The 47,784-nt window shown below is 43.5% G+C and carries 34 protein-coding genes, 11 pseudogenes and 1 riboswitch; of the genes and pseudogenes, 28 read left to right on the top strand and 17 right to left on the bottom strand.

All coding sequences use genetic code 11. From position 1 onward, the window contains the following. Nucleotides 1-168: 168 nt before the first annotated feature. Nucleotides 169-1,074, bottom strand: coding sequence for a nuclease-related domain-containing protein (locus JCM21738_RS08310; RefSeq protein ID WP_023625911.1), 906 nt, complete (start codon nt 1,072-1,074; stop codon nt 169-171). Between the two features lie 116 nt (nt 1,075-1,190). After that, a riboswitch (Lysine riboswitch) is annotated at nt 1,191-1,368 on the top strand. Between the two features lie 160 nt (nt 1,369-1,528). Between JCM21738_RS08310 and JCM21738_RS08300 the strand changes: the two are divergent. Together JCM21738_RS08300 and JCM21738_RS08295 are read left to right on the top strand one after the other, a co-directional pair. Then, nucleotides 1,529-3,147, top strand: a pseudogene (locus JCM21738_RS08300) (amidohydrolase). Between the two features lie 125 nt (nt 3,148-3,272). Continuing rightward, a complete protein-coding gene (locus tag JCM21738_RS08295) occupies nt 3,273-5,039 on the top strand; it encodes a methyl-accepting chemotaxis protein (protein ID WP_243462947.1) in 1,767 nt (588 codons plus the stop codon). A 29-nt stretch (nt 5,040-5,068) separates the two neighbouring features. On the opposite strand, the gene JCM21738_RS24305 is transcribed toward JCM21738_RS08295, so the two are convergent. After that, complete coding sequence (locus JCM21738_RS24305) at nt 5,069-5,209, bottom strand: hypothetical protein (RefSeq protein ID WP_156315512.1); 141 nt, start codon at nt 5,207-5,209, stop codon at nt 5,069-5,071. A gap of 242 nt (nt 5,210-5,451) precedes the next feature. Between JCM21738_RS24305 and ymaG the strand changes: the two genes are divergently transcribed. Then, on the top strand, nt 5,452-5,640 hold the full coding sequence (gene ymaG, locus JCM21738_RS23200; protein ID WP_081742084.1) for an inner spore coat protein YmaG: 189 nt from the start codon (nt 5,452-5,454) through the stop codon (nt 5,638-5,640). Nucleotides 5,641-6,057: 417 nt separating this feature from the next. On the opposite strand, the pseudogene JCM21738_RS22370 reads toward ymaG, so the two are convergent. Beyond that, nucleotides 6,058-11,584 (bottom strand): annotated as a pseudogene (locus tag JCM21738_RS22370) (pullulanase). 483 nt (nt 11,585-12,067) lie between these two features. Between JCM21738_RS22370 and JCM21738_RS08280 the strand changes: the two are divergent. Then, nucleotides 12,068-12,853 carry an arylamine N-acetyltransferase family protein gene (locus tag JCM21738_RS08280; RefSeq protein ID WP_023625907.1) on the top strand — a complete coding sequence of 262 codons (786 nt, stop codon included), beginning with the start codon at nt 12,068-12,070 and terminating at the stop codon, nt 12,851-12,853. Nucleotides 12,854-12,912: 59 nt separating this feature from the next. Next, nucleotides 12,913-13,724 (top strand): annotated as a pseudogene (locus JCM21738_RS08275) (EcsC family protein). A gap of 91 nt (nt 13,725-13,815) precedes the next feature. Here the strand turns inward: JCM21738_RS08275 and JCM21738_RS27235 are convergent. Beyond that, nucleotides 13,816-13,944 (bottom strand): annotated as a pseudogene (locus JCM21738_RS27235) (acyltransferase); the annotation flags it as partial. 157 nt (nt 13,945-14,101) lie between these two features. On the opposite strand from JCM21738_RS27235, the gene JCM21738_RS26675 reads away from it, so the two are divergent. After that, entirely contained in the window at nt 14,102-14,233 is a 132-nt protein-coding gene (locus JCM21738_RS26675) for a hypothetical protein (RefSeq protein WP_023625905.1), read from the top strand. Between the two features lie 284 nt (nt 14,234-14,517). Then, nucleotides 14,518-15,159: a 2OG-Fe(II) oxygenase gene (locus tag JCM21738_RS08270; RefSeq protein WP_031308076.1), complete on the top strand. Its 642-nt coding sequence runs from the start codon at nt 14,518-14,520 to the stop codon at nt 15,157-15,159. A gap of 49 nt (nt 15,160-15,208) precedes the next feature. Here the strand turns inward: JCM21738_RS08270 and JCM21738_RS08265 are convergent, their stop codons facing one another. Then, a complete protein-coding gene (locus JCM21738_RS08265; protein ID WP_023625903.1) occupies nt 15,209-15,439 on the bottom strand; it encodes a hypothetical protein in 231 nt (76 codons plus the stop codon). Between the two features lie 49 nt (nt 15,440-15,488). Between JCM21738_RS08265 and JCM21738_RS24300 the strand changes: the two genes are divergently transcribed. Next, nucleotides 15,489-16,178 carry an NUDIX hydrolase gene (locus JCM21738_RS24300; protein ID WP_052019617.1) on the top strand — a complete coding sequence of 230 codons (690 nt, stop codon included), beginning with the start codon at nt 15,489-15,491 and terminating at the stop codon, nt 16,176-16,178. A gap of 143 nt (nt 16,179-16,321) precedes the next feature. Here JCM21738_RS24300 and JCM21738_RS08250 read toward each other — a convergent pair whose 3' ends face one another. Both JCM21738_RS08250 and JCM21738_RS08245 read right to left on the bottom strand, forming a co-directional pair. After that, entirely contained in the window at nt 16,322-17,278 is a 957-nt protein-coding gene (locus JCM21738_RS08250; RefSeq protein WP_023625901.1) for a calcium/sodium antiporter, read from the bottom strand. Nucleotides 17,279-17,431: 153 nt separating this feature from the next. After that, nucleotides 17,432-18,925: a peptide MFS transporter gene (locus tag JCM21738_RS08245; protein WP_023625900.1), complete on the bottom strand. Its 1,494-nt coding sequence runs from the start codon at nt 18,923-18,925 to the stop codon at nt 17,432-17,434. A gap of 538 nt (nt 18,926-19,463) precedes the next feature. Between JCM21738_RS08245 and JCM21738_RS08240 the strand changes: the two are divergent. Next, nucleotides 19,464-19,745: pseudogene (locus JCM21738_RS08240) on the top strand (DUF4385 family protein); the annotation flags it as partial. 64 nt (nt 19,746-19,809) lie between these two features. Here the strand turns inward: JCM21738_RS08240 and JCM21738_RS26670 are convergent. After that, nucleotides 19,810-21,464 (bottom strand): annotated as a pseudogene (locus JCM21738_RS26670) (glycerol-3-phosphate dehydrogenase/oxidase). A gap of 141 nt (nt 21,465-21,605) precedes the next feature. Further along, entirely contained in the window at nt 21,606-22,169 is a 564-nt protein-coding gene (locus JCM21738_RS08230) for a glycerol-3-phosphate responsive antiterminator (protein ID WP_023625897.1), read from the bottom strand. A 161-nt stretch (nt 22,170-22,330) separates the two neighbouring features. On the opposite strand from JCM21738_RS08230, the gene JCM21738_RS08225 reads away from it, so the two are divergent. Both JCM21738_RS08225 and rnjA read left to right on the top strand, forming a co-directional pair. Then, the gene (locus JCM21738_RS08225) at nt 22,331-23,251 is read left to right on the top strand and encodes a methyl-accepting chemotaxis protein (protein WP_023625896.1); all 921 of its coding nucleotides are present in this window, start codon (nt 22,331-22,333) and stop codon (nt 23,249-23,251) included. A 531-nt stretch (nt 23,252-23,782) separates the two neighbouring features. Further along, nucleotides 23,783-25,446 (top strand): annotated as a pseudogene (gene rnjA / locus JCM21738_RS08220) (ribonuclease J1). A 257-nt stretch (nt 25,447-25,703) separates the two neighbouring features. On the opposite strand, the gene JCM21738_RS08215 reads toward rnjA, so the two are convergent. Beyond that, nucleotides 25,704-27,566, bottom strand: coding sequence for an LTA synthase family protein (locus JCM21738_RS08215; protein WP_023625894.1), 1,863 nt, complete (start codon nt 27,564-27,566; stop codon nt 25,704-25,706). A 263-nt stretch (nt 27,567-27,829) separates the two neighbouring features. Here JCM21738_RS08215 and JCM21738_RS08210 point away from each other — a divergent pair. From JCM21738_RS08210 to JCM21738_RS08205, 3 genes and pseudogenes are all read left to right on the top strand, one after another. Then, nucleotides 27,830-28,698, top strand: a pseudogene (locus tag JCM21738_RS08210) (cation diffusion facilitator family transporter). Between the two features lie 87 nt (nt 28,699-28,785). Continuing rightward, nucleotides 28,786-28,976, top strand: a pseudogene (locus JCM21738_RS25585) (hypothetical protein). 299 nt (nt 28,977-29,275) lie between these two features. Then, nucleotides 29,276-30,142, top strand: coding sequence for a TRM11 family SAM-dependent methyltransferase (locus tag JCM21738_RS08205; RefSeq protein ID WP_081742086.1), 867 nt, complete (start codon nt 29,276-29,278; stop codon nt 30,140-30,142). 120 nt (nt 30,143-30,262) lie between these two features. On the opposite strand, the gene JCM21738_RS08200 is transcribed toward JCM21738_RS08205, so the two are convergent. Next, entirely contained in the window at nt 30,263-31,708 is a 1,446-nt protein-coding gene (locus tag JCM21738_RS08200) for a DEAD/DEAH box helicase (RefSeq protein ID WP_023625890.1), read from the bottom strand. Between the two features lie 275 nt (nt 31,709-31,983). Here JCM21738_RS08200 and JCM21738_RS08195 point away from each other — a divergent pair, with 275 nt between their 5' ends. Further along, on the top strand, nt 31,984-32,166 hold the full coding sequence (locus JCM21738_RS08195) for a DUF3896 family protein (protein WP_023625889.1): 183 nt from the start codon (nt 31,984-31,986) through the stop codon (nt 32,164-32,166). 212 nt (nt 32,167-32,378) lie between these two features. Here JCM21738_RS08195 and JCM21738_RS08190 read toward each other — a convergent pair whose 3' ends face one another. Further along, nucleotides 32,379-32,705 (bottom strand): hypothetical protein, encoded by a 327-nt coding sequence (locus JCM21738_RS08190; protein ID WP_243462946.1) that lies wholly within the window; start codon nt 32,703-32,705, stop codon nt 32,379-32,381. Nucleotides 32,706-32,801: 96 nt separating this feature from the next. Between JCM21738_RS08190 and JCM21738_RS08185 the strand changes: the two genes are divergently transcribed. From JCM21738_RS08185 to proC, 7 genes are all read left to right on the top strand, one after another. Beyond that, a complete protein-coding gene (locus tag JCM21738_RS08185; protein ID WP_035209205.1) occupies nt 32,802-33,380 on the top strand; it encodes a vWA domain-containing protein in 579 nt (192 codons plus the stop codon). An 80-nt stretch (nt 33,381-33,460) separates the two neighbouring features. Continuing rightward, nucleotides 33,461-33,625 (top strand): hypothetical protein, encoded by a 165-nt coding sequence (locus JCM21738_RS25580; RefSeq protein ID WP_243462945.1) that lies wholly within the window; start codon nt 33,461-33,463, stop codon nt 33,623-33,625. Further along, nucleotides 33,550-33,966 (top strand): DUF4352 domain-containing protein, encoded by a 417-nt coding sequence (locus JCM21738_RS25575; protein ID WP_081742082.1) that lies wholly within the window; start codon nt 33,550-33,552, stop codon nt 33,964-33,966. The genes JCM21738_RS25580 and JCM21738_RS25575 overlap by 76 nt, the downstream gene beginning before the upstream one ends. A 285-nt stretch (nt 33,967-34,251) precedes the next feature. Further along, the gene (locus JCM21738_RS08170) at nt 34,252-35,280 is read left to right on the top strand and encodes a hypothetical protein (RefSeq protein ID WP_148296079.1); all 1,029 of its coding nucleotides are present in this window, start codon (nt 34,252-34,254) and stop codon (nt 35,278-35,280) included. Nucleotides 35,281-35,407: 127 nt separating this feature from the next. Beyond that, complete coding sequence (locus JCM21738_RS08165) at nt 35,408-36,094, top strand: response regulator transcription factor (RefSeq protein ID WP_023625884.1); 687 nt, start codon at nt 35,408-35,410, stop codon at nt 36,092-36,094. Next, complete coding sequence (locus tag JCM21738_RS08160; RefSeq protein ID WP_023625883.1) at nt 36,078-37,475, top strand: HAMP domain-containing sensor histidine kinase; 1,398 nt, start codon at nt 36,078-36,080, stop codon at nt 37,473-37,475. Before JCM21738_RS08165 ends, JCM21738_RS08160 begins: the two co-directional genes overlap by 17 nt. A 363-nt stretch (nt 37,476-37,838) precedes the next feature. Continuing rightward, nucleotides 37,839-38,627 carry a pyrroline-5-carboxylate reductase gene (proC, locus tag JCM21738_RS08155; protein WP_081742081.1) on the top strand — a complete coding sequence of 263 codons (789 nt, stop codon included), beginning with the start codon at nt 37,839-37,841 and terminating at the stop codon, nt 38,625-38,627. Between the two features lie 72 nt (nt 38,628-38,699). On the opposite strand, the gene JCM21738_RS08150 is transcribed toward proC, so the two are convergent. Next, entirely contained in the window at nt 38,700-39,176 is a 477-nt protein-coding gene (locus JCM21738_RS08150) for a hypothetical protein (RefSeq protein WP_023625881.1), read from the bottom strand. 168 nt (nt 39,177-39,344) lie between these two features. Between JCM21738_RS08150 and JCM21738_RS08145 the strand changes: the two are divergent. The 6 genes and pseudogenes from JCM21738_RS08145 to JCM21738_RS08125 form a co-directional block, all read left to right on the top strand. Continuing rightward, nucleotides 39,345-40,475: pseudogene (locus JCM21738_RS08145) on the top strand (ABC transporter ATP-binding protein); the annotation flags it as partial. Nucleotides 40,476-41,154: 679 nt separating this feature from the next. Further along, nucleotides 41,155-41,643: an aspartate-alanine antiporter-like transporter gene (locus tag JCM21738_RS25570; RefSeq protein WP_052019612.1), complete on the top strand. Its 489-nt coding sequence runs from the start codon at nt 41,155-41,157 to the stop codon at nt 41,641-41,643. Continuing rightward, nucleotides 41,640-42,641, top strand: a complete 1,002-nt coding sequence (locus JCM21738_RS25565; RefSeq protein WP_052019610.1) for an aspartate-alanine antiporter-like transporter — start codon at nt 41,640-41,642, stop codon at nt 42,639-42,641. The genes JCM21738_RS25570 and JCM21738_RS25565 overlap by 4 nt, the downstream gene beginning before the upstream one ends. A 516-nt stretch (nt 42,642-43,157) precedes the next feature. Further along, nucleotides 43,158-43,616, top strand: coding sequence for a methylated-DNA--[protein]-cysteine S-methyltransferase (locus tag JCM21738_RS08135; RefSeq protein ID WP_148296078.1), 459 nt, complete (start codon nt 43,158-43,160; stop codon nt 43,614-43,616). Nucleotides 43,617-43,877: 261 nt separating this feature from the next. Next, the gene (locus JCM21738_RS08130) at nt 43,878-44,378 is read left to right on the top strand and encodes a flavodoxin domain-containing protein (protein ID WP_023625877.1); all 501 of its coding nucleotides are present in this window, start codon (nt 43,878-43,880) and stop codon (nt 44,376-44,378) included. 311 nt (nt 44,379-44,689) lie between these two features. Then, nucleotides 44,690-45,952, top strand: a complete 1,263-nt coding sequence (locus JCM21738_RS08125) for a hemolysin family protein (protein WP_023625876.1) — start codon at nt 44,690-44,692, stop codon at nt 45,950-45,952. 65 nt (nt 45,953-46,017) lie between these two features. Here the strand turns inward: JCM21738_RS08125 and JCM21738_RS24730 are convergent, their stop codons facing one another. The 4 genes and pseudogenes from JCM21738_RS24730 to JCM21738_RS08115 all read right to left on the bottom strand — a co-directional run bounded on the left by JCM21738_RS24730 (nt 46,018) and on the right by JCM21738_RS08115 (nt 47,664). Next, nucleotides 46,018-46,161 (bottom strand): hypothetical protein, encoded by a 144-nt coding sequence (locus tag JCM21738_RS24730; RefSeq protein ID WP_023625875.1) that lies wholly within the window; start codon nt 46,159-46,161, stop codon nt 46,018-46,020. 36 nt (nt 46,162-46,197) lie between these two features. Continuing rightward, a pseudogene (locus tag JCM21738_RS08120) lies at nt 46,198-47,060 on the bottom strand (permease). Nucleotides 47,061-47,086: 26 nt separating this feature from the next. Beyond that, a complete protein-coding gene (locus JCM21738_RS24295; protein ID WP_023625873.1) occupies nt 47,087-47,257 on the bottom strand; it encodes a hypothetical protein in 171 nt (56 codons plus the stop codon). 74 nt (nt 47,258-47,331) lie between these two features. After that, nucleotides 47,332-47,664, bottom strand: a complete 333-nt coding sequence (locus tag JCM21738_RS08115) for an ArsR/SmtB family transcription factor (RefSeq protein WP_051391362.1) — start codon at nt 47,662-47,664, stop codon at nt 47,332-47,334. Between the last annotated feature and the right edge of the window lie 120 nt (nt 47,665-47,784).

Raw genomic sequence — 47,784 nt, 5'->3', positions numbered from 1 at the left:
GAAGATTATCGTTACATTAAATGGGATAATGTGCGGATAAAATCGGAGACGCGAAGATTATCGTCACATTAAAGGGAATAAAGTGGGGATAAAACAGGAGTCATGAAGATTATCGTTACATTAAATAGAGCCCGAAAGAGGTTTGGCCTTCTTTCGGGCTTAAAATAATTATTCATAATGAGTGGAAATCCACTCTCCTTTCACTGTGAGGTATTTCTGTAAGACTCTTCTTATGGCTCTCTTAGGCAGGGTGCTATCCCCCCATTCGTAAATGGCTGTTGTGGTCACTCTTTGGTCGGGAAAGAGTATCACAAAGCTGTTAACAGTATGCAACACTAAAGAATCAACCTCTTCCCTGGAGTCACAATGCCTGCATATAATCCGCTTACGCTCGAAACTCTCCAAAAATTCCCCACATGACCCACAAATAACACCTTTTCTCAACATCTCAAAATTATATCCCGGTACTCTGGTATATGGTGATTTCTTAACATGCAATGCCAATAAAGCCTCGGCTAGTTTGGTATGTTTGCCTGTTAACTTTGAGGCAGTCCTATTCATGTTTTTCATAAAACGATTCATTTGACTTGGTAAGATAATTGGAGATTTAAGTGGTGCTTGCAAGAGGGTGAATTCCGGGTTAACGAACACGAGGTGAGGTTCAAGTGGTGTGTAAAAGCCCAGGCTCTTCAGCAATTGTTTCAGCAGAGTTTCTGCGCGATTTAATTGATGGAGGGGGTTTTTAGTTTCGTTGCCGGCGGCAGTCTTAAATTTGTCTCCATCCAGATAATAGTCACCTTCTAGATTTTTCACTTCAAAAAGGTGCAGCCGGTCCTGTGTGATTACTAAAGAATCAATTTGAAAAAGGGTGCCATTCACTTCAAGGAGCAGGTCGTTGATTATGAGGCATTCGGCTCTATAGTTCGTAAACCAATGGTCGAATTGCACTTCACCTTCATAGCCTTTTTCCAGCGTTCGCAGGTTTTGCGCATCTTTCTCTTCCAGTTCCATCCGGGGTTTCAACGCTTGCAACAATTGTAATTCTTCTGGTTTGGTTCTCTCTTTTAATATCATATTCAACTTCCTTTCTTCTTTCATTTTAAAAAAGTGTCATCAAAAAATCAGTGAACATTTTACGAATTTTGATAAATCTGATACTATTAAGCTAATTTCATATGATCTTATCAGATTGGTGAGGTAGAGGAGCGAATAACAAGAGTAGTCCATCGGAGATAGACAATCGTTGATGGTGGGGGAAAGGGTTGTTTGCCGAAGCGTAATCAGGGTCAGACTGATTACTGCTGGGATGCTTTCTGAACAAGGAGCAGACTGTCATGCTGGGTTTGTGCATGGAGAACTACTGATCGAAATGGGAGATAACGTATATTGTAAAAGCAATGATAGGTTATTTTCTGTCATTGCTTTTTGCATGCCAGAGCCTTTCCAATATCCCCTTCTATCAAACTCCAAACGCACTCCCCAGGCATCCCAAATTTATTCCTTACCTGCGACATAACCGATATCAATTTTGTCCAAGGGGGAGAATCTTCGTGAGAACATTTATAAAAATGGAACCATCTATACATTTAATTCACGCAATCCAATTGTACAGGCAGTGGTCATTGAAAATGGCCGTTTTATTGATATGGGAACTACCGAGGATATGGTGCTGCACTGGGGCGGCCAGGCACAAATCATTGATCTCGAAGGGAAGACGGTTACGCCAGGCTTGATTGACAGCCATCTTCACCTGTCCATCATGGCGGATAGCTTCATCAATCTCGATTTTGTCGGAATCATGACCAAACATGAGATGCTGGCAAAAATAAAGGAAAAAGCCAGTCAGCTTCAGCCTGGTGAATGGATTGCCGGCAGCAGCTGGGATGAGAATCTTTTTACCGACGGAAGAATTCCGACGATTGCCGAACTGGATTATGTGGCGCCAGCCAACCCGTTATTTTTAACAAGGACGTGCCTCCATGCGACTTTAGTCAACAGCAAGGCGCTGGAAGTGTGCGGCTATCATTCAGCCGTTACAGTTCCGGAGGGCGGCACCATCGTACTCGATGAAGTCACGAAACAGCCGACCGGCATGTTCCTCGAGTCAGCGGCAAATCTGGTCAGACAGCACATCCCTGAACGTTCCTGCGACGACTGGAAAAAAGCGATGCGGCAGACGATGCATTTTGCGATGAGCAAAGGGCTGACGAGTGTGCATACAAATGATTCGCTGTATCTCGGCGGGCTTGAAAAAACGTGGAATCTATTCAATGAGCTTTTAAATGGAGAGCAGCTTGGCTTGCGCAGCAATCTATTGATTAACCATGAGTTTTTACCAAACCTAAAAGAAGCCGGCATGTACACAGGCTATGGCAATGATACGCTGCAAATCGGTGCGGTGAAAATTTTTGCCGATGGAGCATTTGGACAGAGAACAGCGCTGTTGTCAGAGCCATATAGCGATGCGCCAGGCCATTACGGAGATGCGATGTACGACCAGGCGCATTTATACGAAATCGTGAAAGGTGCACGAGAGCTGGACATGCCGATTGCTGTCCACACGATTGGCGACCAGGCTCTGGAAAATATTCTCGACGTGCTGGACCAGTTCCCGGCAGCGGCTTATCGAGACCGCCTGATTCATGCGCAGGTTTTAAGGAGGAATTGATTCCTCGCTTGAAGGGACCGAGCAGAATTGCCGATATCCAACCGCGTTTTATCGCGAGTGATTTTCCATGGGTTCAGGAGCGTCTGGGCGCAGAACGGATCAAGCTTTCCTACGCTTGGAAAACCTTGATGGAAGCAGGTGTCATTTGTGCTGGAGGCTCGGATGCTCCTGTTGAACCAGTCGATCCAATCTTGGGAATCCATGCGGCAGTAACGCGAAAAAAGCCGGGTGAAACTCACGATGGCTATGTGCCGGAGCAGAAGCTGTCGATGGTCGATGCGTTCCGACTCTTCACTGAATTAGGGGCTTATCCGACAAACGAAGAGACACTGAAAGGCACGATTGCACGGGGGAAATTAGCGGATTTGACTGTTTACTCAACCAATCCATTTAATATGGAAGATCCGGATGAACTTTTAACAATGGAAATTGAAATGACGATCATTGGCGGGGAAATTAAATATCGCAGGCTCACTTAGAAGCATGGGGACGTTCTTAACTTCCATTCGGAAGAAAGAACCGTCCTTTTTAGTTTTTATGGCTAAAGTCCTAAAATTTTCTGAATTTAAACCGAAATAGAAGGTAAGAGTGGTAATTTAATCTATTGCTGGACAGGAGAGCGGAAAATGAAATCCAAGAAGAAATTCGCAAAACCACAGAAAAGATTCGCAAAACCACAGATGAAATTCAGTGTTCGAGCCAAACTATTGGCTGGCTTTTTTCGGTTTTAACTTTATTGGCGCTCGTGGCCATCATCACGAACTTTCAGTTTAACAATATGAACAGCCAGTATTCTACATCCATTGATGACCGGATGGAAAAGCTGAATCTGATTGTCGAGATGAAGGATGCAATCATGAGAGAGCAGCTGGCTCTCCAAAAGTATATGGCCAATGGAGATGGTGAAAGCCTGATTGAATTTGAGGGTGCGGTAGAAGATTTTGACAAAAGCTCTGAGAAATATTTAAGCACAACAGCATCAGCTGAAGGAAAAAAGGTAGGAGAAAACCTTGTTGCAGCTGAGGCACAATATTATGAGGTGGCTTCAGAGGCTTTTCTTTTAATAAGAGATGAACAACTGGTAAAAGTCAGATTATTGATGCAGGAAAAAGGAAATCCGCTTATCTTCAGCCTGAATTCTGCCGCTGAGGACGCGATTGAGTACCAGCAAGATGCCCTGGAATCAACGAGTGAAACGTTGTCTGGTAATGTAAAGAAAGTAGCCTTGCTGATCATTGCGCTCAGTGCAGCGGCTTTTATCATTGGAATTGTGATAGCTACATATATTAGCAGGATGATTTCAAAGCCTGTCCAGCTTGTTTCAAGCGCGGTAAAGCAAATGGCTGGCGGAAACCTGGCTATTGAGAAAATCAATGTGAAGAATAAAGATGAAATTGGCCAGCTAGCTGCAGATTTCAATGACATGGCAGTCAACTTGAGGAATTTAATTTATCAGGTAAGCAGTACATCCGAGCAGGTTGCGGCATCCGCAGAAGAAATGATGGCAAGTGCGGAACAAACCAACTCTGCTACGAACCAGGTTGCAACAGCCATTCAGGAGGTTGCTGGCGGTGCCGAGGTCCAGAGCAAAAATACAGAAGAAAGTGCGAAAGCGGTAGGTGAGATGTCAGGCGGTATCCAGCGAGTCGCCGAAACGACTTCTTCCGTTGCCGAGTCTGCGGCTGAAACGGCAAAACAAGCACAGGCCGGCCAGGAATCTTTGGAAAAAGTAATTCAGAAGATGAAGTCGATCAATGATGCGACAAGCGAAACCAATGGAGTCATTAAAGACCTGGATCGTAAATCAGCGGAAATAGGCAAAATCATCGAAGTCATCACCGGTATCGCTGATCAGACGAATTTGCTTGCCTTGAACGCAGCGATCGAAGCTGCAAGGGCCGGGGAGCATGGCAAAGGCTTTGCCGTTGTCGCAGATGAAGTAAGGAAACTGGCTGAGCTATCGAGGAAATCAGCCAGCCAGATTTCCGGCTTGATCGAGATTATTCAAAAAGAAACCCATCAGGTTGTGGAAATGATGAATAAAGGAACGGTCGAGATATCTGAAGGGGTGTCTTTAGTTGAGTATACGGGTCGGACATTTGAAGAGATTCTAAAATCGATCGAAAATGTCAGCGAGGAAATCCAGGAGGTATCCGCGATATCTGAGGAAATGTCGGCAAGTGTCCAGCAGGTAAATGCCTCAATCGAAGAGGTAACCAAAATCGCCCGCGATTCCGTAGCAAGCACAGCAGAAATCGCGTCCGCAACGGAAGAGCAGCTGGCATCAATGGAAGAAGTCATCTCATCATCAGCTTCACTAGCAAGTCTGGCGGAGAACCTGAGAGAAATGGTCGCGAAGTTTAAAGTTTAATTTTTGAAGAAGCATGAGACGGGGGGTTCTTATGCTTCTTTTTTGTTGGTTAGGAAACTATAAAATTTATTTAGTTGTGGATAACTACATGTAGTATTCTTAATCCAGCTCCAGCGCCTAGCCCCTCGAATCGCTTCGGTCCGCCCAATGAAGTCAAAGAACGACTTCACTGTCAGGCCCTCCAGCGCTTGTCGGGGCTGACCAAGGCGCTTGCGCTTTTTGTTCTGGCGTATTGGCGCCCTGAAAGTCTAGATTTTGGGAAAAGAGGTCATCAATAAAGCGTGTTGGAGCACTCGCCAAAGAAGTCTTGAAAAGGCTTCATCGCTTATATAGGTGCATTCGCCCAAGCCAAAACCGTGATAAACGCATATAAAGTTAGTGAATACAAAAAGAGAAGAGGGAGGTAAGCCGGATGCGTGCATACAGACATCCTTATCGTTCGCAGGATCAGAGGTTTATCGGCTGGGGCTTTGGATTACCGTTTTTAGGTGGTTTGGCTGGTGGATTGTTGGGCGGAGCGTTATTTTATCCGCGACCTTTTTATCCCCCATACCCGCCATATTATCCATGCTGCCCACCGAGATATCCATTCTATTATTAAACGTTAACAAACAAAGGGGAATGAGCTGCCTGGCTCATTCCCTATTTTTATCTTATAAGAAAGTATATTAGTGTCTAGCTCCAGCGCCTAGCCCTTCGAGACGTTTCGATCCGCCCGATGAAGTCAAAGAGCGACTTCACCGGTCGGCCCTCCAGCGCATGTCGGGGCTGACCAAGGCACTTACGCTTTTCAGGCTAACTAAAAAATATTCGAGTTCCCGCTAATTCCGTGCAGCAAAACAATACACTACGAGCCGCGGCCCTTATACAATCTGTTACAATCTGTCTTCTAGCATCTGATTCTCCTAAGGCGTTCATGTTGGTTAATTAATGATACCCTTGATGCGAATGTTAGTAAACTATCAAGGCAAAAATAACGCAAGTACCATCTGATTAGGATGATACCTGCCGAGAAATCCTACTTCTTCTTGCCTTTGTGGTCTACTTTGATGACTACAGTTGTTAATGGATCAAGCGTCAATTTGTCTTTTGACAGCTTGAAACCTGACTTTTTGGATACCGGAGTTTTCCCAGCCTCATCGTTGTCAACAAGAACCTTTCCTTTAGAGAAGTCAAGATCACCTAAAGTCAACGTACGAGCTTTCATATCAGCATTGACGAATACATAGTACGTACCAGTCTTATCGGTAGATACGTTTTCGTATGCGATAACTAAGTCGTTATCGTTGATTTCAGGCAAGTCCAGCAATCTTACATTCTGGTCAACGAGTTCTTTTTCGCCAAGGCGGAAAGCGTTCGTTGATTTTCTCAGCTCAATCAAGCCTTGAGTATAAGCTTGTGTTGTTGTGTTAACTGAGTATTTCTTCTTGTTTGTAGCCTTTTGCCAATCAAACATGTTGATGGCATCTGAAGAATCGTATGAATCATGGATGAAGTAGCCGAATGGCTTTCCTTGTTCATCCGCTAATTCATGATACTTTTGCTCAGGAACACCTTCGCCTTTCCATTGCTTCGTTCTGCCGTACTCCTGTCCTGCGTGAAGGAATGCAGTACCTTGTGACGTCAGGATCATGGAGTTGCCAAGCCGAATCCGCTTGTGGATTTCAAGATTGTTTTCAGGAATTGCCGGATCCTTTTTAATCGATTGGGCAATGACATCATATAGCGGTAAGTTATCGTGTGCTGCGATGTATTGGACCATGTCGCCAGGATCGTCGTCAGCTGTGTTGCCAGGCTGGCCTTTGATGTTGTCGAAAATCGTCTTGATATCACGAGCTCCACCAGTCAGGAATCGAGGTTCACCTTCAGAACCGAAGCCAGACTTCAATTCGTTACGGATTTCGTCAGAGAAAACACCAACGTCATCTGTCTTATCCATCCAATCCTGGTCAGCGCCCATGCCAGCCAGTTCTGGCTCAGCGATGTGGCCGGCGAATGTTCTCCAGCCTTCACCGATGAACAATGCATCAGGATTTACAGATGCAGCTGCATCGTACGCGTTCTGGACTGCAGGGTAGGTTGCGTCACCCATCATATCAAAGCGCATTCCATCAATCTTGTATTCTTCGAACCAGTACTTCACTGAATCGACCATAAGCTTTTCAGCCATAGTATGGCTTGTTGCCAGGTTGTTTCCGAAGCCGCCAAGGAAGTTTCCTTGTGCATCCTGGAACGCATAGTAATCAGGAACGATATCATTCAGCTGGCTGGATTGTGCCATATGAGTATAAACAACGTCAAGGACAACACCCATTCCTGCATCATGGATTGCATCAATCATTTGTTTCAGTTCTTTTACACGTAATTCAGGATCAGTTGCATCCTCTGAATATGCGCCATCCGGCGAGAAGTAGCTGTGTGGGTCATAGCCCCAGTTGTACTCGTTTCCGCCCGCAGAGTAATCAAGCTCTCTTTGGCCCATCTTTGTTTCGTCGCCATAATACCACGCCATGACAGGCAGTAATTGAACGTGTGTAACGCCAAGCTTTTTAATATAATCCAGCTTGTCGACGAAGGCGTTGTAAGAACCCCATCTAGCATTCAGATCACCTTCGATTGAAGGGTCAGATGTGAAGTCACGTACGTGTACTTCATAGATTACTGCGTCTTCACGCTTTTCATAGCCTTTAATTTTTGCATGATCGAAATCCTCAGGATCTGTACCGCTCATGTCAACAATCGCTGCTTTACCAACGGTGTCGCCATCAGGACCAGCTTCACCCTTCGTATTCACCGTGAACGCTGCCATTGATTTTGCGTAAGGATCAAGAACTTTCTTTGTCACTCCATCATTTGTAACTTCATACTGGTAAAAATAACCCTTCAGGTCAGTTACATTCAGGGCGCCAGGAGCAATGTCCGCAGACCAGACTCCTTTTTCACCCTTTGTTAATTCAATGCTGCCAATTTGCTCTGCTGCATTGTCCTTGTTAAAGAAGTTCGCCACAACCTTGTTTGCTTTAGGAGCCCAAAGCTTCAATGTTGCTGCGCCATCCTTATAGGTAGCACCTAGGTCATCACCTTCATAAGCAAACATTTCATCAAGCATTCTCCAACCGGATGAAGCAGAAACCGTTCTGCCCGAATACGTGATGGACAAAGGAAGCTTTTCTAAATCAAATTGAGCTTTTACTTCTACTTTTTTGTCTCCTGCAATCTCCACACTTTCAATCTCAACAGTTGTACCGTCTGCGTCTTTAATCTCCAGTTTCGACTTCAGATTTTCAGCAGTTAAGCCGTCAGTCATGGTAAAGCTTAGTAAAATCGTGTCCTCGGAAATCACTTCAGCAGATGTCAGGCCCGTAGCCTGCTCCCAGTAAGGAGAAACGTAGACATTGTCATCGCCTTGTTTAACCCAGACGTGATTGTATTTGTCTAGCAGGTTGAATGATTTGTCGCCGCCATCCTTGTTTCCGTTGGTCTTATTGAGAGTGATCATACCTATTGTCTTCGCGTTTTCTTTTAGCTGGATATCAACATACGCACCGTAACGGTCTGTGCCAGAGAAGGAAGCAGCTCCTGTTGGCCAACCATCTGAAGGTGCAGCGACATCGCCCCAGTTCCATAACCCAAAGTTTCGTAATCAGCATTGTCGCGTACATAGTGGACGCGGACAGTGTTTTCAGGTAGGTTGACTGGTTCATAAGTATAAACCTTGTCATCGCCTTGTTTGATGAAAATTTCATTGATATCAGGTGAAATGATTGTAAATCCTTTGTCTCCGCCGTCTTTACCAGCATCACCTTTTGTTACGTCCATGACGAGGAAGCCGATGTTCTTTGCGCCATCTGCAAGCTCGACGTCAATGTACGCACCATAGCTGTCCGTTTTTTCGAACATTGTAGCGCCAGTCGGCCAGTTGGCAGAAGGGGAGGCTACGTCGTTCCACAGCCATGCTCCATAGTTTTGATAGTTGTTGTCATCACGCTTGTAGTGGATACGGACATGGTTCGCAGGGATTGGTTCAACCGTTCCATCGCCGCCGCCATCGCCGTCACCATCACCATTGCCATCTTCAGCAGGTATGATCGTACCATTTTCAACCGTTAGTAAAACAGTACCGCCATCCGCTTTAGAAGGGATTGTTAATGTCACCTTTCCGGCTGTAGCAGTGTAAGTTTCACCTGAATAGTGGTCTGTTACCACTGGATTTTCGCCATCAACCGTTAATGTTACTTCTTTCGCACTGTCAGCAACGTTCAAGCCGACATAGGCTGCTTCATTTCCGTGCTTTCTTGCAAAAACCATGAACTGATCAGCATCTGTGCCGCCAATCGTTGAACGCTCACCTTTTGCGAATACTTCAGAATGATCTCCCCTGAAGTTCAAAATCTTCTTATAATGTGCAAGGATATCGTTGCCTTCAACCTGATCCCAGGCAAGGTCATAACGGTTGTCGTATTGCGGATAGTTATTTGCGCCAGTTTGTCCAAGTTCTTCACCGTAATAAATGACCGGCTGGCCTTTAGCTGTCGCCTGCAGGGAAGCAGCAACCTTCAGCTTGCCTTCGTCATTTCCAGCAGCGTGAAGGAATCCCTCTTCGTCATGGCTTCCAAGGAACTGTCCCAAAGTGGCCGTGTTATCTATTTTTGCGTTACGTGCAGTCAACGCATCATTTGCAGCACTCAGGTTTCCGTTAACAAAGGAATGCGCAATATTCTTAAAGTCAAAATCAAGCAGGGAGTCCATCATACCTGTTTCAAGGTATCCTTGCTGGTTGTCAGCACTCGCCCCCCAAGCCTCACCGATCATCTTATGTTCAGGCATTTTTTCAGTTATAGCATTTTTAAATGCCATCCATGTAGCATCTTCAACGTGCTTCACTGTATCGACACGGAAGTAATCGATTGTGTTGCCCTTACCAGTTGTAGCTGCTTCGATCCAGTCTGTCTGCCAATCTATGATTTGCTGGCGGACTTCAGGGTCTTCTGTTTTAAAATCAGGAAGGCCTGCTAGTTCACCAACGACTTCATCTGTACCAACATTCGAGCCCTGACGAAGCATGCTGCTGAAAGTGCTGCGCTCTTCATCCGTTGGGTATCCAGCTGGTTGATTTTCCATAGAACCATCGATTTCTTTTAAGCCATAGCCAGTGTGGTTCAGTACCACATCGACCATGATCTTGATACCGCGCTCATGAGCCGCATCGATTAGCTCATGGAAATCATCCATTGTACCGAAGTGAGGATTCAACTGTCCAAAGTTGCTGGCCCAGTAGCATGATATGCATAATAGGAGTGCTCATCAGTCGAGCGGACATCGTACTTGATGTTCTCGACAACTGGACTGATCCAAATTGTGTTTACACCTAGCTCATCCAGGTAATCTAATTTCTGGGTAATTCCTTTAAAATCGCCGCCCTGGTATGTGCCACGGTCGTTTTTTTCTTCATAATTCTGGTTGTAAGGATCATTGTTAGATGAATCCCCATCAAAAAAACGGTCTGTCAGCATGAAGTAAATGATTGACTCATCCCAGTCAAAGTCATTTTCGCCTACAGATTGTCTTGTTTTCACATCAACAGTTGCTGAAGCGTTATGTGCATTTCCGAATGAATCGGTAACTGTTAGTGGAATCGATTTTGTACCTGCTGTTACATTGTCATCAACGGCAATTGTCACTTCTTTTAACGATGGGTCGATTTCAAGGGCACTAGATCCACCTAGTGCAGAAACATCAGCAGTGATTTTTCTGACACCGACTCCATCTGTCAGGCCTATTACATCAACTGTTAGCACTGCGTTTTGGTTATAATCAATCTCTTCCGGCGTAACAGAACCGGAAACAGTCAACTCAGTGTTTGTGTGAGAAATCGTCGACTTCCCATCAACTGTATTGTAAGGGTCGGTTACTTCATTTGTAACGCCATCTTTTGTTACCAGATATGTGTATTCACTTGTTCCGTTAGGAATGTTTTCATATGAAACTACGAATCTCTCATTCTCTGGCTGGTATGTCATTGGAAGGGTTTCGCCATTGAACTTCAATTCTACTTTTTCAATTGAGCCCATTGCATCGTTAGCGAAAAGTTCTTTATCACGATAGAAGAAAGTTGCCTTTCCATTATCAATGACTGGAGCTGATCCATCAGGAACGATGCGAATTTGTTCTACCCCACTTGTGATGAATGCTTTTGTTAAGGAATCATTTTTGTTGACGTTGATAAAGCGGTCTCCAAATTCCTTTTGTGCAGTATCCCAATTATCAGTACTGCGAAGGACAAAGCCCATCTGCGCAGTGTTAGGGCCAACGGGGATATCAACAACAGCTTTGCTGCCTTCCTTTGTTGTAAAATCAACCTGGCCATCAGTCACACCTGTGTTCCAAGTCCATATATTCCATTCACCAAAATTCTGGTCTTCACGAATGTAGGTAAAGCGTACTTTGCGCTCAGTTGATTCTGAGGTGACAGTCGTTCCTTCAGCATTAGCCTGCTGGGCAGGTACGAAAGGAAGCCATAAACTCAAAATCATGATCGCTGTCATGAAAATAGAGAAACTACGTTTTGTGCTTTTTCTCATACGTATTTTTTCCTCCCTAGATTGAATGATGTAGCTAGAGTAGTAGAAAAAATGTCCTCCTTTCTATTATTAAGGAATCTAAGTGAAACCGTTTGCACAATTCGGCAAAAAAATAAAATCCCAAATCATGCAAGCGCTTGCAATAAACTTTCTTCTCAATTTTACAATACTTTTACTTAGCCAGCAATGACAATATAGCAGGCTGTTTACATGAAAATAGTCCTAAAATACTACACGATTTTACAAGATAATAGGATTTTAGTATAAAGGGATGTCAGTTTTTATCGTAATTCCTTTAAAATCTATTTGAATATGAAGAAAGTTGTCGGAATAAATATATTTAAATGATAGAAAATGAATAATAAGACCTGTATTGAAATGTCTGCTTTTTTGAATAAATTCATGTATCTTTACGATAGATAGCTTAACGGAAAGAGGTATTGGAAAATGAGTAATCTAAACCAGCTATACCGTGAGAGAATCGGGCTGCCTATAACAACGCCTGTCACATTAGCAAAAATGGATGAAATTCTAGAACGGACAGCAGCAGCTATCCCATTTGAAAACCTGTGCACGCTTTCTGGTGATTTAAATGAATTGAATGAGGATAATTTAGTTGACAAAATCATCCATAGAAATGAAGGCGGCCTATGCTATGACTTGAACGGCATCCTCTATTTATTTTTAAAAGAGAATGGCCTGGATGTCCAGCTGATCCGCGGGTCAGTATACGTTCCTGACCTTAAGGCCTTCAGCCCGACAGGCAGGACGCATGCTGCGATATTACTGAATGACGAAGGCAAAAGATATTTGGTTGATACCGGTTTTGGCGGGAACCTGCCGTTAAGGCCGGTGCCGTTGGATGGGACTGATATTAGTTCTCCTAACGGGGATTTCCGTGTTAAACAACATGATAGTGAGTTTGGAGATTATATTTTAGAGATGAAGCTGAAGTATAAGGATCCTGATTGGAGAATCGGCTACGCTTTTGATTCCAGAGAGCCGGTGGAGAATGTCAGCGATTTATCAGAAATGAAGAAAATCATTACGGAACATCCGCAGTCTCCATTTAATAAAAAGCCATTGCTGACAAGAGTGACGGCAAACGGGAGCATGGTGTTAACGGAAACTAGTTTTACCCAATGGACGGAAGATGGTGTTAAGAAAGAGGAAATAGACTCGGATCGCTTCAAGGGACTGGCAAAAGAATTCTATAACATTGAACTAAAATGAAACCTTCCTATGATGTAAACCGTTAATATAGTATCAAAAATGACAGGTGGATGAATCAGATGGATGCACGGGACTACTTATTGAACGAACTAAAGGAAATTGAAAAATGGGAAAAGGACCAGAAGGGGCTTTGGTTTTGGGAGCGCCTGACCCGTCTGCCATTCAAGATGCTTGACCGGTTTACGCCAAAGTTCATCCAGGAGAAGGTAGGGGTCCTGCTTGATGAGCTGGGGAGCTACATTCAAACGGGAGGCCAATATTTAACAAGCGAGAAGTCTGTGTTTCAATTTTTCGAGAAAAGACTGGAAGGAGAGTTAGCCAGCTTACAGATATGGAGCGCGTTCCGGTGGAAGAAATGAAGATGGCATCACTGGCACTTGGCGAGCAACGAAAGAAAGCGGCGACGATCCAGGGAGCAAGTACGGGAATCGGCGGAATTTTTACGCTCGCGATTGATATTCCTGCTGTTCTGGCCCTCTCGCTAAAAACAATCCAGGATATCGCGATCATCCATGGTTATGATCCAAGAGATAAAAAGGAACGTGTATTCATCATTAAGTGCCTGCAGTTTTCTTCAGCGGATGTTGTTGGAAAACAGGCCATATTGAATGAATTGAGCGATTTTAACAATGAAAATAAATCAAGGGAAGTCATCTCGCAGCTTCAGGGCTGGCGCGAGGTTACCTTAACATATACAGAATCATTCGGCTGGAAAAAACTGCTCCAGATGGTACCGGTGGCCGGGATTGTCTTCGGCGCTTTCGCCAACCGGTCGATGGTGAGCGACCTTGCGGAAACCGCGACGATGCTATATCAAAAGAGACGGATTTTGGAGAGGCTGGAAAAAAGGGACTTGATTGAGGAAAAATAAAGACTTCAGGTTTGCCTGGGGGATTATTATTACATAAAGCAGAGCCTGATCCATATTTTTTGAAGTAAGCAAAGGATTGAGGATTATCACTAACCTTTAGAATGAACAGATAGCCTGAAGCGACAAAGAAAAATGGAACAGCAAACCTCGAAAGATTATCAAGAACGAAATATCCCAGCTGGTCATTGCTTGGGAATGTATGAATAATGACGACTGCCAATATGGCAAAATTGCATAAAATCGATTGCGTAGTTGCGCTGCATGCTTGGCCTCGAAGTTATAAGAATTTGTACTCCTAGTGTTTCCACTATATTCAGCCTTATGAATATTAGTAAGAAAGACTTGGGATAATAGGGAACAAAAAGGAGGCAAATTCGTTGAACTCTGACAAAAAACGGCAAGATAAGAATCAAATCGAACAGGACTTAAAAAACAAAAAGAACGAACAATCTCCTAAACAAACAGACGGCTTCCGCTACGACTATGATGATTCTTCAGACTTGAAATGAAAAAAGAGGAAAAACCTTTAAGCGGGGTTTTTCCTCTTTTTTTTATCGTCCTATGCAATTTGGAAATTTAATACTCTCTTTTTTCATTTAGAATTAAAAAAAGATAGTAAAACACCTTCCCCCGTTGTAAAATAAATTGAAAATTGAATAGAGTTTGATAATCGGTTTTGTCATCCATTTTGATTTACAGAGGACAAGGGACATAAAGGATGAATGATGCTTTCGTTTATATATCAATCTAACTTTTGAAAAATTTATTATTAAGAGGTTGATGAAAGTTGAGAATGGATACTGTTGATTTAACTGTAAAAGAACCTACGATTTTTAGTCATATCGGAAACAAAATCAAAACCGACGATCGTGAAATCAACATAATTGCTAGAATGGAAGAACCGCTAATCGTCATTTTGGGAAATGTGCTAAGTGACGAAGAATGCGATGAGCTTATGAAGCTGTCAAAGGACAAACTGCAGCGCTCAAAAATCGGGAATACCCGCGAAGTTGACCAGCTTAGGACGAGCAGCAGCACGTTTATCGAAGATGCCGAAAACGAGGTTGTTGCACGGGTTGAAAAGAGAATCTCGCAAATTATGAACATTCCAGATGAGCATGGTGAAGGATTGCAGATTTTAAATTATAAAATTGGCCAGGAGTACAAAGCCCACTTTGACTTTTTCGCGTCAAATGTAAGCAACCCGAGGATTAGTACACTCGTCATGTATCTGAATGATGTCGAGCAGGGGGGAGAAACTTATTTCCCTAAGCTCAATTTCTCGGTGTCCCCACAAAAGGGCAGTGCCGTTTATTTTGAATATTTCTATGACAATCAAGACTTGAATGACTTGACCTTGCATGGCGGAGCGCCAGTTGTCATTGGTGACAAATGGGCCGCAACGCAATGGATGAGACGGAAAAGAGTGAAATAGAGCACAAAGAAGCATGGAAAGCATGCTTCTTTTTTTATTTAATAGGAAATTACAAAATATTTTCAGTGTGGATAACTATCCAGGTTTTCTTAATCCAGCTCCAGCGCCTAGCCCCTCGAGTCGCTTGTCTAGTGTCGCCTCCTAGAAACTCCGAAACTTCAATTCCGCCGGCAGAAGCAAAAAGCGTTTCTTTGTCGGAGTCTCCAGTTTCTGCGTTTCTGGGCAGTCGGCTATACTTTTCGGTTTCGGTCCGCCCAATGAAGTCAAAGAATGACTTCACTGGTCGGCCCTCCAGCGCTTGTCGGGGCAGAACGAGGCGCTTGCGCTTTTTGTTCTTTTATATGAAAGAGCTTGGAATCAACCTGGATATCGAAAAAGGCGACAGATTATTTACTGTGAAATTTTCGCAAGGCTTCGATGATATCTGGCTCGTCAGGCAAAATGTTGCGATTGAGGATTTGCATCTTCAGGAAGAGGAAGTCGCCGAAGCGAAATGGGCGAGTGAAGCGGAAATAAGGGAAATGGCAGAGACCGGGGACTTCATACCGTTCAACTATTTCGACCTATTATTTGACATGGTCAAATCTAGTATCGCTCTCAAAAAGGCTTCAGCAGATGATGCTGATGAACTTTTAGCTCTGCAAAAAGAAGTATTCATGCCTTTATATAAAAAATACAAGGATCATGAAACAAGCCCGGTAACCCAAACAAAGGAGAAATTCTCCGCAAGGTTTAAGCGGGGGGATTATTATAAAATATTTTTTGAAGGCATGCTTGCGGGTAGTGTTCATGTCTATGAAAAGTCCCCTGGATTGATGAAGCTGCATATCATCAATATCCTTGAAAAATACCATAATAAAGGCATTGCCCAGGAAGCCATGAAACGGCTGGAACTCATGTACCGGAGGCGGATGCATGGGAGCTTGATACGATCCTTACTGAAGAGCGGAACTGCTATTTGTATGAAAAGATGGGGTATAAGCGTACCGGAGAGGCCAAAGACATCAACAAAGACCTGACGATTATACGCTATCGGAAAGAATCAAACTTAAACAAAATAGAGAGTCTGTAAGATTACATACACAATTGCAAGCATGCGTTAGCTGACAATCAGATTCATGGAAAAAAGGCCTGCTAATCCAGTCAGGCCCTTTTCAATTCTTTAATTACGTAAAATAATATATACCAAGTAGGCGATATAAACTGCTGCAAGTATGGCGCCTTCCGCCTTGGAGATTTTGAATTTCGACCTTGAAAAAATCAGTAGCACTGCCGTTAAAATGATCATTATGGCAATATCGGTGAAGATTTTATCATTTACAGCGAGTGGCGATATTGTAGCTGCAGCACCTAGAACGAAAAGGATGTTAAAGATGTTGCTTCCGACAATATTGCCGAGTGCGATTTCGCTTTCCTTTTTCAGGGCCGCAGTGATGGATGTGATCAATTCCGGCAGTGAGGTTCCGACAGCCACAATCGTCAAACCTACCAGCGTCTCGCTCATCCCCAGGGATAGGGCGATGGTTGTTGCATGGTCAACTACCAGGTCTCCGCCGAAAATAATCGCAGCCAGACCGGCGATTGTAATGAAAATATTCTTTCCCCAAGTTACTTTGCCTGTAGCTGTAGGCACATCCGATACTGGTTCACGGTTATTCAAGGCAACCTCGATGATGTAATACAGGAAAATCAGAAAGAAAAGAAGCAGGATGATTCCTTCGCTTCTGCCAATTAAATTGGTACCCGCCATCTGAAGCGCTATATCACTGGCTACGACCGCAAGCGCAACACTTGCCAGCAAGGTAAATGGAATTTCCTTTCGAATTGTCGTCGTTTCAACTGCAAGTGGATTGATCATAGCAGTGATGCCGACGACCAAAGTGATATTGAAAATATTGCTTCCAACAACATTCCCAAGAGAAACATCACTGTTGCCTTCCATTGCCGCAATCATGCTTACTGTCGCCTCAGGTGAGCTTGTTCCAAAGGCTACAATTGTCAAACCGACCAATAAAGGCGGAACCCGGAGCATGGTGGCAATCTTAGAAGCTCCCTCCACGAAATAATCTGCTCCCTTTATGAGCAATGCAAAACCTACTGCCAAAAGTATATATGTCAAAATCGACTCTCCTCTCATAAGCTTCTTGTTATAAAAGGTACCCTGAAAATGTATCATTTAAAAATTTTTATCAGCGATGGATTTTCGCATTTATGATAATACCAAAAAAAGACGGCTCTCATCTTAGGAGTAGCCGTCTTCTATATTAATTTTTTATTTTATACCCTTCATGTAACCTTGAATCTTCGGAGACAAGATGAAAAGGATGATACCTAGTACGATGGATGCTCCTCCGATTGTACCGAAGTAAGCCATCTCTGTTTCAGGTGAGTAGAACTTAACGATTTGTGCGTTGATTGCTTGTGCTGCAGCACTTGCAAGGAACCAGAGGCTCATTGTTTGTGCGGAGAAAGCAGCCGGAGCAAGTTTGGTAGTTGCTGATAGTCCAACAGGAGAAATCAGCAATTCACCGAATACAACGATCAGGTAGCTAAGTACGAGCCATAATGGGCTTACCAGTGCATCTGTACCTGTGAAATATGCAGGAATCAGGATGACCAGGAATGAAAGACCTGCGAACATCAATGAGAATGAGAACTTCTTCGGAATTGATGGCTGGCGGTCACCAAGCTTCACCCAGAATCCTGCGAAAATCGGTGCAAAGATAATGATGAATAATGGGTTCAGTGACTGGAACCATGCCGGTGAAATGGTCATACCAGCGAACTCGAGCTGTGTACGCTTGTCCGCATAGTTAGCAAGGATTGTTGAGCCTTGCTCCTGGATTGCCCAGAACATGACCGCCGCAAGGAATAAAGGAATATAGGCAAGAACACGTGAACGTTCCACTTCTGTTGTCTTAGGGCTGCGATACATAACGATAAAGTATGCAGTCGGAATTAAGATACCAAGAATTGTTACAAGGTTGATAAAGCTTTCGAATGTTAAAAGTCCAGCAGGAATTAAAATAGCACTTAAAATACCGATTGCGACAACTGCTATAGCGAAAATCGTAAAAGTCTTCTTCTTTTCAGATGGTGAAAGCGGGTTTGGTACAGCGGTACCTGCAAGACCTAGATTCTTTTTCTTTGTTAAAACGAAAACAACTAGTCCAATGAACATACCAATAGCGGCAATTGCAAAGCCGTAATGGAAGTTGTAAGCCTTAGATACTGTTCCAACGATAAGTGGCGCAAGGAATGCACCTGCATTGATCCCCATATAGAAAATAGTGAAACCAGCGTCACGACGAGTGTCTTTTTCGCTGTACATTTCACCGACGACAGTTGAAACGTTTGGTTTCAACAAACCCGTTCCGATAACAATCAGAATCATCGACACGAAGAACATTGTGACGCTTCCCGGAATTGCAAGCGCGATATGACCTAACATGATCAATATTCCGCCGTAGAACACAGCTCGTGATGTACCGAAGATCCGGTCAGCAAGCCATCCGCCGATAATACCTGACATGTAGACGAGTGAGCCGTAAATGGACATGATGGAAAGCGCAAGCGTTTCATCAAGCCCCAAGCCGCCCTTCGATACTTCGTAATACATGTAGAATACGAGGATCGCTCTCATTCCATAGTAAGAGAAACGTTCCCAGAACTCAGTGAAGAAAAGCGTGAAAAGTCCCTTTGGATGTCCGAAGAATCCTGTTTGAGGAACACTATCCACAATTTTCTGCCTATTATAGTTAGACATGATTATCCCTCCCTATTTTCTATTCTAGAATACTTTTTGAAGTGTGGATTGTCAAAAAAAATATCACGGATAAATCTTTCGAAGTATTGCTATATAAGGGTTATTAATGTTTTGTGATCTAAAAAAAAGTGAATTAAAAATCATTCAAGTAATGTGAATATATATAATAATCAGGTAAATCAGTACATATATACCATAGAATATAAAGGCTATTTACAACTCTGCCAAAATTGCAAATCAGCAAAAGGAACGAATACTTATTAGCCAGCAGGGTATTCAGAGAATTTCCTTGTCCGCAGCCAGACAACCGTTGATGATACACAACAGCTCATCCTCCAGCAAAAATCGGTGAACTGGAGCCGTCTTCATCTGAAAAATTCCTTATCAGCACAGTCGGGAAGCTAGGACTTGGCAGAGTTTTAAAGAAGGCGGGCATTGTCGATCAGATCGCACAAAAGAATCTTGCCCGCACGCATTTTAACCAGCTCGCAAACCTGACAGGCCAGCCTGCGATGTCAATGCCGCTGCACCAGACAACTCAGAAAAAATCTATAAGATGTTCCTGGATTATAAAGCGAAAAATGATTTTGTCGGCATGGACATGGCAAGGAAGTTTCTGCAGATGTGCTATACCCATGCCCGTCGCTATACGAATTATAAGGGCGGCAGAAAATATGACGAGGACGGCAAGGTGAACGAACGCCAGAACGATCCAGTGAAGGCTGAATCTGCCGCCATTTTTATGGAAAAGTGGAAACAGGCCAGAACCGATCAAGAGTATCTTGAGATGAAAAAGGAACACCAGAAGAATTATGGATAAAGAAAGCTTGATCTACTCGAAAACAGGCCAAAAACCCTGATCATCATGATCAGGGTTTTGCTGGCTATTTTACAGGAACAACTGCTTCTGTTAATGCTCCTTCAAGCTCCAGGGTAAAGGCTTCAGTTTGCTGGTCATTCCAGCTGAATTGGTCGCGCATGAAGTTAATCACATTTTCCTTGAAGTTATGCACAAGGTCGATATCGAATAAAATCGCTCCTGTACGTCTGTTGAAGAAGTCGACTGGTGTTGCTGCCGCTTCATATTGGATGCCGTAAATCAGCTTCGCGAACAATTCCAATGGCAGGCCATATTGAACTGCTTCTTTCTTATGTTCTGATGCAAGCTGGAACACAATCGGAGCGTTCGATCCATACTGATAGGCAAGACGGCGGGCTTCTTCTTTTGTAAGGCCAGCACTCATGCCTTCTTCAAGCTGTTTTTCCACAAAAAAATCAAGGTTTGCAGAACCGCCGACATCTCCGCCGGAAATAGGCAGGTTCTTCGTCTGGCTACCAGGGAAGCTGAGTTCTTCTTCTTTAGCGAATTTCTCGGCAAGCAGGTCGACAATCGTTTCCGCCATTTTACGGTAGCCAGTCAATTTGCCGCCAGCGATGGTGATCAGTTTAGAATCTGATTCCCAAATTTCATCTTTCCTGGAAATTTCCGAAGGAGCCTTGCCATCCTCATGAATCAGCGGCCTGATGCCTGCCCAGCTGGATTCTACATCTTTTTCCGTAACATTCACGTCAGGGAACATATAGTGAATTGCTTTAAGTAGATAGCTTCTGTCTTCTTCTGTCATGCCAGGGTTGATTGGGTCTTCATTGTAAAAAGTATCGGTCGTGCCAACATAGGTTTTGCCATCGCGCGGAATCGCGAAGACCATCCGGCCATCTGGTGTATCGAAATAAATCGCCTGCTTAAGCGGGAAGCGTGATTGATCGATGACGATATGAACACCTTTTGACAGCTTGAGGGTTTTTCCTTTTTTTGAATCATCCATTTCACGGATGCCATCGACCCAAGGGCCAGTTGCATTAACAACTTTTTTGGCATGAACTTCATATTCCTCGCCTGTTAAAAGATCCTCAACCAAGACGCCTACAACAATCCCATTTTTATAAATAAGATTTTTAACTTTAGAATAGTTCAATGGTGTTGCGCCTTTTTCAACAGCCTGCTTCATGACCTCGATCGTCAGGCGGGCATCATCGGTGCGGTATTCAACATAATAGCCGCCGCCCTTCAATCCGTCTTTTTTTACGAGTGGTTCCTTTGCCAATGTTTCGGCCGCGCTGAACATTTTTCTGCGCTCCGATCTTTTGACGCCTGCTAAAAAGTCGTACACCCTCAGACCAATAGAGGTACTAAAGCTGCCGAATGTTCCGCCTTTATGGAAGGGGAGGAGCATCCATTCCGGTGTAGTGACATGCGGGCCATTTTCATATACAATCGCACGTTCTTGCCGACTTCAGCCACCATTTTCACTTCGAATTGTTTTAAATAACGCAGGCCGCCGTGCACGAGCTTTGTGGAACGGCTTGAAGTGCCTGCTGCAAAATCCTGCATTTCCAACAAAGCAATGTTCATTCCTCTTGTGGCTGCATCCACAGCTATTCCGGCACCGGTTATTCCGCCGCCAATGACAAGGACATCAAATGCTTCATTTTTTAGTTTGGATACTATATTTTTACGGTCGAGATTTGAAAATCTCATCTATTACGCCTCCTTAATATGAAAAAAAGAGAGACCACAAACAACATTATCGCCCAAAAGCCGAAATGTTATCGTGGTCTCTCCAGTTCTCCTACCCGATTTATTAACTTGTAATCATTATATCACAGCCACCTGGGATTTTCATGTGTCTGATTTTTGAAATTGGATTATTTCCCATAATTCGCTTTTAGATGTAGTAATCGCAGTGGCCCCGGCATCCAAAGCATTCTTCACTTCCTCGGTTGTCCGGATCAGGCCGCCTGCAAAGATCGGGATGTTCACTCGTTCTTTGACTTCCTTGATCATCCAAGGCATCGCCCCCGGTAAAACTTCAATATAATCTGGGCGGGTTTTCTGGATGAGTTTATAGCTTTTTTCGAGTGCATGGGAATCAATCAGGAATACTCTTTGCACAGCTAGCACTCCTTTTTGCTTTGCTTTTAAAATGACACTCGACTTCGTGGAAATCAGGCCATACGGTTTGTATTCCTGGCATATATATTCGGTTGAAAAATCATCACTCTTCAACCCCTGAATCATATCCACATGATAAATCATTTTTTTCCCATAGCGCTTCGCCATCGCATTGATATTTTTCAATTGAGCGATATGTACTTCCAGCATGACGCCAATTTCATAAGGACTTTCGAGAAACTGTTCAAATTCTTTCATGTTTGAAGATGCGGGCAAGATTTTTTGATCCAAAAGAATCCCATCCTTCATTTAGATTATACATTATCTTAACATGAGTCGTTTGGTGTTTTCTATGGTGCAGAGGACCAGAGCATATTCAAAATTGTCGAAGAGCATAAAAGACTAGTACGATAGTAACAAAGATACATATCAAATGATTAAGAGGAGACAACATGCAGATTAGAATGGAAAAGATGAGCACACAGGTTTTTGAAGAAGACGCGGTCCTGACAGCAATTGAAAGGTCTTTGGCGATGATCGAATTTGATCCCGATGGAAAAGTGCTTTGGGCAAATGAAAACTTTGCGATGACAATGGGCTATCGTGTCGAAGAAATGCCAGGACTTTTGCATAAACAATTTTGTACAGCAGAGTTTGCGGCCAGCAGGAAATACACAGAGCTATGGAGGAACCTCCGCAATGGAAAAAGCTTTCAGGAGAAAATCCAACGAGTCACGAAAAGAGGGAAACTGCTCTGGCTGGAGGCTACATATACACCTGTTTACGATTCTCTGGGAAGAGTCGCGGGTGTGGTAAAAGTGGCCACGGATATAACACAACGGGAGTTGAATACAACCAGACTGGCCGAGCAGCTTAAGGAGATGTCTGAAGAGGTAAGCAGCCGGGCTGAGCTGGGCATTACAAGAAGTGAAGAAGCAGCCACTGCAGCCATCAAACTGGCAGAGGAATCAAAAGAAAATCTGCAAATTCTCGAATCGCTTAAATCACAGGCCAAATCGATCGGCAGCATTGTGCAGACCATTCGCGAAATTGCCGCACAAACCAATCTGCTTGCCCTGAACGCAGCCATCGAAGCCGCTAGGGCCGGGGAACATGGAAGAGGTTTTAATGTCGTTGCTGGAGAAGTGAGGAAGCTCGCCACGCGTGTCCAGGATTCCATCCAGGAAGTCAATGAACACATTGAAGGAATAGCAGGCGAAATCACCAAAATCAACGAAGCCACTAGACGCTCGCAAAATGGCATCATCAACAACCAGACACTCAATGAACAAGCGGTCACCGCCTTCAAAGAAATCGGAAGTGCCGCCCGCGAATTGGACCAGCAGGCAAAGACGTTCAAGGATATATTGTAAGGACCACGAAACACCGCGATCGCATGATATGATTGCGGTGTTTTTGATGTTTGGCAGGTAGTGAATGTAAGAAATTTTCTATAAGCCCAAATTAATTGAACCATCGACAAAAGGTCACATAGAAGGAGTCTTTATACAGCTGCTTTACCCAATAAAGAGCCAAAAGAAGAAAAACGGTAAAAGCAGAGCCGCTGCATTGCCCGAAAAGAAGTGAAAGGAGGAAAAACGGTAAAAGCAGAGCCGCTGCATTGCCCGAAAAGGAGTGAAAGGAGCGAAAACGGTAAAAGCAGAGCCACTGCATTGACCGAAAAGAATCCTCAGGATGAAAATTATCCGTCTCAGCAACTTTCCCCCATAAATACTCGTCTAAATAGTACTGAGGATAGCATTATTTGTTGAAATGCTTATTTTATGGTATATTTTAAGAACTTCAAACCCCAATTTTCTTCAACGATTTCTTCACTATTTTTTTGACTATGATTCCCATGGGAATTGATAAATACATTTGAACAAAGAAACAGGAGTTGAACTATGGAAACGAAATTGAAAAAGGATCTTAAAATTTTTGCTTTAGGCGGTCTTGGTGAGATCGGAAAAAATACGTATGTAATCGAATACAAAAATGAAATGGTGTTAGTGGACTGCGGAATCAAGTTTCCGGATAATGAGTTGTTTGGGATTGATTATGTGCTTGCGGATTATACTTATTTGAAGCAAAATCAGGACAAGCTTGTCGGAATTTTCGTGACACATGGCCACGAGGACCATATCGGCGGTCTGCCATTCTTGCTGAAGGATGTAAAGGCGCCAATTTATGGCGGCGATTTCGCAGTTGAGCTAATCAAGTCAAAGCTGCTGGAGCACAAAATCAAAGGCGTTAAATTCCACCAAGTCAAAAATGACACAGTCGTGGAATTCCAGAATATCAAGGTGCGTTTTTTCAGGACGACGCATAGTATCGCCGATTCTTTCGGTGTTGTCGTGACGACTCCGGAGGGGAACATTGTCCATACCGGTGACTTCAAATTTGATTTGACGCCAGTAGGTGCGGAAACTGATTTTCAACAAATCGCCAAAGTCAGCGGTGAAGGAGTGCTCTGTCTGTTATCGGATAGCACGAACAGCGAAGTACCAGGTTTTTCTGTCTCAGAAAAAGAGTCGGTGAAGCTATCGAGGATATATTCCAGACGGTGGACGGCCGTGTCATTTTCGCGACGTTTGCATCGAACATTGACAGGATCCAGCAGGTGGTGAAGTCGTCTCTTAAGTATGATCGGAAAATGGCCGTTGTTGGCCGCAGCATGGAAAAGACGTTTGAAATTGGCCGCAGATTGGGCTATATTTCTGCACCAGATGAGGCGTTCGTGAGCGTCAATGAAATTGGGAAGGTTCCAAGCAATGAGATGACAATTATCTGTACAGGAAGCCAGGGGGAACCGATGGCGGCACTTGCGAGAATAGCAAATGGCACGCACAGACAAATTTCCGTCATTCCTGGAGATACGATTGTATTTTCTTCCTCGCCGATACCAGGCAACACAATCAGCGTAAACCGAGTGATTGATAAGCTGCACCGTATGGGCGCAGAAATCATCCATCATAAAATCAGTGAAGTCCATACTTCCGGACATGGCAAGCAGGATGAACAGAAGTTGATGATCAAGCTGCTGAATCCGAAGTTCTTCATTCCGATTCACGGTGAGTACCGCATGCTAAACCAGCATGTCAAATTAGCAGAGCAATGCGGAATCCCTCGTGAAAACTGTTTTATTTTAGAAAATGGCGATGTTCTTGAGTTATCTAATGAGGGCGGCCAGGTTGCCGGAAAAGTACCAGCGCAGCCAGTATATGTTGACGGCAGCGGCATCGGCGATATCGGACATATCGTGTTAAAGGACAGAAGAGTCCTGTCCCAGGACGGACTTGTGATCGTCACCATGATGATCGACCGCGAAAAGAAGCAGCTTGTCAACAAGCCGACAGTCGTGACAAGAGGATTCGTTTACGTCAGGGAATCTGGCGACCTGATGAAGAATGTAGAAGAACTGATCAAGGATAAAATTGTAACAGAACTGGCGGGGGGCACGAAGGACTGGTCGAGTATCAAGAAAGCAGTCATCGACGTCGTCAATCCGTTCCTATACAGCCAGACTGGCAGAAGGCCAATGATCTTGCCTATTATTATGGAAGTATAATCTGAGAACGCTCCTTAATGGGGCGTTTTTTTACGCATAATTTTAAAAATACGAGACTTTGTCCAAAGTGATATCAGCTTAGGACCAAACTGCGCCTCCTTAAGACTTTGTCCAAAGTGATATCAGGTTCGGGCAAAACAACGTCACCTTAAAAGGACTTTGTCCGAAGTGATACCGAGCTCCTGATAAAACCACAGCTGTTTATGTATTTTTAACGGAAAACAAAAACCCCACTGACTGATCAGTGGGGTTCACAATTATTGTTGTTGTTCATCTTTTCTATAAAAGCGGAGCAAGTCTCCATAAATGATTTGGTCTGAATAGCTCAGTTCGTTCTTTGCATGCTCGATGTATGGTTCACAGCTTGCACCGTCTGTCGGCTCACCTGTGGCCTTATCGTAGCAAACGCCTTTCGTGTAGACTGCATCTTCGGTAATGAAGCTGCCGTCTCTCAGGACAACAAAGTTATCCTGCTTTTCGGAGAACAGGTCTGTTCCAAACTGAATGTCCTGCTTTGTATCAATACCAGCAAGATTCAACAATGTTGGGCGAAGGTCAATCTGGGCAGATACGCTCGAAATTGTTTTGCCTTCGTGTCCCGGTATGTGGATGATCATTGGCACACGCTGCAGTTGTGTTGTAACAAATGGCGTGATTTCTTTTCCTAGGTACTGGGACATTGCCTTGTTATGGTTTTCAGAAATTCCATAGTGGTCACCGTAGATCACGATGATCGAATCCTCGTAAAGTCCTTCTGCCTTCAAGTCCTCGATGAATAGCTTCAATGCTTCATCCGTATAGCGGACGGTTGGGAAGTAGCGGTTCAAGGTTCCGCTATTTGAATCAAATTCATCGATGAATTTGTCCTCTTCATCCAGTTCAAACGGGAAGTGGTTTGTCAGCGTGATGTACTGCGCGAAGAATGGCTGCGGCATTTCTTTTAATTGCTGAATTGACTGGTCAAAGAAATCCACGTCCTTCATGCCCCAACCAACAGAGTTTTCTTCGTTCACTTCATAATCCGGCAATGAGTAGAGACGGTCATAGCCAAAATTGTTGTACATTACGTCACGATTCCAGAAGCTCTTGTTGTTCGCATGAAGCTTCGCTGTGTAATAAGAGTTTTCCTTCAGCCTTTCAGCAAGTGACATATACTCATTCCCTGAGTGGGTGAAGAATACAGCACCGCGGCCGAGCGGGTATAAAGAGTTTTCCAATAAGAATTCGGAATCAGACGTTTTACCCTGTGCCGTCTGATGGTAAAAATTATCAAAGTAATAGCTGTCTTTAATGAATTCATTCAAAAATGGAGTAATCTCCTGGCCATTCACCGTCTGACCGATGACGAACTCCTGGACAGATTCCATTGAAACTACAATGATGTTCTTGCCCTTTGCTGCTCCGAACATTTCTTTAGATGGTTCTGTGTATTGAGCACGAGTATAGTTCTCGATTTCAGTCAGCTGGTTCCCATCTGCCATGGCTCTTTGGGCAGTTGTTTTTGTTTGCAGGTACGCATCGTAAATATGATGATTGTATGTCCCGATGTTCTTAACAAGGATTTCCCTGTCAAATGTACGAGTCAGCAATTCAGGTCGTTCAGATTCAGAAAGTCCGAGGTTGAAAAATGCCAGGCCAATCGCGCTGAAATAAAATGCAGCAGCATAAACGCTTTTGTACTTTCTAAAAGAAATATTAGGTGTTTTGACAATGGCTAAAACCAGAATCAAAAGGGCATCGGAAAAATAAAGGATGTCAGTCCAGCCAATCAATTCGCCGACACTGCTCTTTAAATCGCCCATATTGCTTGTCTGTGTCAACAGCGGAATCGTGATGAAATCACTGAATTCCTTATAGTAAACAACATTTGCGTAAAGAATAAAGGATGTGATAAAGCTCGTGGCTACAACGAAAATTTTCTGCTTCCTTCCAGCCATGAAGATCCCGATGCCCAGGACAATCATGAGGAAGCTTAAAGGATTGATGAACAGGATAAATTCCTGCATTGTATTTTCAATATCTATATCAAAAATGAACTTATAAACGGTGTAGTTTTTAAGCCATAATAGGACAATGGCAATCAATACGAAACTTATGGACATGTTCTTTTTTGTTCCCATATAATCCCTCCTAGGAATCTATTGAAGTTTACATTTTACCACAAATGAAAATAGTTTTGTAGCTGTGCCGTTAATCGCGTAATTTTCCGATATTTATTAGTACGAACTAAACCTCTGAAAAGTTTCTGGTAATTACTTCTATTTTACCTAGGGAAACTTTTTTGCTTACCTGTTAATTGTATGGACAAGGGTAAAAAGGTTGCTATAGACTCACTCGCTCCTTGATTGTTAAAATGTTCTAGCAGTTGAATGGAGGCTAAACCATGAATGAACAACGTTATTCCAATTTAAAACTAGGTGAACGCGGGGCGATGATCAGTATCCTCGCTTATATTATTCTTTCTGCCTTAAAACTTTCTGTAGGTTATATCAGCGATTCTGAAGCATTGAAGGCTGATGGCTTGAATAATACGACCGATATTCTAGCCTCGCTGTCCGTCCTGATCGGGTTGAGGCTGTCACAAAAACCTGCGATGAAGATCATCTTTATGGCCACTGGAAATCGGAAATGGTCGCATCGATGGTCGCATCTTTCATCATTATCCTTGTTGGTTTCCAGGTTTTAACCAGCGCCTTCACATCATTTTTTGAAGGGACAGCCGAAGCACCAGATCTTATTGCTGCATGGACAGGATTTTTTTCTGCTTTAATTATGTATTTCGTGTATCGCTATAACCGAAATCTCGCATGGAAAATAAAAAGCCATTCGGTGATGGCCGCGGCTAAAGATAACCTGTCCGATTCGTGGGTGAGTATTGGTACTGCCGTTGGCATCATCGGCTCCCAATTTGGTTTGCCGTGGCTCGACCCTGTAACTGCATTCATCGTTGGCGGACTAATTTTAAAAACAGGCTGGGATATCTTCCGGGAAGCATCCCACCAGCTGACAGACGGCTTTGATGTAGACCTAATTAAAGAATATAACGAAACCATCTGTAATATTCCTGGAGTAAAAGGAATTAATGATCTAAAGGCACGCAGCTACGGAAACAATATTGTCGTTGACTGCGTCATCACTGTGAAACCTACCCTCGACATCAGCACCGCTCATGATATCTCGACGAGGGTCGAAGATAAGCTCATGCAAGAATACGATATTTATGACGTCCATGTCCATGTAGAACCGGATTGATTAAGAAAAAAGTTATGACTGACTATAGACTTGTTCATGCTATACTTAGCAGGAATATTAGATTTTGAAGGGTAAAGGTAAAACTAGATGAAGTTTGTAAAATCTCAAATGAAACAGTTGATTAAGGATAATCCAGAACTGCAAACGCGCTTATCCAGTTTGATAAAAGAACATGGTTTGGAGAGAAACTTCGCCCTTAAGGTTTGTATCATTCTGAAGTAGCTGAGGGCGGAAAGTATCAGCTCGCATACCAAGCACTTGACTTGCCCAAGCGGTAAGTCATTTTTATTTCGATTTGCAGAAGGCAAGTTATATGACATGGAATGGATAAATTTACACTTTGATTAGTGTCTAGCTCCAGCGCCTAGCCCCTCGAGACGTTTCGGTCCGCCCATTGAAGTCAAAGAACGACTTCAATGGTCAGCCCTCCAACGCTTGTCGGGGCTGAGCAAGGCGCTTGCGCTTTTCTTACAGCGGAAGGATTTGAAACTGATTGGAATTCACAAACTTTAAGCCTAAGTCTTTTATATATAATTACGCTTTTCCGGCTGAAAAAAGAGAGTTGTGCGCTCTGGAAATGCGCTCTTTTTTTGGGGAGGATACAGAATCCAGCATCCTGGAGAGTACTGTAAAAATCGATCCAAGCCGAAGTCCGTTTATGAGGGGACGTATGGATGTCATCCTGGAAGGTGAGCAATTCGAGGACCTAATTGAGCAAGTGAAGAAGATAGAATTGAATGGTTCTACTTTTAAAGTGATGTATGTAAAAGTGACAGGTCCTGAAAAGGTGGATTTTGAAGAGAGGCGCCGAATCGAACGGGAAGTCGGTCTGCAAATTCCCGGTGAGCCGGAGCTCGTAAATCCAGTCGTGGTGTTTGGGATCATGAATGTAAACGAGCGTTGGGTATTTGGTGAATATCACAGCAGTGAAGCAGTCTGGCTGAACCATCAGCAAAAACCGCATAGCTACTCAACTTCATTAAGCACCCGTGTCGCAAGAGCCGTCGCCAATATCGCCGTTCCTGATCCTGCTGGAGTTAAAGCAATCGACCCATGCTGCGGAATTGGAACGGTAGTGGTGGAAGCATTGTCGATGGGCATCGACATCGTGGCCAGTGATATCAATCCGCTCATACTGCCTGGAACAAGGGAGAACATTGCGCATTTTGGCTATGCAACGGAAGTGATGTTCAAGGACATCCGCGAGGTCACTGGGAGCTATGACGTGGCGATTATCGATATGCCGTACAATCTGTGCTCGGTCATCACACCAGAAGAGCAGCTAGAGATGCTTCAAAGCACATATGAATTCGCTGAAAAAGTAGTCATCGTCACGATTGAACCAATAGACACTATCATCGGAAATGCCGGCTTTGAAATTGCTGATCGCTGTGTCGTGAGGAAAGGGAACTTAGAACGAGAGGTTATTGTATGTAAAAAATGAGATAAATTTAAGGACGATTATGGGTGTCATAATCGTCCTTTATGCTTTTCGGAAAAATTTAGTTGTGAATTGCTACATGTAGGTATTCTTAATCCAGCTTCAGCGCTTGCACTTTTTGTTCTACTTTATTGCCTTGCTGACTCTAAGCTTCTTTCCCTTAATTGTTGCATTTTCCATTGCCTGAATGACAAGCGATCCTTTTCCGTTCAGAATATCGACATAGGACATTGAATCGTGAATCGTGATGATGCCGATATCATCTGCCGTTACTCCAGGAATTTTCGCGATTGTACCCACGAAGTCGACGGCGCGAAGCTTCTTCTTTTTGCCGCCGCTAAAATGAAGTTTCATGATATCCTGGTTGATGCGGGCTGTTTTGTTGTTTTTCACGACACGGCGCCCGCTGATTTTATCATCGAATGCAGACTGGTTTCTTGCAACGTCCTGCTTGCTGGGAGCTTCTGTCACAGGAATCTCAAAGCCAATGTATCGTTCGATTGCCCTGATGAATTTTCCTTCATAAGGTGTAGCAAGCGTAATCGCCTTTCCTTTGTTTCCGGCGCGCCCAGTTCGGCCTGTCCGGTGCACATAGCCCTCTTTTTCCATTGGAACGTCATAGTTTATGACAAGCGAAACGTTATCGACGTCAATTCCTCTTGCAGCGACATCGGTGGCCACAAGGTATCGGAAATTCCCCAACTTAAAGCCATCCATCACAGCAAAGCGGTCTTCTTGTTCCAATCCGCCATGAAGTCTTTCACAAGAATAGTTTGCTTCTTCAAGCTGGGCAAACACGGTATCGACATTTTCCTTCGTCCTGCAAAAAATGATGCAGCTGTCAGGGTTTTCAACAACTGTAATATCTTTTAGGAGGGAGATCTTGTCCTCTTCTTTCACTTCGATTAACATATGGTCAATCGTATTTGTCGTAATACCGGTAGACGCGATTTCGATGTTGACAGGATCCTTCATATATTTATGGCAGAGATTTTCAACATCCTTGGGCAATGTCGCTGAAAACACCATGGTAACCCGATTTGGAGGGAGTTCTTCTATAATGGATTCAACAGCATCAATAAATCCCATGTTAAGCATTTCATCTGCTTCATCGATGATTAAATACTTTATTTGATCTAAAACCAGCGTTCCTCTTTCAATATGATCGATGACGCGTCCAGGTGTACCGACGACAACATGAGTTTTTTGCTTCAATTCCTCTTTCTGTTTCGAGAAAGGCTCCTTGCCATAAACGGCCATAGCCTTGATCCTTTTGAATCGTCCGATATTCGTGATATCTTCACGAACCTGGACAGCCAGCTCCCTGGTTGGAGTGAGAATCAACGCTTGTGGACTCTTTTCCTCCCAATCAACCATATCGCAAATGGGAATTCCGAATGAAGCCGTCTTTCCGCTTCCAGTCTGGGATTTAACGACAAGGTCCTGATTTTGCAACGCCATTGGGATTACTTCTGACTGGACTTCTGTGGGACTTTCATATTTCAGCACGCTAAGTGCTCTTTTAATTTCATCGCTTAAACGATAATTATCAAAACTTCTTTGGCTCATTAAATAACCTCTTTTATATTTTTTTATCCGACTTATAAATAGGATTCTCGCAAAGAATCAACATATGCATAAACTGAATAGTATTCATTATACTTGAAATACAGAGCTAAGCGACACGGAAATTGAAATGTAAGTAGAAGGGATCATGGGTAAAAGTAGCACATTCGATAGAAGATTTCACAAAATCACAATAATTCCAGTGATACCCTAAAGGGTGTATGGAGTATAATAAGTATATAAAGAAAGCGATTTCATTTTAAGGAAGGGTGTTGGACATGAACTATCAAGAAGTTAAAACTCAATTAGAAGCATTGCAGATGCAGTTGGCGAATAAAATGCAGAATCCAAATCTGTCTATAGATGAAAAATCCGAGCTTCAGAGGGCCATTGCAAACTACGATTATATTATCGAGCTGACTTGCATGAACCATTTTGAGCGCGGCACTGCCATTCATTAAAACAAACAAAGCCAGGAGGTTGCATTTACCTCCTGGCTATTTTTATAGTACTCCACCCAAAGGCTTCTGGCTAAAATAATCCAAAGCAAAATTGACCTGATGGATCTCATATATATTTCGTTCAATGCAAAACTGAATCACAAGGTCGGATGTTTCACTGTCTGACAAAGAGTAGCCGGCAGAGCTTAGCAGCTTGTCGGTTTCTTTTTTGTTCAATTCAAGCGCCAAAGCAAGCGCAATGACAGTATTCTTGCTAGGCTGTATCCAGGGTTGGAGCGGATCTTTGAAAAATGCCTGCGGTCGATTCCCGCTTTTTTATAAATTTCAGAGTCAGAAGCGGCCCCCTTTTTATCGATAAAATCGAACAGTACTTTTTGCAATGTCGGCTTCCGTTTCTGCGCGATGAACGTTTCAATCTCTAAAGGGGAAATACTCTCCAGGACAAAATCCTCAAGGGGTGCAGACTTTTCATAAAGGATGATCGACAGATTCTGGTCGATATACTCCTGTAAATCTGCCAATATCTTTTTATCCAGCATGGGGTCAACCTCCTTAAAATGTCGCTTAACAGGCGACCAATATATGGATGAATCTAGTTATGATTATATCAGATTCAACTTAGGAGGATGATAGTGATGAATAACAATTTAACGGAAATTATTTTTTTGCTCGACAGGAGCGCCTCGATGGCAGGGCTCGAGAGCGACACTGTTGGCGGCTTCAATGCTTTTGTGAAAAAACAGTCTGACCTTGCAGGCGAAACGATCCTGACAACGGTACTTTTTGACGATGAATATGAAGTGCTCTGGAACGGCATTGATGCAAGGGAGGCGAAGCTGACAGAAGATGAGTATTATGTCCGAGGGACGACAGCACTTTTGGATGCTGTGGGTAAAACGATACTCAATGTCGGCTACCGTTTGGCCAAAACAAGGGAAGACCGCAGGCCCGGCAAGGTTATCTTCGTGATCACGACAGATGGCATGGAGAATGCGAGCAGTGAATTCACATATGGAAAAGTGAAGGAATTGATCCAGCACCAGCAGGAAAAGTACAACTGGGAATTCATCTTCATGGGCGCGAATATCGATGTCGCCAAGGAAGCTGACAGCCTGGGAATTAATGTCGAGAATTCATTCAAATTTGAAGCCTCAGTAAAAGGCATTGAAAACATGTATGAGATGGTGTCGGAATCTATTTTGGAAAAAGAATGAAGGGAGCATGTGATGATGAAAATCTTTAAAATGGTGGTTCTGGTTGATTGCGATCATAGTAGTTTTTGCTCTGGCAGGCGGTGTGGGAAGAAGAGACAGCGACCAAGGTTGATGGGAAAGCCGGGGAAACCTCTGGTTCGGCAGTAAATGAGGATAAAGCTGGAGAAACATCAACTTCGGTAAAAGAGGAGGAAAAATCGCCACCAGTAAAGGAAGAATTCACAGTAGGGAGAAGGTACAACTAGGTGACAATGTCCTGACTGTCACAAAAGTTGAGAAGTCAGCTGGAAGTGAGTTTGACCAGCCCAAGGATGGGCATGAGTATGTCGTCGTGACCGTCGAGATTGAAAATGCAGGCGATGAAAATATCTCTTATAATCCTTTTGATTTCAAGATGGCGAACAGCCAGGGACAAATCGTCGACCAGGCTTTCACGACTATTGATACAAGTACCGCACTTCAATCTGGTGAACTGGCGCCAGGTGGAAAAGTATCAGGCACGATTGCCTTTGAACAGCCCGCTGGTGATTCAGCCTGCAGCTTCAGTACACGCCCAGCTTCTGGTCCGATAAGACAATCAAGGTGAATTTGCAATAATAGGGGGGCGGCCTGGCCGTTCCCTCATTTTTGAATTCTTCCTGACATATTAGACGCTGTTTCGCGGTGATGATTCCCCGCCGCTATACATATTTAATGTTTTAAATAAATTCAAGAAAAATTTCACCTGACATTTTGCTGACATATTCACAGAGTAAATTATGAGTATAAGGTTCATGTCCATCTTGAACCTGAAAAAATAGAATGCTTTTTAGGAGGATGTCAGATATGAAAAAAAAAATCAGTTATTGGATTTACCATCGCTGGAGCACTATTGCTTGGAGGTTATGCTACTACCTCTTTGGCGAATGACGACAGTACGGCAGGCACAGCAGCAAACACTGTCAAAAGCTTTTTCGGTAAAGGTTTTGGCCATAAGGGATTCTACGGAGGTAACTCAGAGGCACTGATCGAAAGGGCAAAAGAACTTGGAATAAGTACATCAGGTAAAGATGCTCAAACCTTGATGGGTGAAATTCGTGAAGCTACACTTAAAAATGAAGCAAAAGAACTCGGAATCAAGACAGACGGCAAGGATGTCGCAACACTGGCTGAGGAAGTCCAGTTGGCCAACCTTAAGGAGAGAGCGAAGAATTTGGGCATCTCGACCGATGGGATGGATGCAGGTGCACTTCGTGATGCGATCCGTTTAGAGAACCTTAAGGTTAAGGTGAAAGAACTCGGCGTCTCAACAGACAACAAGGATGCTCAGACTCTAATGGAAGAAATCCGCACAGCGAACTTGAATAAAAAAGCCAAAGAGCTCGGTGTCTCCACTGAGGGTAAAGACCTGCAGACACTGCAGCAGGAAGTTCATACTGCTTATATAAACCAAGAGGCTAAGAAGCATGGAATTACAGTAGACGGCAAGGATATCCGCGAAATCGCGCAAGAGGTCCAGTCTGCCAAAGTAAAAGCAGACGCAAAAGAGCTGAACATCACGATTGACGGGAAAACCATCGGCGAAATCTCCCAGGAAGTACAGGAAAAGAAAGTCGTGAACCTGGCGAAGGAACTTGGAATAGCTACTGCAGATAAAGACACACGCGAACTTATTGCAGAGATCCGAGACAAAGATGCTGACAAGCTTGATGAGCTGTTTGAAGATGGATACGGACGCCATGGGATGGGCTTTGGGCATGGCGGAGGTTTCGGAAAGGGCAATGGTTTTGGGAATGGTGAAGGCTTACGAAAAGGCAGTGGTTTTGGACAAGGCGGCAAAGGCGGAATGGGACAAGGCGGTTTCGGCGGTGAAGGCGGCCGTGGCGGCATGCACCAGAATGGCGGCGGAAACGGGTTTTAACTTAAAAATATCGTCATAATCCCCCGGTATCTAGCGGGGGATTTTTCTTGTAAAATAAGGAGTAGAAATTGAACCGGAATGACAGGCTGCAGAATGAAAGCTTTCTAGTAGAATGGGAGAGGCGATTATGAAGACCATTTTAATCGTAGAAGATGAACAAACGATCTCAAGAGTGCTGGCAGTTTACCTGAAACATGAAGGATATGAGGTTGTACAGGCTTTCAATGGTAGCGAAGGGCTGAAAATATTTACTGAGTGCAAGCCGAATCTTGTTCTGCTGGATGTGATGCTTCCGGAAATGGACGGCTGGGAAGTTCTAAAGGAAATTCGTCAAATCAGCCCATGTCCAGTTATCATGCTGACTGCCCTTGGGGACATTGATTATCGTTTGAAAGGGCTGAACCAGGGAGCAGACGATTATATTTCCAAGCCTTTTATTGGTGAAGAAGTGATTGCCAGGGTAAATGCCGTTCTTCGCCGTTCTACCCAAGTTCTTGAAACGGAAAACATGAAACAGTTTGGCAGTCTGAAAATCAACATGGATTCCCATGTGGTCACGGTCGCTGGCGAGAAAGTCGTCTTAACTCCCAAAGACCTAGGTTTGCTGATTTTCCTGGCGGAGAGGCCAAACCGGACCTTCACAAGGGAAGATTTAATCGAACATGTATGGGGGATGGATTACGACGGTAGCGACCGCGCAGTGGACTTATCGATAAAAAGAATCCGCCATTCCCTGGCGAAGTGGCCCGCATCACAGGGAGAGATCAAGACATTAAGAGGATTGGGGTATCAGTTCAGTGTTTACGAAAAATAAAAAGCACGTGACATTGTTGAGATATTGGACAACCAGATATCTTCTAACCCTGGTTGTCGGGCTTCTTTTGCTCGGTGCGGGATCGGTGTGGTGGATCAAGGAAACAACTCTGGAAAACCGATTGAAGTTAATGGAGTATATGGCGGTTGAAACTGCCGAACGGGTCGTACATTCCAATAATTTCGGCGGTTTTGACCGTAGAATGGAAGACCGGACAAGATTCTTCGAAATGGAAAATCAGCCACTGCTTTTCATTACTGATATGGAAGGAAATGTTCTGAATACGGGTCCGATGCATGGTGGAGGCGGTCCACGCCATCTATCAAGAAATGTGCCCACAGAGGTAATTGCAAGTGAGGATTCCATTAAGAAACTATCGGAAAATGAAACAGATATTTACGCTGTTAAGGCGCCAATCACCATCGAGGATATTCAAGCCGGCTGGGTAGTTGTGATGCAAAATGCTGATGAATTGACTAACATCGACCAGGAATACCGTTTGTTGCTCATTTTACTGGTGGGATTGGGCTTGCTTGGCTGGATCGTTATTTATCTTCTCACAAAGAGAATCCTGAAACCAATCCAGGATGTAGCGGCGGCAGCAGCACAGGTCCGTGAAGGTGATTATGACATCAATCTTGATTCTGACCAGAAGGAACTCGAAATATACGAACTGGTTACTTCATTTAGAGAAATGACCAGCCGACTGACCCAGCTCGAGCAAATGCGTGCTGAATTGCTGGCTGGAGTGACACATGATTTGAAAACGCCTGTTACATCAATCAGCGGCCTCGTCCAGGCTGTCCGCGACGGGGTTGTGACAGGGGAGGAACGCCAGGAATTTCTCGACATCACGCTAAAAGAAATCAATAGATTGCAAACCATGATTTCTGATTTGCTGGAATTCAATTCACTCGCAGCAGGTGCCTTCACGATTCGTACAGAGAATTGTGATTTGAACAAACTCGTTGAAGATATCGGGAGGCAGTGGCAGGTCACGCAAAATGAACCTGTTGATCTGAAGGTCATCACTCCCGACAACACGGTAAAAACTATGACTGATCCATTGAGATTGCAGCAAATCCTGATCAACCTATTGAATAACTCCTTTCAGGCAATCGGTCATGGTGGTACGATATCCATCATTCTTTCAGAGGGAAGGATTGATGTGAAAGACAATGGTACCGGCATTCCGGAAGAAGAGCAGGAACTGGTGTTTGAGCGTTTCTACCGAGGCGAGAAGAAAAAGCTCAAGGTAAGAGGTCTTGGACTTGGACTTCCTTTCAGCAAAATGCTTGCCCGGTCCCTGGGGGCAGAACTGATTTTAAAAGAGAGTAATCCTAATGGAACGACATTTTCGCTAGTATGGGGTAAATATTAGGACTGCTATCTATGCAGTCCTATATTTATCTTTTTCCCTCAATGAATCCTGGTTCAACTTCCTTTTCATTCTCTGAATGACACTAAGATTTCGACCTCCCATAACTCTCCATATTTTAGCGTTAAAAGGGATATAAGCCGCTTATCCGTATAAAATACTTGCCTATGGCCAAATGTTTCCGCTTTCATTCATTATCTCGCCAGTATGCTCCCCACTTGGCTTCATATCCTTGAATCTCATTCTGAGGATGTTACTATAAGTAACGTTGATAAGATGTGAACGGAAATAAACTTTTATGAGGTGAATGCGGTTGTTAAAACATAAAAAAGTAGCTTTTTTAGGTGCCGGATCGATGGCGGAAGCATGATTTCAGGTATAGTCAAGTCAGGTAAAATGCGTGCGGAAAATATTTATGTGACAAACAAGAGCAATGCTGCGAAATTGGAGCGGTTGGAATCCAGATATGGAATCAATGCGATGCCTCAGGCTGAATTGCCATATGAAGATATTGATATGTGTATTTTAGCGATGAAACCAAAAGGTGCAGCGGGAGTACTTGAAGCCTTGAAGGATAAATTAGTCCCTGGGCAGGTGGTAGTGTCCGTTCTGGCAGGCATCTCTACAGGTTTTATGGAAGATAACCTGAAAGATGGCCAGCAGGTTGTCCGTGTCATGCCGAACACATCAAGCATGATTCAGGAATCAGCCACTGCCATTTCACCAGGGGTGCACACAACGGATGAAAACATCGAGGATGTAAAAGAACTTCTAAGCAGCATGGGAAAAGTGTTCCTGATTGAAGAAGAGCAGATGGATATCTTCACAGGCCTTGCCGGAAGCGGACCTGCTTATTTTTACTACTTGATGGAGCATATGGAGCGTGTCGGCAGGGAAAACGGCATGGACGAAAAAATGGCCCGTGAAATCATTGCCCAGACCATCCTTGGTGCGGCAAAAATGATCATCGAAAAAGACGAAACGCCAGAAGTCCTCAGGAAAAATGTGACGTCTCCAAATGGAACGACAGCATCCGGTTTGAACGCGTTGAGAAAGTACAACGGCGGAACGGCCATCTCCCAGGCAGTCAACCATGCTGCGAACCGCTCAAAAGAAATCAATCGAGAGCTTGAAGGTGTCCTAATTCCTTCTTAATAAAACGAACGCTCCGGGCATAGAACCCCGGAGCGTTTTTTACTGATTGCCTTTTACATTGTGGTCGTCACTTTACATATACAGTCTATATCCCCGCATCTTCTCAAACAAGTATTGGACCCCATACAGTAAGTAAGCTTTGTAGTGCAGATAGAAAAAGAACTGAAGATGGCTCAGCTTGTTCAACCTGATGATTTTTAGCTTTTTCAGTACATCAATGAAAAAGAAAGCAAAAATTCCGTCGGCAATTACATTCAGTGTAATGAACTTCTTGAAATTCCCAAACGAGTACTTCAGCAGCCACATCGATAGCGGCATATATGGTCCAATGCTGAATGGAAGTTCATCCCTTAGGAAGGACTTTCGTTTATTGTAAAACTTCCACCAGTTCCGCTTGTGTCCATACATATGGTTAATAATTTCAAACACAATAATCAAAACACCAGCAAAAGAATATCGCTTGAAGCTTCTTCTGCCTATGAATAACAGAGATAGCCAGGGAACAGCTATTATGATCACATTAAACAGGAAGTGTCTTTTAGAAATCACTTTTTTATTCACCTCAACCGCAGTTCGATTCTTCTTTAAACTGTCCAATATTTACTAAAAATAACCGTGTATTGAAGAAATATCCTTTGGGTTTATTTTTTCAAAATTATTGAAATAGTGTCACTCCTTGGCATATAATCACTTGAAGATATTAAAGGAGATACTAAAATGATACGGAGATTTTTCACTTATTACCGCCCTCATCGGCGGTTATTCATCATTGACTTCAGCAGTGCGGTAATTGTTGCCTTGCTGGAGCTTGCTTTTCCGCTCGCTGTGCAATGGTTTATCGATTCGTTATTACCAGGCGGGAACTGGAATATGATTGTCAGTGTAAGCATAGGGTTGCTGCTGTTGTACATAATCAGCACATTGCTTCAATTCATCGTCAATTACTGGGGTCATAAGCTCGGGATCAATATTGAAACTGACATGAGGCAGCAGCTGTTCCAGCATGTGCAGAAGCAATCGTTCCGCTTTTTCGATAATACGAAAACCGGGCACATCATGAGCCGGATCACCAATGACCTTTTTGACCTGGGAGAGCTGGCGCACCACGGGCCGGAGGATTTATTCATTGCGGTGATGACCTTCGTCGGTGCGTTTTGGATCATGCTGACGATCAACGTCAATCTCGCATTGACTACAATGATCATCGTACCGTTTCTGATTTGGCTGATTACCTATTCCAACCTGAAGATGAATGCAGCGTGGAAAAACATGTACACGGATATTGCCGATGTGAATGCCAGGGTTGAGGACAGTGTATCCGGAGTGCGTGTTGTCCAGTCTTTTACAAATGAAGATTTTGAGATTGAGAGATTCACAAAGAATAACCGCAAGTTCCGTCGTGCTAAATTGACTGCCTATAAGGTAATGTCCTTCAGTTCATCTGGCATCTATATGCTGACCAGGCTGATTGTTCTTGTGGTCCTTGTGTATGGTGCGTGGCTAAGTTTTAGCGGAACTTTAAGTTATGGAGAATTGGTCGGGTTCGTCCTATATGTGAACGTACTTTTCAAGCCGATTGATAAAATCAGTGCGATTTTGGAGTTGTATCCAAAAGGAATGGCCGGCTTCAAACGGTTTACCGAGCTGATGGACCAGAGTCCTGATGTTGTGGACCGGGAAGATGCCATTGAGGTTCCAGCTTTGAAAGGGAATATTGAATTCAAGGATGTTACATTCAGCTATGATGAAAATAAACCTGTCCTGGAAGGGATACATCTGAAGATTCGTCATGGGGAAACGGTCGCGTTCGTGGGTCCATCTGGTGCAGGTAAGACGACGATTTGTTCTTGATGATTTCAAGCGATACTGGGTGAACTTCGGACAGGTTTGGATGAATAGCCAGAAAAGCTGTCTGAACCTGGTGCAACTTCGGACAAGTTTAATTTAATTCAAAGAGACTCAGCGTGAGTCTCTTTTTAATTTGGAAAAAAACAGCGATATTTTCCAGTTCGCTATAAAAAAAGAAAAGTAGCTATAAAAAAGTGATTTCCGCTATAAAAAAGAGAAAGTCGCTATAAAAAGATCCTTACGCTGTAAAAATAGAGTATTTAGCTATATAAATTTATATTTTCCGCTATGAAAAGGAAGAGCAACTTGATTTCTTCGCAAAAAAAATGTAATTTCTACAATCTGAGCGTCAAAAGACTGTTTACAGATTCTTGCTTTGAGGAAAACGCAAAAAAAGCATTGCTTTTTAATAGAAGAAATCGTTTTCACCTGAAGGATATTGTTTTTGTACTAAATTCGTCAATGTCTGGTTTTGAATAAGATTCGCATCGTGATATTCTAAGTTGTGTAGATTTTCACAATCGTAACCATTGGAGGAATCATCTGTGGACGGCATAATTGGTTTGCTTGAGGAACCGTTAATTTTACTATTCGTCATATTATTTCTTGGCTCCGCGCTGGGAGAAATTAAAATACGAGGCTAAGCCTGGGAACATCCGGGGTACTTTTGGCGGCTATGGTGTTCGGCCATTTCGGCTATCAGGTGTCGCCGGTCATCCAGCAGCTGGGCCTCGGGTTATTCATTGTGGCAGTCGGCTTGTCTGCTGGACCGCGCTTTTTCCGGATGATGAAAACGAGCGGAATCGTTTTTGGTATCATAAGTTTGCTGATTGTCCTGGTCGCATCGGTTACAACGATTGTTGTATCCAAGCTGTTTAATCTGTCACCAGCATTGAGCATCGGAATCATGACTGGGGCGCTGACGAGTACACCTGGTCTGGCGGCTGCCCTTCAGGCAACAGGCGACCCACTCGCTTCTGTCGGCTATGGTATTGCTTATCCATTCGGAGTGCTGGCGGTTGTGCTGTTCGTGCAGCTCTTGCCGCGCGTGCTTAAGGTGGACTTAGCCGAGGATTTGAAAAAGAAATCTGGTCCAGTGCGCAATGATGAGTCGCCTGAAGTTATGACAATCGAAGTCACGGACCCGCAATCAATAAAAGAACATTGAAAGAGCTGGAGTTCAATAAATATAATACGGTCGTAATCAGCCGTGTCATCCGCGGGGATAGGAATATCATTGCCCTGAATGATACGGTTATTCTGGTGGGGGACAGGCTTGTTGCTGTCGGTTTACCGAGTGACTTGAAGAGACTGTGTGAGGATATCGGCAGGGAGGTCGAGAACAATTTCAAGAATCACGATAATGTGGAGCTTCGCAAGGTTACTGTCGATTCACTGGAATTGATCGGGAAGACGATCAGGGAACTTGAATTAAGACGGACTTACGGTGTGACGGTCACGAGGATTGAACGCGGCGGTTTTGAATTCAACCAGAATGCGAAATGGCGTCTGGAGCGCGGCGATGTCCTGACACTCGTCAGCAGTGAAGATCGTTTGGATGATATAGAAAAGCTGTTTAGCAGAAAGAAACTGACAGTTACGAATATCCATATCTTGTCTCTGAGTTTAGTGTTGCTCCTCGGTGTGCTGGCGGGAATGATTCCGTTTCATTTTCCGAAGCTCGGCACGATTACATTCGGTGTCGCAGGCGGACCGTTGTTCATCGCTTTAATCATCGGTCACTTTGGCAAGCTCGGTCCGATTCATGCACGCTATTACCAGCCATCGAACCAGGTCATCCGGGATATCGGACTGGTCCTATTCCTTGCCGGCGCTGGTACGACAGCTGGAAAAGGAATTGTTCAGGTTATCCAGCAGGAAGGCTGCAATCTTGTCATCGGCGGCGCGATCATTACAATCCTGCCAGTCGTTGCCGGCTTTTTCATCGCAAGAAAGCTTTTCCGACTCAGCATCATTCACTCATTAGGCGCACTGTGCGGCGGAATGACAAGTACACCTGGACTCGGAGCCACCAACCAGTTGATGGATTCCGAAGATCCGGCAATAGCTATGCAGCTGCGTATCCATTCGCGCTTATATCAGTTGCAGTGGCATCACAGATTTTGGTTTTCTTTTTATAAGGTAAAAGAAGTCCCATTACCATAGTGATAATGGGACTTCTTCTTGTTCTAATAATTTACATTTTCTGGTCCTGAAAATACTCTCCCCGTTTTACTCCAAAAACGGCTTGATCTTCGGAAACACCTTCAGAGCGGTATAGTAAAATACATCTTCATCCAGGAGCAAAGGAATCTCCTCGCTGCCGCATGATACACATGCGCCTGCTGGCTGTCACTGACTGAAATCCTTACATCGGTCAGCTATCTGCCTCCAACGAACATATCTGTGATCCAAACTTCCTCGGCAAGATTTTTCCCTCCATTGTGCCACGTCCATTCTCCTCCCTAACTATGGGCCATCTTTCTCTTTCGTTAAAATAAGCTTCTTTTTTGAATTGCCCATGATCCTAAACCTCCTTTGGTTGATGTGAGTTTTTTGCACCCCATATTCATCGTAAAGGAAAAATTTACTAGTATAAAGAAAAATTAGAATTTATAATGTTTTTAAAAGGGAATGGTAGATTAACTTTTTCGTTATAATGGAGAAAAGGGGAGTGCGCTTATGGAGCAAAAAATCTATTGGGATATCCTTCAATTAAAGGGAAACGAAATATATATTTCGGCGACGGATAAAGGTTTATGCTATGTCGGATCACCGGAAGAAGACTATGAACAAATGGTTAAACGGTATCCCGCTGCTGCTTTTGAAAAGAATCCGGCAGCTTTGAAACCATACAGGGATGAATTGACTGAGTATCTCGAAGGGAAGGTAGTCGAGTTTTCCTTGCCGGTCGATGTAAAAGGGACGCCATTCCAGGAAGCAATCTGGGGTGCATTGAGGGAAATCCCTTATGGGGAGACATGTACATATTCAGATGTAGCGGAAAAAATCGGTAAACCCGCTGCAGTCCGGGCAGTCGGAACAGCCATTGGAGCTAATCCAGTCTTGATTACCGTGCCCTGCCATCGAGTCATTGGCAAAAACGGAGCGATTACAGGATATAGAGGCGGGATTGCATGAAGCAGCAATTATTGGAACTGGAGAAAGTCCATTGTGGATAATGTGCGGATAAAGAGGATTCAGCGTAGTTTCTGGTCACATTGAATTAATTTTTCAGCGGGTTACAGAAGAAACTTCATCTGGGATTCACCTCATCCCGATAAACTCAATTTGTAAGAATATTGCCATACATCTCTCACACTTTTCCTTCAGCTTAAAGCTAACCCAAATGGACTATTGCACGGTGGTCTGGAATACCAGAGAGCTGATGGGGGCGATCTAATGAAGAGTTTGATTGTTTACTGCTCAACGCATGGTACGACAGCGAAAGCGGCACATCTTTTACGGAAGCAGATTGAAGGGGAAGTCATTGCCATCAATCTGGATAAGACGAAGCTTCATTCTGATTTGGAGTTATTTGATTCGGTGATGATTGGCGGATCGATTCACGCCGGCAGCATCCAGGGAAAAATCAAGAAATTCATGAAAGAGCATGAGGACGTGCTGCAAAGAAAGAATCTCGGCCTGTTTCTTTGCTGTATGAGGGAAGGGCTGGAAGAACACACTCAGTTTGAAAATGCATTCCCGCACAACCTGTGGGAAGCGGCAATAGCGAAAGGATTATTCGGAGGAGAATTCATTTTTTCAAAGATGAATTTCTTCGAGAAAATCATTGCGAAAAGCGTAAGCGGATCGGTGGAGGAAATTTCGCATCTCGACTTGAAATCGATCAATCAATTCGCGTCAGCTTTTAATAGAAACAATAAATATTTACCTGTTTAAATACTGGGCAGCTTTAGCCTTCGATTTTTTTATTTTAAGGGTTGGAAAAATTGTATTAAACATTAATTTGTTAGCTGTCGGAGGGATTCTTGGGTTAAATTTTGCTTATCTTGGCTATGTGCTGGTTCCTAAAATGAAGTTTCTGAACAAGAATAATTTGGCAGGCAAGGAAATGTAAAAAATCTCTGATTATGAAACCTTATCGCAGGGTAAACCGTATATAACTGGGACTGAGTTGGAATATTTGATTTATTTCGATGAGAACAGTAAAATATATTCTGACAAATTTTTTTTTCGGAGAGTGAATTTTTTTGGAAGTTCCCATAGGTTTAGTCGTTTTATTAGGTGTTTTAATTCTTTTATCTGCCTTCTTTTCATCGGCAGAAACCGCTTTTTCCAGTGTCAATAAAATCAGGCTGCGGAATTACGTGTCTGAAGGCCGAGCTGGAAGCAAGAAAGCTTTGCATATTTCCGAGAACTTCGATGATGCGTTATCTACGATTCTAGTAGGAAATAACATCGTCAATATCGCTGCGGCGAGTATCTCGTCAAAAGTAGCCGTCGACCTGTTCGGTGCCAGCACCGGTCTGATTGTAAGTACATTTGGCATGACGATTCTCATCCTGATTTTCGGTGAGATTTTACCGAAGTCAATGGCCAAGGAAAATGCAGAAAAATATTCGTTGAAGATTTCTGCCATTCTGTTGCTGCTGATTAAAATCCTGACCCCCGTCAACTTCGTGTTCAGCAAGTTGAAGGCGTTCGTATCGAGGATGTTCTCAAAGGGAGAAAATCAGCCGTCTGTCACTGAAGAAGAAATCAAGGTGATGGTGGACATCAGTGAAGAAGAGGGAGTGATTAATAATGAGGAAAGGGAGCTCGTGCACCGTTCCCTGGAATTTAACGATGTTCTTGTCGGCGAAATTTTAACACATCGAATGGATATGATTACAATTGAAGTAAACCAGTCACTCGAGGAGATCAAGCAGATTTTCATTGAAGAACGTTTTTCACGGGTTCCGGTTTATGAAGATAATATAGATAACATCATCGGATTCTTGTCCGAACGTGAATTTTTTTCCGAGTTGATCCAGAACAAAGAGGTCAATGTGCGTGAGATGCTGCGCCAGCCGATGTTCGTCGTGAAATCGATGAAAATCGCGACACTGCTGCCTGAGCTGCAAAGGACGAAGAGCCATATGGCCATCGTCGTCGATGAATTCGGCGGAACAAGCGGCTTGATCACGCTTGAAGATATCCTTGAAGAACTGGTCGGCGAGATTTGGGATGAGCATGATGAAAAAGTTAACATCATGACGAAAATCGATGAGAGCACGTACGAGTTCGATGCGGCTTACGATCTGGATGATTTTGCCGAATTATTCAATGTTCCGATGCCAGAAACATCGTACCATAATCTTGGCGGATGGATTTTTGAAACATTGGAGAGCATTCCGGTGAACGGCGATACATTTGTTTATGAAACACTAAGGATCATCGTCAAGGAAGTAGATAACCATCGTATTCGTAAAATAAAAGTAGAAATCATGCCAGTTTTAGAGGTTGAAGAATAAGAAAGAGGTGGAGATTAGACATTTAGATGTCTGGCTCCACCTTTCTTTCTTTTATTTAAAAAATATTAGCAGCAAGTAGTATCACCGCCGCAGCAAGCTTCGTTTTTCTCTTCGTTATTCTCTTCTGTTTCCTGGACTTCCTTGATTTCCACGCTGCAGCAATCAGACTTTGAGTTGCTTCCCATCAGGATTTTGATAAAGTTAGCCATTGATTTCACCTCCTTTCATCAATAAAATTTGATTTATTATACAAAGTAGAACACAAACCCAGAGACAGTAGACATCGTAATAACAGAAAGGATGAAGCAATCACGAGCTGCTTTTTAAAAATCGACTTCAGCAGGATGACTTCAGGCAGACTGGCGCCGGCCGAACTGATCATCATCGCCATCACTGGGCCAAGGGCCATTCCTTTTAAAATCAGCATTTGTGAAATCGGAATCATGCTTGAGAGTCGGATGTATAATGGAATCCCGGCGATTGCTGCGACTGGGATCAGCCACCATGCATCGTGTCCAAACCATTTTGTTATGATTTCAGTTGGAACAAGTCCGTGGATGACAGCGCCGATTGCTGCACCGATGATCAGGTAAGGATAGACACTTTTCATCAGCGACCAGGTTTCGACTAAAGCAAATCTCCAATTGAACTTTTGGTTCTTTTCTTCATAGCCTGACATGATAACATTTTTAACGTAACGCTGGAACCCCAGCTTATCGAGTGTAAATCCGATGACAATCGAGAAAACACTTGTGATGATGGTGTAAATGATTGTTACTTTCCAGCCCATCACGACGCCCATGATCGTTAAAATTGTCGGGTCCAGCACCGGAGAAGCGAAAAGGAAAACCATAACGATTGAAAACGGGATCTTCTTTTTCAGCATATTGACGACTAATGGAATCGTGGAGCAGGAACAAAAGGGTGTGATAAACGCGAATAGGATGACGGCAAAGCTGGCAAGCACTTTATTGCGTCCTGTCAGTTTCTGTTCGATTTTTTCATAAGGAATGTATCCCTGAAGCAGGCTGATCAAGAAGGAAATCCCGATAAAAAGCACCGTTAACTCAAGGGCAATCCATAAAAAGCTTTTTAGAAATTCAATCATTATCCTCTGCCTTCTTCCTCCATTATTTAAACACTAGCTGGGACTTTGCAGCATTTAGGCTGCTGTTTTAGTTTCCGTGAAAATAAAGGGAATTGCTTCGTCTCAGGCTGTTCAAAGAACTTCCACGCGTGTCTGGCTTTCTTTTCAACTTCCTGCTGCTTTAATTGTGCTATTGTTTGATAATCGTGATAAAACATGTATATCCTCTCCTTAATCAAAATATGTTGATTTATTTATCAAAAAAAATTGATTAATATTTTGAAAAGTTAACCTAACAACAGTTGCTAGGTCTGAAAAGGCAGCAAAGCTCTGGAGATAATAGATGGTTGATTTCTTCGGTGTTTACTGTGTAGTAGCTCCAGGTTCCCTTTGTTTCTTTCTGAATCAGATTGGCATCAAGCAAAATCTTCAAATGATACGACAATTTTGATTGTGGCATGTCAATCAGTTCACTTAGATCACAAACGCAGCTGGAGTCTTGCTGGCATAGAAGATTGAGAATGTGCAGGCGTTTTTGGTCGGCAAGGGCTTTGAACTTCTTTTCATATTTTACAAAGGTGCTTTGAAGCGGCGGTTCCTTAGCGGCTTTTGAGTTATTGGTCAGGTCTGTTAAAGGAATGAATTTCTCCACTTTCAGCTCTCCTTAATCAAAATCTCTTGATATATTGTATTATATTTCCTTCCAAACTATTTTGCAACTGTTAAATCAAAATTTTTGATTTTA

Source organism: Mesobacillus boroniphilus JCM 21738 (assembly GCF_000517385.1).
Classification (GTDB): domain Bacteria; phylum Bacillota; class Bacilli; order Bacillales; family Cytobacillaceae; genus Mesobacillus; species Mesobacillus boroniphilus.
The sequence above is the reverse complement of the archived record's forward strand: the minus strand, read 5'-3'. Positions and strand labels throughout refer to the sequence as shown.

What these genes read in the sequence shown, in the direction of transcription:
- JCM21738_RS08310 (WP_023625911.1), bottom strand. Translation starts at nt 1,074, where the DNA reads ATGATATTAAAAGAGAGAACCAAACCAGAAGAATTACAATTGTTGCAA.
- ymaG (WP_081742084.1), top strand. Translation starts at nt 5,452, where the DNA reads ATGCGTGCATACAGACATCCTTATCGTTCGCAGGATCAGAGGTTTATC.
- JCM21738_RS08280 (WP_023625907.1), top strand. Translation starts at nt 12,068, where the DNA reads ATGAGTAATCTAAACCAGCTATACCGTGAGAGAATCGGGCTGCCTATA.
- JCM21738_RS08270 (WP_031308076.1), top strand. Translation starts at nt 14,518, where the DNA reads ATGGATACTGTTGATTTAACTGTAAAAGAACCTACGATTTTTAGTCAT.
- JCM21738_RS08245 (WP_023625900.1), bottom strand. Translation starts at nt 18,925, where the DNA reads ATGTCTAACTATAATAGGCAGAAAATTGTGGATAGTGTTCCTCAAACA.
- JCM21738_RS08225 (WP_023625896.1), top strand. Translation starts at nt 22,331, where the DNA reads ATGCAGATTAGAATGGAAAAGATGAGCACACAGGTTTTTGAAGAAGAC.
- JCM21738_RS08215 (WP_023625894.1), bottom strand. Translation starts at nt 27,566, where the DNA reads ATGGGAACAAAAAAGAACATGTCCATAAGTTTCGTATTGATTGCCATT.
- JCM21738_RS08205 (WP_081742086.1), top strand. Translation starts at nt 29,276, where the DNA reads ATGCGCTCTTTTTTTGGGGAGGATACAGAATCCAGCATCCTGGAGAGT.
- JCM21738_RS08200 (WP_023625890.1), bottom strand. Translation starts at nt 31,708, where the DNA reads ATGAGCCAAAGAAGTTTTGATAATTATCGTTTAAGCGATGAAATTAAA.
- JCM21738_RS08195 (WP_023625889.1), top strand. Translation starts at nt 31,984, where the DNA reads ATGAACTATCAAGAAGTTAAAACTCAATTAGAAGCATTGCAGATGCAG.
- JCM21738_RS08190 (WP_243462946.1), bottom strand. Translation starts at nt 32,705, where the DNA reads ATGCTGGATAAAAAGATATTGGCAGATTTACAGGAGTATATCGACCAG.
- JCM21738_RS08185 (WP_035209205.1), top strand. Translation starts at nt 32,802, where the DNA reads ATGAATAACAATTTAACGGAAATTATTTTTTTGCTCGACAGGAGCGCC.
- JCM21738_RS08165 (WP_023625884.1), top strand. Translation starts at nt 35,408, where the DNA reads ATGAAGACCATTTTAATCGTAGAAGATGAACAAACGATCTCAAGAGTG.
- proC (WP_081742081.1), top strand. Translation starts at nt 37,839, where the DNA reads ATGATTTCAGGTATAGTCAAGTCAGGTAAAATGCGTGCGGAAAATATT.
- JCM21738_RS08135 (WP_148296078.1), top strand. Translation starts at nt 43,158, where the DNA reads ATGGAGCAAAAAATCTATTGGGATATCCTTCAATTAAAGGGAAACGAA.
- JCM21738_RS08130 (WP_023625877.1), top strand. Translation starts at nt 43,878, where the DNA reads ATGAAGAGTTTGATTGTTTACTGCTCAACGCATGGTACGACAGCGAAA.
- JCM21738_RS24730 (WP_023625875.1), bottom strand. Translation starts at nt 46,161, where the DNA reads ATGGCTAACTTTATCAAAATCCTGATGGGAAGCAACTCAAAGTCTGAT.
- JCM21738_RS24295 (WP_023625873.1), bottom strand. Translation starts at nt 47,257, where the DNA reads ATGTTTTATCACGATTATCAAACAATAGCACAATTAAAGCAGCAGGAA.